Source organism: Marinobacter caseinilyticus (assembly GCF_011074955.1).
Lineage (GTDB): Bacteria > Pseudomonadota > Gammaproteobacteria > Pseudomonadales > Oleiphilaceae > Marinobacter > Marinobacter caseinilyticus.
On record NZ_WUQJ01000005.1, the window covers coordinates 1 to 57,671 of the forward strand.

Sequence of the window (57,671 nt, forward strand, 5' to 3'; positions counted from 1 at the left end):
CCCGCCCTACCCCTGTTACAGCGCACCCGGTGAACGGGTTGAATACCTCGATTCGGACCGGCCCCGCCAGCTCGCCATCCTATGATCACTGCCCCGACCAGGCCTCACGGGCTGGTCAGGCACCCACGTCGTGGCGATTTGGCTCCAGCAACACTCTTTCCTGAACTAATATTAAAAAGAATGCTCAAGCCCTGTACATGACACTAAGGAAAGTGACACCCGCATGGCTAAGACGACCGCACCTCAGGATGGGAGGCACCGGAGGCACGCCCATTTGTCCGCCGGTCTCAGACTCAGGCTAGTGACGGCGGTGGCGGTCATGGCCTTGGCTCTGACGGCTTGCAGCGAATCCGAACCCTGGCCCTGGCAGGGCTATGTGGAGGGTGACACGCTGTACATCGGCGCACCCTTGCCGGGCATGCTCACACAGCTTGACGTTGAACGCGGGGACCAGGTTCAGGCCGGGCAACCATTGTTTGCACTCGACCGGGCACCCGAGGACGCGGCGTTACGGGAAGCCGATGCCAGGGTCAAAACCGCCGAAGCGACCCTCGCCGACCTCCAGAAAGGCCAACGGCCGGCGGAACTTGAAGTGCTGCAAGCCCAGTATCGGCAGGCGCAGGCAGCGCTAACCCTGTCTCGCAACCAATGGCGACGCGTCGATACGCTGGCGGCCGAGGGCGCAGCCTCCCAGGCCGAACGCGACGACGCACAAACCCGTCTTCAGCGCGACCAGCAGCAGGTTCGGGCTTTGCGGGCGCAGTTGGATATCGCCCGCCTGGGTGAGCGGGAAGATCGCATTGCCGCCGCCCAGGCACAACTGACCGCGGCCAGAGCGCAACGGGAGCAAATTCAATGGCGCCTGACCGAAAAGACCCAGACCGCACCCGACACCGGACAGGTCCAGGACATCCTTTTTCGTCCGGGTGAGTTTGTGCCCGCCGGCCAGCCGGTGGTCGCATTGCTGTCACCGCACCGTTTCCGAATTCGTTTTTTTGTGCCCGAGACGGCACTGGCCCAGTTGCGGACCGGCGATGAGGTGACGGTCCGTTGTGACGGCTGCGCCACGCCCTTTCAGGCCACCATACGTTTTATCAGTGGCGAAGCCGCCTACACCCCGCCCTTCATTTACAGCCGCAACACCCGCGATAAATTTGTCTATCGGGTAGACGCCGAGCCCCGGACAGACCGCTCGACGACCTTACACCCCGGGCAGCCAGTGGATGTGCATGCCCCGGACACTGTGCCGCCATGACAGCCCCGGCCCCGGTGATCCATGTGGAAGGACTCAGCAAGTCATTCCAGGGCAAGCTGGCCGTCGATCATGTCAGCCTCGAAATAGACCAGGGCGACATTTTTGGTTTCCTGGGCCCCAACGGCAGTGGCAAAACCACCACCATTCGCCTGCTTTGTGGCTTGCTGACACCCGACGAGGGCACCGGCACTTGCCTCGGTCACGACCTCCTCCGTGAGGCTTACCAAATCAAGCGCCAGGTGGGGTATATGACCCAGCGCTTCAGTTTTTACGAAGACCTCACCATTCGCGAAAATCTGGATTTTGTGGCGCGGATCTATGGCATGACGCAGCGGCAGGACGTTGTTGACGCCGCCATCGACCGCCTCAACCTGACGGATCGCCAGCATCAACTGGCCGGCACCCTGTCTGGCGGCTGGAAACAGCGCCTGGCACTGACCGCCTGCACGTTGCACCAACCCCGTTTGCTGCTCCTGGACGAACCCACCGCCGGAGTAGACCCCCAAGCCCGGCGCGACTTCTGGGACCAGATTCATCACCTGGCCGCCGACGGCATTACTGTGCTGGTGTCCACCCATTACATGGACGAAGCTGAACGCTGCAGCCGCCTCGGCTATATCGCTTCCGGCCGATTGCTCGCCGATGGCACCCCGCAGTCGCTGGTGGCAGAGTCGGAGCTGAGCACCTGGGCCATCGATGGGACAGACATTCACCGGCTTGGGGACACGCTCAAATCCGTGCCCGCGGCACAACAGATTGTGCCTTTCGGTACTCGACTCTACGTCTCCGGCACCGACACCGCAGCGCTCAAAAGCACCATGGACGCGATTGCTCGAAAACCGGGGTTTCAGGTGCACCCGGTATCGCCCCGACTGGAAGACATTTTCACCCGCCTGATGCAGAGGCAGGAGGACACCCAATGAACCGCTGGTTTTCACTGGACCGGCTGTGGGCCATGGTGCGCAAAGAATTTATCCAGATGCGCCGGGACCGGCTCACGTTTGCGATGATGGTCGGAATCCCGGTGCTCCAACTGACCCTGTTCGGCTTCGCCATCAATTCCGACCCCCGCCACCTGCCGATGGCGATACTGGACGCAGACCAATCGACTTACACCCGTACCATTGTCGCGGCACTCCGGCACACGCGTTATTTTGACCTGACCCACCACGCCCGGAACGAAGCCCAGGCCAGCGCGCTTCTGGCCCAAGGCGACGTTCAATTCGTGCTGTCGATTCCCGCGGACTTCACCCGTCGGCTGCTGCGTGGCGAACGCCCCTCGCTGCTTCTGCAGGCCGATGCCACCGACCCGGCCGCCACCTCCAATGCCCTGGCGGTGCTGAGCCGACTCGAGCAGCAGGCACTGACGCAGGATCTGCGGGGGCCGCTGGCCAATCTGCGAGGCACAGCACCACCGTTTGAGTTCACGGTTCACCGCCGCTACAACCCCGAAGGCATCACCCAGTTCAACATTGTACCGGGCCTGATGGGCGTCATTCTCACCATGACCATGATCGTGATGACCGGTCTGGCGGTGACACGGGAACATGAACGCGGCACCATGGAAAACCTGCTCGCCATGCCTGTCTCGCCGATAGAAGTGATGGTCGGGAAGATCGTGCCCTATATTTTTGTCGGCTACATTCAGGTCGCCGTGATTTTGGTGGCCGCACGCTGGGTGTTCGATGTTCCCATGCTGGGTTCGTTTGGTTTGCTGCTCGCCGGTACGTTGCTGTTCATTGTCGCCAATCTGACCGTCGGCATTACCTTTTCCAGCCTCGCCAACAATCAGACCCAGGCCATGCAGATGTCGTTTTTCTTCTTTTTGCCATCGATCCTGCTGTCCGGCTTTATGTTTCCGTTCCGCGGTATGCCCGGGTGGGCACAGTACGCCGGAGAGGTGCTTCCCCTGACCCATTTCTTGCGGTTTATCCGCGGGCTGATGTTGAAGGGCAACGAATTCAGTCAGCTCTGGCCGCACCTCTGGCCGCTGCTGATGTTTACCGGCGCCATCCTGTTGCTGGGCCTGCTACGCTACAGGCGCACGCTGGACTAACACGACGTCCGTCCCGGCTCCCGTCACGCCGATACCGCGTTTAACGCATTCAATCGGCCGGCGCGTGCGTATACCATGGAGCAACACGCAGCTCGCCGCAGTGTCGGCGCATTCATCAGCACTGGCCATTCGGAGTCAGGCGCTGGAGTAACAGGAGACCGCTGGAATGACAGGCCCGCTAGACGGCATTCGCATTATTGATCTGACCGCCATGGTATCCGGCCCTTTGGCAACCATGATGCTGGCCGATCAGGGTGCGGAGGTGGTCAAAATCGAAAACCCCGCTGGGGGCGACTTTACGCGCTCGGCAGCCAACCGCCAGAACGGTGTTTCGGCATCTTTTCTCAACAACAATCGCAACAAACGCTCGGTGGCCATCAACCTGAAAGAGCCCGCCGGACGGGACGCCCTTATGAACCTCGTAGCCACGGCGGATGTCTTCGTGCAGAACTTTCGGCCCGGTGTGATTGAACGCATGGGTCTGGGTGAGGATCGGCTCCGCGAAGTGGCTCCCAACCTGATCTATGTTTCCATCAGTGGTTTCGGTGAAACCGGACCCTACGCGGACCGGCCGGTGTATGACCCGCTGATCCAGGGTCTGTCGGGACTTGCCACAGTGCAGGCCGGCTCGGATGAGCGACGGCCACAGCTGGTGCGCACCATCTTGCCGGACAAACTGACCGGCGTTACCGCTGCCCAGGCCATCACCGCCGCCCTGTTTGCCCGGGAACGCAATGGCGCAGGCCAGCACGTTCGTTTGTCCATGCTGGACACCGTGGTCGCATTTCTCTGGGGCTCGGACATGGGCAGCCAAACCTTCGTGCAGGGCGAACTGCCGCAGCAGGCCGCCGCCAGTTTTCAGGACCTGATCTACGAAACCGCGGCCGGTTACATCACCATCGCGGTGCAGAATGACCGGGAATGGCATGCCCTGATTCGCGCCTTGGATAAACCCGAATGGCTGGACGACCCCCGCTTCCTGACGGCCGAATTGCGACAGACCCATATTGACGCCCGCCTTGACCTGATTCAGTCCGTCGTCCGCACCCGTTCAGCGGCTTATTGGCTAGACCAATTCCAGGCCGAGAACGTACCTTGCGCACCGGTGTTGACCCGCAGTGAATTGCTCAGTCACCCCCAGGTACAGGCCAACGATGTGCTCCACGAATACGATCATCCCCTGGCCGGCCGGCTACGCCAGGCGCGTGCGCCGGCCCGATTTTCCGCCTGTACCGGCGAAACGCCGGTGGGCGCGCCAACGTTGGGGCAAGACACTTTCGCTGTGTTGTCCGCGTGCGGATACGATCAGGATACGCTGGCCCAATGGGTTCGGTATGGCATCGTGGCCGCCGAATAATGGCTACTCATACGGAGCAGGACCTATGATCGATTTCTATTACTGGCCAACCCCCAATGGGTGGAAGGTGTCCATCATGCTGGAGGAATGTGGCCTCAATTACCGGATGATTCCAGTCAACATCGGCCGGGGCGAACAGTTCAGCCCGGAGTTCCTGGCCATCAGCCCAAATAACCGTATGCCGGCCATCGTTGATCACGATGTCGACGGTACGCCGTTGCCCATTTTCGAGTCCGGCGCTATCCTGCTCCATCTGGCCGAGAAAACCGGACGGTTCAGGCCCTCCGACGCCCGTGGGCGCAAGGAGATGTACGAATGGCTGTTCTGGCAAGTCGGCAATCTGGGCCCCATGGCCGGCCAGGTCAGCCATTTTGTCAATTACGCGTCAGGCGACCATCCTTATTCCGCTGAGCGCTACAACAATGAATACAATCGCTGCCTCGGTGTGCTTGAACGACGGCTGCAGACCAGGCCCTACCTGCTGGGCGATGATTACAGTATCGCAGACATGGCGTCCTGGCCCTGGGTTCTGATCGCCAAACCCCTGGGCCAGACACTGGAAGAATTCCCTCAGGTGCGGCGCTGGCGCACCGCCATCAAAGAACGCCCCGCAGTGCAGACCGGCGTCAACCTCGGCAAGGAGTTCCGCCGCAGCGCGCCGCCGGATGAGCACGAACGCAGCATTCTGTTTGGCCAGAACAGCCAGACGGGTGATAAGACTCCGTAAACGATTGAATTCGGTGTTTTGAAGGCATCTGTTTTAACATGGGCGCCGGACCTCAACACTCCGGTCCTACCCGGACCAGTCACCGGTACTGCCAACCACCGTCAACAGCACACAGCTTCAAGGTAACGATATGGAACTGATTCTCGCCTGCTCCGCTCTCGGCATTGTGGCGGGCATCCTCGCCGGGATGCTTGGTATTGGCGGTGGCGTCGTCATTGTACCGGCATTGATCCTGATCCTGACCGCACAGGGCTATCCCGGCGAATTTGTGGTTATTTCGGCGGTTGCCACCTCCCTGGCCACTATTATTTTCACCTCCATCTCCGCTGCCCGCGCACAGATCAAACGCAAGGCGGTGGACTGGCCGATCTTCCGGCGCTGGGCCCTGCTGGTGGTGATTGGCAGTTTCCTCAGTGGCTTCATCGCTGCCCGTTTGCCGGCCGTTGTGCTGGAGATAGGGATTGCCTGCTTCCTCCTGGTGGTCTCCCTCATCATGCTCAGCCGCTGGGTGCCCGACCCCGCCCGCACCATGCCCGGTGCCGCAGGGACTTCCGTGCTCGGGCTTTTCAGCGGCACGTTGTCCGGGTTGGCCGGCATTGGCGGCGGCAACGTCATGGTGCCCCTGATGGTGTTTTTCAATATTCCCATGCAACGCGCAGTGGCCACCTCCAGCACCCTCGGATTTCCGTTGGCACTGGTGGGTACTGCCGGCTACGTAATCTCCGGCTGGAATCAGACCATCACTGACTGGACTCTCGGGTACGTCTATCTGCCAGCGGCCGCACTGATTACTGTATTCACCGTGTTGATGGCCCCGGTGGGTGTCACCCTCAGTCACAAGATTCCAGCCCCGACCCTGAAGCGCTGCTTCGGTGGCCTGTTGCTGCTGGTGGCCGGCAGGATGTTGTATAACGCCCTGTGAGATGGCACCGACTCAACCAGCGCCGCGAGCCCCTTTTCCAGACGCCGGTTTCGTGGTTGTTGGGGGACTGCCGGAGGCTCGGGCTGGCGATGGGGCTTTGTGGCTGTCACTGTCACGCACCTCCAATACTTGCGCCCGCATGCGCGGCAAATGTTCCGGATAACGGGCCTGAATGAATGCCACCAACCCTTCGCGAACCGCGCAGCGAAGGTCCCAGGTCTTACTGGAATCGGAACCACTCATCAGAAAGCGAATTTCCAGGGCCCGCTCATCCGAGTCGGTGACCTGCACGGTCTCGGTCTTTTCGTCCCAAAGCTTGGAGGCCCGCAGCAAACGGGCAAACTCCTCCCGTAAAGGCGCAACCGGCATGGCGTAATCAACCCACAAGTAGACACTGCCCATAATCTCCGCCGAATGCCGAGACCAGTTCTGAAACGGATTCTCAATGAACCATTGCAGCGGAACGATCAAACGGCGCAAATCCCATACGCGCAGCACCACGTATGTGGACGTCACTTCTTCGACCCAGCACCACTCGTCTTCGACCCGAAGCACATCGTCAATCCGAAATGGCTGGGTGAGCGCGATCTGCATGCCGGCCAGCAAATTACCCAACACGGGACGTGCCGCAAAGCCAAGAATGACGCCCCCAATGCCGGCCGAGGCCAACAAACTGGCGCCCAGTTGCTGAACGGACTGGAACGTCATCAGCGCGGCGCCCAGACCCACAATAACGATAAGGATATTCAGACCCCGCACCAGAAACCGGGTTTGGGTCTCGACCTTCCGGGCGCGTTTCCACTGCCCCTCCAGCACCGGATTCAGCTTTACAATCACTTCGCCAATGGCGGAAGTGCAGCGCACGAGAGCCCAGGTCAGAGCCAGAATCAGCAACAAAGTGGCGAGGCTTTGCAAGGTGTCCAGCCACGGCAAATCTCCAGGTGCCGCCGCCAACACAACGTTCAGTACCAGCAGACACAGAAAAACACCGAGCGCGCGAGCCGCCGCATCCAAAAATAATCGTGCAACGGCAGTGGGCTCAGAGAAGTGGCGGATGATCGCCAGTGCCAAACGGTAGATCAGGTAGGTTGCCACCACGGCCAGCAGCGCAGTCAGGCTTGGCGTCAACCATGCGCTAAGTCCGGCCTCGATCAATTGCAACATCCCAAGCTCCTGAATTTTCAGACTGGAACCTGCAAATTAGCGCATGAACAGAATGAGTGAAAGCGAAAGGCAACATCGGACCGGCGGCGTGCCGTCCAAGGGATTGGTTTGAACCAACCTGGCCTGGCGCACCCGGGTCGGGTTATCGACCCGGTACTGCGGCGCGGCTAGGACTGTTTTCGGGTCTGGGCGACCGGGGACACCTTAAGCCCCAACTCCTCGCGGTACAGAATATTGCCAATACCGAGCACAATATTCTCGATGGTGAGGTTGCCCGACAGTGTCGCCTTACCCAGGTTCACACTGCGTTCCAGAATCAGCACCAATTTGAGCAAGTCCACCAACCGGATAAGCAAATCCAGCAGCCCAAAGGCTTCCGGTGGATCGGTCATATGCTGACGGGCGAATTGTTTTGCCGCATCAACGATGCTCGCCTGGTGTCGGGTCAGGCCTTCGGGATTTATCTTCATCATGGAGTCGAAACGTTGTTGGCGTTCCAGTTTGATCGCTTCCATACAGACGGTTTCATTATGGTCAGCCGAGGCATCAAGACGGGCGATCCCCGCCAGCCGGAAATCCACTGTGCCCTCTTTTCGACGGCGTTCGAATTCGTGTTTCAGGCTACTGCGGGCATGGGGCAGAAACTGACTGATTGCCTGTTCTCGGGCCACCGTCAAATCATCCTGAGCGGCCTCATTAACCAGCGTGCTCAGAATCTGAACGCAATGCACCAAATCGCCCCAGAGGTCGGGATCAATGACCTCCGGGTCTTCGGGGAGCCTCCGGTTAATGACAACAAAATCAAAATAAAGGGACGTAACGTCTTGTTCAGACAGGTGGGATTTGTCGATGACATGCCGTAGCCCGAATTCATCAATCTCCCGCAACAGACCGGGAATCAACATGAGGACGTAATGTTTTGCACCTGTAGACAGATTGGCCATTGCGCCTCCCTATATACCGGTTACTCCAGCGTTTCCACACGCTTCCGGGGTGTAAAGCCATCAGCCTTAGGTTAAAAATAGCACGATTGCCTGGCTCAGTCCGTTGCTTTTTTGATCGCCTGCGATGGGCCGACAGTTCCCCGAACCACCCAGCCATGGGCGCGAGTTGATTCAATCTGACGCCAGTCGCACCCCCGTTCGGGCCGGGTGTTGCGAGTGGCCTAACTCATCGATTCAGCCACTTAATCGCGTCTGCTTCATGCTCGAAGAACTTTAAGTCACCCGCGATAAACCAGCTGCCAATTTTCGCAACGGCATCCGACCAACTCTTGTGACCAAAAACTGCGATTCTCTCAAACTGATTGCCATGCTCCAGGCCCAGGTTGAAATCGTCCCAGGCCGCACGGACCTCCCAGCCCTCGAGATCGGTTGCATCGAACAGGACCCTTACATTCCGGGTTTTCACGGTGGCAAGTGCAGAGTTGATCATTGGTGTAATGGTTTTATAGTCCTCGTGGGTAAGCTTCCCCTGTGCTTTCATGGACACAAAGACGTGGTCACCGACGCGATCGATGCCGATTGACAGGCCATGCCGTTTAGTAGTCATCTCCAAGTTCTCCTTGTTGAAGTGACGCCGGACGAGCGAGCGGTAACCAACAACTCCCGAGCCGTCCAGTAAACACATTGTTGGTGTCTTATTAACCCAAACCACAGGCCCGGGATTTTAAACACCAACCCACAATCAGACTGCCACAGGGCGATAATACTTGCCTTGATTTAAGACAGCCGGAACGCGTATTTGTTCAGCCCGGGACACGATAACTCCATCCGTCGCAATCAATGCTATTCTGGTTTTCACACTCACCGAGGGGATCTCACCGCTGGCGGGCAATCCCTGATGAACAAGCCACTTACAATCGCGAGGACCATCCGATGAACATCGTGACGCTCTCCAGTCCAGGCGGGCTGGACCAACTCAAGATCAGTGATAGCCCTGCACCGGGCGAACCGGGGCCTGGTGAACTCCGGGTCCGTATCCACGCCAACTCCCTCAACTTTCACGATTATGCCGTCGTGACTGGTGCAATCCCGAGTCAGGACGGTCGTGTTCCCATGGCGGATGGGGCGGGTGTCGTTGAAGCGACCGGTAAAGGTGTAACGGATTTCCAGATCGGTGACCACGTGGTGTCGACATTCTTTCCGCATTGGCTGGACGGCCCCGCACCCATCGACAACTTCACCACGACACCGGGTGATGGCCAGGACGGTTATGCCCGTGAACAGGTCATTCGGCCACAGAACTGGTTTACCCGTGCCCCCAAGGGTTATAGCCATGCCGAAGCGGCCACACTGACCACGGCCGGCCTGACCGCATGGCGGGCACTGGTGGTCAATGGCGGCCTCAAAGCCGGAGATACTGTCCTGACGCTGGGTACCGGTGGGGTTTCCATATTCGCACTGCAGTTTGCCAAGCTTATGGGTGCCCAGGTGATTGCCACCTCCTCATCAGACCAGAAACTTGAACGGCTTAAGGCGCTGGGGGCAGATCACACCATAAATTACAAAACCACACCGGCCTGGGGCCAGAGGGTGAAAGACCTGACCGATGGCCAGGGCGTTGATCACGTGGTTGAAGTCGGGGGCCCGGGCACCCTGCCCGAATCGATCGACGCCGTGCGAATTGGCGGTCACATCTCACTGATCGGTGTGCTGACGGGCCGGTCTGGCGAAGTCCCCACGTCCAAATTGATGGCCAAACAGGCACGCCTTCAGGGATTGATTGTCGGCAGCCGGGCCCATCAACTGGCGATGATCCGCGCCATTGAAGCCAATGGCCTGCGGCCAATTATTGATCGCTCGTTTGCCCTGGAAGAGATCGCCGATGCCTTCCGGCATGAAGAATCCGGGCGTCACTTCGGGAAAATCTGCCTGACATTCTGACCTCGTCCTACAGGAAAGGTGGAACACCTCACAGCGGCCCACCCCGATGGCGGGCCGCTTGCGCGATCCATTGGGCACCCGCCCGGCGTGAGATCACTCAGAAAAAATAGTACCGGATCATCTGCAGCACGATTAACAACGCCAAAAGAGGAAACACAAACCGGGACAGTTTGCTTATATCGCGGGGCTCGCCTTTGGGCGCGTACTTTTCAATGAGCGGAATCAGAATGACCAGGGCGAGAAAAAGCACCCCAAGGATTATCAGCAACGTACCCATAACGAATGCCTCCTGCAATAAGGCCTGGGACGGTCGTCAGATCCATCGCCTGGCCGCGGTGGCTGATGGTTCAGCCTGCGCCAACCATGGTCCTGTCCACCGACGTTAATGCTCGCCTCCGGTGTTCACCGGTACTTGCCCGACGATGGCGGCAAGCTCGTCCGAACCGAGGCAAGCGCCCTGGGTCCAGGTTGCCTCAAGTGTGCGTTTCAGTGCCTGCATGGTCGCTTGCTTGTCGTTGAGGGCCTGGATCAGCGCGGCCGCCTCCGCCATTTTCTCGTCCAGCCGTTGCAGGATGTCGTCATGGTCCCAGCCACCATGCTGACCGAACAGCGCCTGCAGATCATCCAGTGAAAACCCCAGGCGCTGACCAAACTGAATCAGCCGCAGCCGTTGCAATGCGGCGTCATCAAACAATCGATAGCCGCCGGCCGATCGCCCGGAAGCCTGCAGCAAACCTCTGTCTTCGTAATAACGAATCGCGCTGCTTTTGAGGCCCACAGCTTTGGCGAGTTGCCCAATCTGCATCATCGTTCAGTCCCAGCTAACACTTGAGTTTAAAGTCAGCTTGAATGTTACCTTGTTCGTATTGACCACGCGAGGAGTGTCATTTCATGTCAGCAGCGGTATTCGATGCATTCACACTGAATTCTGGTGGCGAGCTTAAAAATCGTCTGGTGAAAGCCGCGATGGAGGAGAATCTGGCCGCGCCGGGGCAACTGCCCGGCCGTCAGTTATTCAATCTGTATGATCAATGGGCTCGCGGCGGCACCGGATTGCTGATTACCGGCAATGTGATGGTGGACCGGCTCGCCATGACCGGGCCTGGTGGGGTGGCATTGGAAGCAGACACGCCGCTGGCGCCGTTTCAGGAGTGGGCGTCGGTGGTGCATCGTCATGGCGCCAAGGTCTGGATGCAGATCAATCATCCCGGGCGGCAGGTATTCCGTAAGATGGCGGGTAAAAATATCGCTCCGTCTGCAGTTGGCCTGGCGCTTGGCAAACACTCAGGGTTGTTTGAACTGCCCCGGGCAATGACAGACTCGGATATCGAGGATGTGATTCAGCGCTTTGTTGCAACCGCCGCCCAGGCGGAACGTGCCGGCTTTGATGGGGTTGAAATCCACGCCGCCCACGGCTACCTACTGGCCCAGTTCCTGTCACCCCTGACCAACCAGCGCAGTGATCGCTGGGGTGGCAGTCTGGAGAATCGGACCCGGTTGTTGAGGGACATTGCCGCCCGGATCCGGACCACGGTGGCCCCCGGCTTTGCGGTTGCCGTCAAACTCAATTCCGCGGATTTTCAGCGCGGGGGGTTTGATATCGAAGACGCCGAACAGGTTCTGGGATCACTTGCCGAGCTCAACATTGACCTGGTAGAGCTCTCCGGCGGGAGCTATGAATCACCAGCCATGCAGGGTCGCACGGCCGATGGCCGTACCCTGGCCAGAGAGGCCTACTTTCTGGAATTTGCCAAAGTACTCTCGGCCGCATCACCGATGCCGCTGATGCTGACCGGTGGCATCCGCCGCCTGCCCATTGCCCAGGAGGTGCTGGCCAGCGGCGTCGAGCTGGTGGGCATGGCCAGTGCACTGGCGCAGGCACCGGATTTGCCATCGCGCTGGCGCACCGAACCGAACGCCAGCGGTGATATCGTCCAGGTGCACTGGAAAGACAAGACCCTGGGCGGGCTTGCCAATATGGCGTTGGTGCGCCGACAACTCCGGCGCATGGGGGCCAACCGTAAACCAGCCAGGCGACTGTCGGCGATTCTGTCCATCGTCCTGGACCAGTATCGACTGGCGGGTCTGACCAAAAACTACCGACGGAACGTGAGTCAGGCGAGCTGATGCGCCGGTCAAGCATGGGTGTGAAATGGCTGTGTCACTGACCCGCGCGAGTCGTGACCGCAACGGCCGGATACACCTGCCTACGACCGGCAGCCGGCACGGCATGTCCTCACCCGGTCGCATCCCGGCGATTTAGCAGGCAGAATGAGACCATTCCGTATTTTGGCTCAACCAATCACACACCGATGAGGCCCCATGAACCCGACCATCGAACTACTCAAATCCCACCGCTCCATTCGCAACTTTACCGACCAGAAAATTCCACGGCCGTTGTTCGAGGAGCTGATTCGGGCTGGCCAGAGCGCAGCAACGTCAAGCCATGTGCAAGCCTATTCAATCATTCACGTGGTGAACCCCGACAATCGTGCAAAGATCGCCGAACTGGCCGGAGGTCAGGCCTACGTTGCCGACAGCTCCGACTTTCTGGTCTTCTGCGCCGATATGAAGCGCTCGACCGGTGCTGCCGAGCGCGCGGGAGCCGAGGTGGTCCGAGGTATGACGGAACACTTACTGGTAGCCAGTGTTGATACGGCCCTGATGGCACAGAACATTGCCGTGGCAGCAGAATCCGAAGGCCTGGGGTTGTGCTATATCGGCGGTATCCGCAATAACCCCGCCGACGTCAGCGACATTCTGCGTTTGCCGGAGCATGTGTACCCGGTCTTCGGCATGTGCCTGGGTTACCCCGATCAAAATCCCGAGATCAAACCCCGGCTGCCGCTGGCGTCCATCCTGAAAGAAGATTACTACCAGGACGAGCAGGACATCGACCAGATCGCTGCGTTTGACAGCGAAATGCGCACGTATTACCTCGAGCGTACCGGGGGCAACAAGGACACCACCTGGTCGGAACAGCTGAAACCGCTGTTTACTTCCAAGCTGCGCCCACACATGCGGTCGTTCCTGCAAGGTAAGGGCTTTGAGATGAAGTAATCACCACGGTGATCAACACCACAGACGGGGGGCCGTAGCCCCGTCCGTGGCGATTCGGTTCGATGTATCGGCCCTGAGACTAACCGGTCCGCTCAGTAATCAACGTTACTCCCTCAGTAAACCGTACTTCTTCAAAAACATCCCCGGAATATCGCAACTTCGGCAGGCGTTTCCGGGAATCCCCCAGCACAAATACAGGTTTGCCCAGCGCCGTCATCGTCGCCACGATGCCACGACTGCCACGTTTGTTCACAAAATGGCGGTCATTGTACTGATCCATACCCAGCCAGGCAGCGTCCAGTTTGCTGGCCACGCGGGGCAAATCGGCGTCCTCAACCAGCCGTGTCGCAATCCCGGCGTCCCGCAACGCCTGGAACTGCAACGCACCCTCACCCTCAGGTTCGGAGCGGGTCTGCCAAATCTCCAGGCCTGGCATCCTATGCGCAACCCATGCCACCACCCGGATCACCACTCCACTGTGACTGTGGGTGAGAATGCGCTTGTTTCGCCAGTCCTTTCTCCGGATCAGGCGTTTGGCAATGACTTCATCAAGACCAAGCCAGCGCGCCTCATAGGCCTCCAGCCAGGTGAAAAAGTGATCGCCGATATAAGGCTCCAACGCATCCAGCAGGTGGTAAACCACCACCATGGACCGGTCGATGGTGCGTAATCGCGCAAAGGCCCAGGACAACTTCTGTAGCGACTGCTTATTACCTCGCAGCCGTTTAAACTCGGCACAGATTCTGTCGGCCAGTATTGACGAGCCGTGCTGCCGGTCGTTGACAATGGCGTCTATCGCTTCTTCAAAAGTATCGTGGGCGGGTGGCTTATACGAAGAGGTATCGCTCGATGCACTGTCAAAGACACTGTGCTCGGACAGCGTGGTACTCAAAGACGATTTCTTAAAGAAAGTATCTTGCGGTTTCATGAGGTCATCCTGACGTTATGCTTTCCGACATTCCGCTCGCTTTTAAGCAACTGTCACAGGTGTCAATGCCGTTCATTGCCTACCGGCCGGTGCCTCAGCGACGTTGGCAGCCACCGGCAGGGTTCACCCCAAGCATCCTCCCGACGCTGATCAGAATCAACCGCCCGGCATGACTATTCGGTCATCAATTCGAGGACGAAATCCGGAGTCAGCCGGTAACCCGCAAAATCCTGAGCCAGGCACAGATTGCCGCGGTAGATCGATCGTGCTTCGTCGGCGACCTCCTCGATGTTCGGTGCGGAGCTGCTCTGGGTTTGAGGGCTGGATCGGAACTGGTAGCGCGAGCTGAAGTGCGTGAGCACCAGGTTGGGCACACCGATCGCATCCGCAAACCGAGCCACCTGGGCGGCGGAACTATGCTGGGGCCACGGACCAATGCGGTCGGAAACCGCCTGGGTGTATGTTGCCTCATGAATCAGCACGTGCGCGTTCTGGCAGGCGTCCGCCAACAGCTCGGGGGTATCGTTATCGCCAGCCACTACAATCCGGCGCGGTGTTCGTGGAATCAGCGTATACGTCTTCGCTCTGAGCACTTTGCCATCGTCCATCGTCACGTCCTGACCTTGCTGGAGTTGGCCCCAAACGGGGCCGGCGTCAATACCGTCCTCCCGAAGCGCATCGGTCAGAAGCCGCCGCTGGAGATTGTTCTCGGTGAACACGAATGCTCGACAGGGAACCCGGTGGGAAAGTGTTGCAGCAGTCACCGCAACAGCCTGGTCTTGCCAGCGAAAATCCGGGGCTTCGGAATCAATAAATTCCAGCTCATACCCCAGATTTGAATCGGTATGACTCAGGGCAACCTCAATGAAGGGCCGAAGCGATGCCGGCGCGATGATCGGCAGCGGTTCGGTCCGCCCAGCCATGGACGCACTCGCCAGCAAACCTGGTAAGCCAAAGGTGTGGTCGCCGTGAACATGCGTGATAAAAATAGCCTGCAGTTGCACCGGCGAATACCGGGTGCGCAGCAACTGTTGCTGGGTACCCTCACCACAATCAATCAGATACCACTGCCTGGGGCTCCCATGGCGCAGCGCCAGCCCAGTCACATTACGGGCTTTGGTCGGGGTGCCCGCCGAAGTACCCAAAAAAGTGAATTCCATGGTTTGCCCACTTCCGCTCGCTGATGTGATTTTGGCGTCGACCGCGCCTGTCAAAGCGGCGCGATCCCCCGTCGATCAACCAGGGACCCCTGAACAACTCCTTGTGCTCTCGGCCCAGAGGGAAGCGCCCAGGGTCAAGACCCGCCGTTCAGCGAATGGCCGCTTGCCCTTTGCAAATGGCGCGACGCTGCAGATGGGTGCTTCAGGCGTTGCCCTTCGGGGCGCTCAGAGGCTCGCTAGAGTTTATCCTGCGTTTTGGTCTCAAAATCGCTCGCACTGTGCCGCTCGTGCAGTTGCTCAGACGGCTCGCCCCAAGTTCGGTTCACCATACGCCCCCGCTGCACCGCTGGCCGCTGTGCCACCTCTTCCGTCCAGCGAAGCACGTTCTTGTAGGTGTGCGTTTGCAGAAATTCGGCGGCATCGTAGACCTTGTTCATGACCAGCGCGCCGTACCAGGGCCAGATCGCCATGTCCGCAATGGTGTACTCATCGCCCGCAATGTATTGGTTGTCAGCCAGTTGGCGGTCAAGCACATCGAGTTGCCGCTTGACCTCCATAGTGTAGCGGTTGATCGGGTATTCGTACTTCTCCGGCGCGTAGGCGTAAAAATGACCAAAACCACCGCCGAGCATCGGTGCACTGCCCATCTGCCAGAACAGCCAGGACAGACACTCGGTGCGCGCGGCAAGGTCTGTTGGTAGGAAGGCCTTAAATTTTTCAGCCAGATACAGCAGGATTGAGCCAGATTCGAAGACCCGGAGCGCCGGGGTTTCGCTTTGGTCCAGCAACGCCGGAATCTTGGAGTTGGGGTTAACGCTCACAAAGCCGCTGCCAAACTGATCGCCGTCTTTTATCCGGATCGGATAAGCATCGTATTCCGCGCCGTCAATGCCCTTGGCCAACAATTCCTCCAGCATGATGGTGACTTTCACCCCGTTCGGTGTCGCCAGGGAATAGAGCTGCAGGGGGTGCTTTCCCACCGGCAATGCCTTGTCGTGGGTGGGGCCGGCAATTGGGCGGTTGATATTGGCAAACTCGCCACCGCTCGCTGCGTCCCATGTCCAGACTTTCGGCGGTGTGTAGGTTGTGTCGGTCATAGCGTCGCTCTCGATTTCTGGTATTGAAGTATGGTCTGACCTTACTGGTACGCACCCGGGTTAGCTATTAGTTCTACCCTATCGCCTCGGTTGCGCTGTTGCATACTGTGCCTGATCCTGATGACACAGGCTGGGGTTGTCCGGATGGTGGATGGCATCCGCCAGCGGCTGAGTAAACCATCTTCCTGGCCATCGTAACGCATCCGTGGGCGTTCAATGGATGTGAACTGACCGACAAGTACGCGAAACGTAACACTTCTATGACAAAGCCGATGCTTTCATCCTCGGCGTTAGGTCGTATACTTCGGTGTGTGGCCGCTGCAGTATGAGCGGCCGACGCTCCGTTGATCGCGTACCCGAAGAGTGAATAATGACAAGCGGCACACGAACCCTGCTCCCCTCACTGGCAATTCTGGCACTGGCATTCGCCCTGCCAGTCATGGCCGATACAATTAAACGTATCGTGCACCCGGACGGGTCGGTGGAGTTCACCAACATCAACGAGCGTGAGCGCAAACGTGCCTCCAGCAAGGACGAGGTGGTGTTTCGCTACAAGGACGAACGCGGCGTCGTTGCCTACACCAGTATTCAGCCGGCCACCCACGAGTACGAAATCATTCGCTTTGAGTGCTATGCCTGCGACCCCAACTCCACCGTCAACTGGCGCACCACACCGTTGTTCCGGAAACCGTTCCGGAATGAAATTAAAACCGCGGCCCTGGAATTTGATGTTGACCCGGCTCTGGTGCGGGCGGTTATCCATGCCGAATCGGCCTTCAATGATAAGGCTCTCTCCGCCAAAGGTGCCCAGGGGCTGATGCAGCTGATGCCGGCCACCGCGCGGGAACTGGGCGTACGGGATGCCATGCGGGCCCCGGAAAACATCCGCGGTGGAGTCAATTACCTGGCCAAGATGCTCAAGCGGTTTGGCGGTGACACCCGACTGGCCACCGCGGCCTACAACGCAGGCCCCGGGGCCGTTGGCCGCTATAACGGCATACCGCCTTTTGCCGAAACAAAGGCCTATGTTGAGCGGGTGGGTATTTTGCGGGAACGCTACGCCTCCCGCTAGTGCGCGCTGGGCGCCACCGCGCCACAACCCATTACGTCTCAATTCATCACGCCACCAGCCATCACGCCACAACCTGTGCCGCTGCGGCGAAATGAGCCCCAATACCCAAGACTTCCGTACCTCTCGCCAATGTCCTCCGACAATTCCGAAGCCAACGCCTCGGTATAGGCTATTCTTTGCAATGAAACGCACGTGAAAGGCTCTGGCCCCTGCGCTGGGCGCCGACGGACAGGAAACGGGTGTCGGCGGGCTTAAAAAAAATCACATGCTTTCAGCACCCGATGTCGCTAATACTGAATGAAGTGCGTGACGTTTTCGGGTGCGTCCGAGCAAGCCAGCGGGGAAGGCTGAAGCCATGATTCTCGATCAAGTTAAACACCGTCATTACGACGTTATTATCCTCGGCAGCGGTCCCGCCGGTATCTCCACGGCGCTCGAATTGTCCAAAATACCCGCCCTTAAAATCGCTGTTATTGAAAGCGGGTTACTGGAACCACACCCAACGATTCAGACCCTCGGGAGCGTTCAGTTAGTGGGCGACTTGACCGACGATTATTTCCCCATGCACACGCAACGCTGCTTTGGCGGCAGCTCGACCATCTGGGGCGGGTTTTGCGCTGTGCTGGAGAAGCGAGCCTTCAGGGCTCAGGCATGGCCGATTCCTTACCGGGAAATAGACCGCTGGTACCCCGCTGCCGCCCACATGATCGAATTGCCAGACGACGCTTATCGGCAACCAACACTCGCCATTGCAGGCACATCGGAGCTGGTTTACAAACCCTTTTACCTGAGTCCGCCGGTCCGGTTTAATAAAAAATACCATTCCTTTTTCCTGCATCACCCCCGCGTCGACCTGATACTGGGCACCACCGGACTCCGCCTGTTAACCCGGGGGTGCACCGTCACAGCCATGGAACTTCAAGCCTCGCTTGCGCCCCGGCGCCCTCCAATGTCTGTGACGGCCGACACCTTCGTCCTTGCCTGCGGTGGGGTGGGCAACCCTCGGTTGCTGCAGCTCTCCAATATCGTTGAGAACATGCCCGTCGGACTCGGCCTCATGGAGCACCCACACCTTTACGCAGTAGCCGACATATATCTGGATCGGGAAAGGCTCCCAAATGGCATCCAAGAGGATCCACGTGTGGTGCATGCGTTGCAATTATCGGACAACTATTGCGTTGAGCACGGCGTCCTGTCTTTCAGTGCCGATTTCAACCTGAGGCAGAAGACCTCAACGGTACTGATCGGAAAGCGACGCGAGGTGCTTCATACCCCCGTCACCATTCGGGCCGAGATTGCGCCGGATTTCAGAAACTCCGTACGCGACAGCGACCAGCGCAATTACCTTGGAATTGCGATGCCACGCGTTGAGTTCCAGTACCGTTACCAGGATCTGGCTCGCGAGGGCTGGCACCGGTTCGGTAAGGCGTTGCTGCAGTCTGGACTGGGACGCCCCTCCACCTTGCGGCCCGAATTCAAGCTCCACAGCGGCGGACACTTGATGGGGACAACACGCATGGGTTGGTCAGCGGCCGATTCCGTTGTCGACGGCAACTGCCGCGTGCACACCACCGACAACCTGTACGTCGCCGGTTCCTCGGTTTTTCCTGCCGGTGGTGCCTCCAATCCGACGTATACTATAGTGGCGATGGCGTTGCGACTGGGCGCGCACATTGCCCGCTCTTTGGGAGGGGATCCGCATGGATAGACGCACGTTGCTCATCGGGCTCGGAGGCATGGCCGCATGGCTCAGCATCGGCGGCTGTGCCCGGATTCTGCCCATGGACCGCCGCCCCGGGCCTGGCGACACAGACGCGCCCGCACTTTCCCTCAGTGCGCAGCTTGCGGAGCTCGCAGACCCCCAATTCAGCGATTATTCGGCAGGCTGGTCGTTGTCGGCACTGCGTTCAGAGATGGCGCGCAAAGGCGTCATCTCAACACGCCATGGAATAAACTATGAAAAATTGACCGAGCTGACGCGACGTGAACCGCTTATGGTCTACAAAGGTTTTTATTACACGCAGACCGAACTTGAGCTGTACGCTCTGGCTTACCTGCACGCAGGCGCTTCGGCAAGTATACGGGCCATCGAAGAGCAATGATGGGGGCATGACCGATCGGAGCGAGCGCGATCAATCTCTCGTTTCAAAAAAGGCCCCGAATTTGGGGCCCAATGATCAACGTTTGGCGAGTCAGAAGTTAAAGCCGATGCCGGCACTGTATGCCCAGGCACCATCGTCAAAGTTGCTCTCGGCTTCATCGGCGTTATCAAAGAAAATCTGATACTCCGTCTGGAAAGTGACATAAGTCTTCGGTTTGACGTAATATTTCACCCCACCTTCCGGTCCGGCGAAGAACGTTTCGTCAACATCATCCCCGTAAATGCCACCAATATTGCCGCCAACGAAGGGCTGCCACTGGCCCAAATCAAAATGATAATCCGCGAATACCCGAGTCGCACCCGACCAGCTTGAGTTACCGGTGGAATCGGAAAAGCCGGCGCTTTGGCGCAAGCCCAAGGCGGTGCTGGCACTATAGAATTGGCCTAAATCAAAGCTGATACTGGCTGTATTGGAGTCGAAATCCGTATCGCTCGCACCCGAGCCTGTCAGTGAGAAAAGGCGATCACCTGCCTGTGGGTCGGCCAAAACAAGTGTCGATGACAAAGCCAAACAGAGAACTGCAAGAGAATGCTTCCATTTCATGATGTTGCCTCCTTATTAACGCACCTATAACTCAACAGCGCCCCACCCGTATGAACGCCGCTGACTATTGAACGCTCCCTGCGCCGAGCGTTAACCGGCCCCGAGAACTGCCGTATAACGGCTACCCTTAAGGATAGGACAGGACAACGGCGAGAGTCGTCGGCGAGCAGCATTTGTAATGTGCTGACCAATCAGGCTGCAGCCGATTGATTGACGCTGCGAATCTGACAACCGACAACGGTGTTCTTTGTAGTCTCTCCTGCCGGAGGGTTGGTGCCGGCGTCTTTTTGCCATTGACCAAAAACAAGCAACCCTCTGATTTGCGCAAAAAACAGTCAGGTTTAGGGGCGCTGTCGGGGGGGATTTTCGTGGGCAACACGCCATACTGCCATCAGATTCGGGCGTAAAAGTAGCCCCTGCGGTGTCCCTGCCAGGCAATCATTTTCGAAACCAGACAATCAGGTGCCTGCGCTTAACCTTAACGTAATTTAATGCTGCAAATGAACATCTCGGACAACTCGAACCTGCAAGGGCGGTCACCACTGCGCGTCGATTTGGACCGTAGGTTGTCCACGGTGCAGCGGCTGCCGCCGCCTTTTTGGGCTTACGAGTGCGCTATCTGTCCGCCGGGACGGTCCGACTGCATTCCACTCATGCAGGATGCACAGGCGTTACACGGAAGAATATTGTTGAGGGTCGCCTGGGTATTAACCTGGCAACGCCTGAAGCCACCGACGGGTCACGAGTGTATCGACACGCCGGCGGCTACGAAGCCAGCAAACTCGAAGCATCGCTCAGGGTAAGGGCATTGGCGGCCGACCATGACAGAGGTAATTGCCGCCAGCGCCGGATTTTAGGATCTGCAGCACAGGCATCAGATCGAGGTCAGCTCCGGGTCCATACGCCGGGCATTCGGGCCATCGCCTAGCCAACCGGCTGGCAGCCTCTTACGGCCAGCGCGATGTTCACGCTGGCCTGGATCTGGTCAGCGTAACTGGCCGCTGAGTTCACGCCCCTTTGCGCCAATGAACCGGCAGTGGGGCTGACCAACTGGCTGAGCTCAGTTAATGCCTGAGCCGATTGCCGGTCAGCGTTGTAGGCACGGTAAGCCTGATAGATTTTCGGGCAGGTTACCCCGGTGCCGTCCGTGGCGGCCTGACCCATGTAGCTGGAAGTTTCGCACCCGGTCAGAAGGGTTGTGGCGAGGGCGGCGATCAAAACAACGGTGATCTTCAAAATGCGTTCCCTTTTTGATTGAGCGAACACCGCCAGGCGATGTTCAAATTTCTACTGCGGTCGACCATTCCGGATTATACACAGATTAGCCGTGATGCCAGGACGGGGCGAACCTCCTGTCTGAAGCGGCACGCACGTTCACTCCATGCGTTACGGTGGCAGCCATCCGGGATGTTAACTCAACCCAGCCCTGCCAGGCGTACCGGGCAACGATAAGCTATGCTTTTGGTAATTCCATCAGCCACTGTGTCATGTCTGGCAGACCAACGGCCGAACCCAAAAGTAGAGCACTCATGAACTTTAACCGTTTGGAAACCTTTGTCTGGGTTGCCACTCTTAAAAGCTTTCGAAAGGCTGCAGAGCGCCAATGCACCACCCAGCCCGCCATTTCCAATCGAATTGCTGCCCTGGAGGAAGAGCTCGGCGTCAAGCTGTTTGAACGCGACTCCGGTCCGACCACCCTGACCACCAAGGGCCAGGAATTGCTGCCTTACGCTGAAAAAATAATTCTGATGTCCCAGCAGCTTCGCATGCGGGCAGACAAGGTTGCGCTGTTGTCGGGCATGCTCAGGCTGGGTGTCTCGGAAACCATTGTTCACTCCTGGCTGCCGGATTTTTTCCGTGCACTGCACACCATGATGCCCAATCTGGACGTTGAAATTACCGTCGATGTATCGGTTAACCTCAGTGCCGGATTGCTGGACCGGTCCCTGGACCTGGCCTTTTTGATGGGGCCCGTCTCAGAGCCCCGAATCGCCAACCGGGAGCTGTGCAGCTTTCCCCTGACCTGGGTCGCCAGCCCATCACTGAACTTGCCCAATCGGGCGCTGCAGCTTGAAGATCTGGCCGAGCATCCGATCATTACCTATGCCAGGAACACCAAGCCATTTGCGGAAATCAGTCAGAAATTCAAACAACTCGACGACTTTTCAGTCCGGTTTTATTCCTCCAGTTCGCTGGCCGCCTGCCATCGGTTGACGCTGGACGGCATTGGCGTCTCCACGCTGCCATTCAGTGTCGTCTCCGATGAACTGGACAATGGCAGCCTGGTCCAGCTTGAGACAACCTGGACACCCTCTGAGCTCGTCTTTACTGCGTCCTACCCCAACGCGCCGTTCAACCCCGTTGCCGAGCTGGCCGGCAATCTCGCTGTCTCGGTGGCCCAGGAGTATTCCTCGCCTGATCATCACAAAAAGTTATCACTCAGCACAAAAAATCATAATTAGATATTTTCGCTCAGTGGCCTAATCTGTCGTAAAGCTACATAACAATGTCAATGAGGGGTTTCCGACATGCCGCTGCACACCTACTCCGCTTTCAAGACGAATCTACTCCAACAGACAGCGTCGCTGCGCACCCTCATTCGCAACAATGAGCACACCGGTGCAACCAGTGGCCTGGCGCAGAGCCTGGTGCAGGGCAACGTGGTCATTCTACCTGCCGACTGGGCCGCCGATTTTCTGATGTACTGTCAACGCAACCCGGTCGCCTGTCCTCTCATTGCGATCTCACAGCCGGGTGACCCGGCGTTGCCGGAACTGGGTCTGGATATTGATATCCGCACCGACGTGCCGGAGTACCAGGTATTTCGTGGGGGCCAGCGGGAAGAAACCGCCTACGACATCCGCGACCTGTGGCAAGACGATTTCGTGACCTTCGTGCTGGGCTGCTCATTCTCTTTTGAAGATGCGCTGATTCGGGCGGGTCTGTCGATTCGGAACATCGAGGCCGGGTGCAATGTATCGATGTATCGCTCATCGATTGCCACCGTGCCGGCCGGCCGCTTCAGCGGCGACATGGTAGTGTCCATGCGGCCCTTTAGTGGCGCCGACGCGATTCGGGCAGTGCAGGTAACCACTCGGCTGCCCAAGGCCCACGGCGCGCCCGTGCACCTTGGCAACCCGGCCCAGATTGGCATCCGGGACCTCGCCCGCCCAGACTTCGGCGATGCCATAACTATTCGCGACGATGAAGTCCCTCTGTTCTGGGCCTGCGGTGTCACCCCCCAGATCGCCTTGGAACACGCTCGCCCCCCCATTGCCATCACCCACGTACCGGGAAAGATGTTGCTGACCGAACGACTGAACGAGGAACTGGCCGTGCTCTGACCAACGCGAACTGACCAAAGCACTGCCATACTGAGGAACACCACCATCAGGAAATTACCGGCCAGGAAGCCTTGGCTGCGACCTACGCTCATCGCAGACCCATAACCTAAAACAGTGAACAGCAAGGAGAGAACCATGATCCATAAACTCACAACCACTGCCGTCATGCTTGGCGCCCTCTTCACTTCGTCCGCCTTTGCGGATAAATGGCACATGCCGACGCCTTATGGCGACGCCAACCTGCCGACGAAAATTGCGTATGAATTTGCCGACGCGATTCGTACCGGAACCGACGGTGAGATTGACGTTACCGTGCACTCCGGCGCGTCGCTGGTAAAACACCCGGAAATCCCCCGCGCCGTGCGCACCGGGCAGGTGCAGTTGGGCGAAATATTCATTGGCATCATGGGCAACACCCATCCGGTGTTCAAGCACGACAACATTCCGTTCCTTGCGACCAACTTCGAGGATGCCGAAAAACTGTGGCACGCTGCCCGACCCGAGATTGACAAGCAGCTCGACAAAGAAGGCATGAAGCTGCTCTACGCCGTGCCCTGGCCCGCACAGAGTCTGTACACCAAGATTCCCGTGCAAACGTTAAAAGATCTGGAAGGCCTGAAGATGCGCGCCTACAGCCCCTCCACGTCACGCCTTGCGGACCTGATGAGCACCACACCGACCACGGTTCAGGTTCCCGAGATTCCCCAGGCATTCAGCACCGGCATCATCGACGCCATGATCACGTCGCCCTCAACCGGCGCCAACGGTCAGGCCTGGGACTATCTGTCGTACTACACCGACATCAAGGCCTGGATTCCGAAAAACGTCGTTGTGGTGAACAAGCGCGCGTTCCTGCGTCTGGACGATGACATGCAACAGGTCATTCTCGATGCCGCTGCCGCCGCTGAAGCCCGGGGCTGGGAAGGCGTGCGCAAAACCGCGGCAGAAGACACCGCAACGCTGGCCGAGAATGGCATTAAGGTTTCCGAGCCTACACCGGAGCTGATGGCCGAGCTGGAAAAAATCGGCGACATCATGATCAAGGAATGGGAAGCGGAAGCACCCAGCGAAGTGGGCACCATTCTGTCCACATACCGCGCCGATCGCTAAGAGATCATTTGACAGGAGGCCCCTGACGTTGCTGGGGTCTCCCTGACGGAGTCGTTGTTATGACCTCTTTTCGAGATAAGTTCTATCTGGCCTCCGGTTACGCTGCTGGCTTCTGCATCGCCCTGATTATGGTGATTATCCTGGTACAGATTGTCGGTCGCCTGTTCGGCTTTATTGTGCCCTCGGCGGAGAATGTCTCCGGATATGCGCTGGCCGCCTCGACGTTTTTCGGGCTTGCTTACACCTTCCGTGAAGGCGGGCACATCCGAGTCACCCTGGTGATTCAGAACTGGTCTGCCAAGGCTCGATTTGTTCAGGAACTGGCCGTGCTGCTGCTTGGTCTGGGCCTTGCCAGCTACATGACATTCTACTGCTGGCACATGGTCTATGAATCCTACATCTTTGAAGAGGTCTCCCACGGCTATATTCCTATCCCCATCTGGATTCCGCAGATACCGGTCGGCCTCGGCATGCTGGCGTTCAACATTGCCATCCTCGACGATCTGATCGCGGTGCTGCGCAAGCGCACCCCCTCCTATCAGAGCCATGAAAATGAACTCAACCTGGAGGAAGTGTGATGGACATGACCGTACTCTCCATCGTGCTCGCCGTCGCCATGCTCGCCATGCTGGCGCTAGGTGTCTGGGTCTCGCTGACCCTGGTTGGCATTGGCGTGCTCGGCTTGCTGCTCTCGGGCAACGATCAGATCGGCTTGCTCTTCGCAACGTCGAGCTGGGGTGCCAGCACCGGCTGGTCCCTGACGGCCCTGCCCATGTTTATCTGGATGGGCGAGGTGTTGTTCCGCACCAAGCTGTCCGAAGACCTGTTCAAAGGGTTGTCACCCTGGCTGAGTGGGTTGCCGGGCAAACTGCTGCACGTCAACATCCTGAGCTGTGGTATTTTTGCCGCGGTGTCAGGCTCCTCAGCCGCTACCGCCGCCACGATTGGCCGCATGACTTTGCCGGAACTGAAAGCCCAGGGTTACAGCGACCGCATGGCCATTGGCACGTTGGCCGGGTCCGGCACCCTGGGGTTGCTGATTCCTCCGTCCATCATCCTGATCGTGTACGGCGTTGCCGCAGAAGTTTCCATTGGCCGACTGTTCATTGCCGGGGCACTTCCCGGCCTGATGCTCATCGTCCTGTTCATGGGCTATACCATGATCTGGGCACTGCTGAACAAGAACGAGCTGCCAAGGAATGAGCATAAGCGAATCGGGTTTTCGGAAAAAATCAAAGCCCTGCGCATGCTGCTGCCCATTGTTGGCCTGATTATTTTTGTGCTCGGCTCGATCTATGGCGGCCTGACCACACCGACCGAAGCGGCCGCTCTCGGCGTATTTGGCGCACTGTTGCTGGCTGCCGCCACCGGCTCGCTGAGTCTTCAGAGTTTCAATGAAAGTCTGCTTGGGGCGGTCAAGAGTTCCTGCATGATTGGACTGATTCTGGTGGGGGCCCATTTTCTGACCCTGGCGATGGGTTTCCTCGGCATTCCGCGCGGCCTCGCTGAGTGGATCGGCGGCATGACCCTGTCGTCATTTGAGCTGCTGCTGTACCTGACGGCGCTGTTTGTGATTCTGGGTTGCTTCCTGGACGGTATTTCCGTGGTCGTGCTGACGGTGGCCGTTGTCCTGCCCATGGTTCAGCAGGCGGGCATCGATCTGCTCTGGTTCGGCATCTACATCGTGCTGGTGGTTGAGATGGCGCAAATCACGCCGCCGGTCGGGTTCAACCTGTTTGTCATTCAGGCGCTGACCGGCAAGGACATCCTGTACGTCGCCCGGGCGGCCTTGCCGTTCTTCCTCATCATCATGGCGGCTCTGTTTTTAATTGGCTGGTTCCCGGAGATCGTGACCTATCTCCCACAAACCATGAGGGGCAGCTGACTGCCCCAGCCGAGTCATTCTGGAGGTCTGAAATGAAACTTAATTGCGATATGGGCGAGAGCTTTGGCGCCTGGACCAAGGGCATGGACGCTGACGTCATGCCCTACGTCGACATGGCCAACATTGCTTGCGGCTTCCACGCGTCCGACCCGCTGACCATGGACGACACGGTCAAACTGGCGCTGGCAGAAGGTGTCAGCATCGGCGCGCACCCGGGCTATCCCGATCTGATTGGTTTTGGCCGTCGGCACATGGAGCTTGATCCGGCAGAGCTCAAGCCCATTCTGGTGTATCAGATGGCCGCCCTGGACGGTATTTGTCGTTCTCACGGAGCCGCGATCGAATACGTCAAGCCCCATGGCGCGCTTTACAACCGGATGATGATCGACGAGCCCACGCTCAGGGCGGTGATGTCTGCGGTGCGGGCGTATGCCCCCCATTGCCCATTGGTGGTCATGGCGACGCCGGAATCCGAGCGGATTCTTACCCTGGCGGACGAATTTGGTCTTGAGATCTCGTTTGAGGCCTTCTCCGATCGCGCCTACAGCGATGAAGGCCGTCTGGTGAGCCGATCCCAGCCGGGTGCCGTGCATCAGACCCGCGAGGCGATTGAACAACAGGTCACCCAGATCATCCGGGAAGGCTGCGTGACCTCAATCACCGGCAAGACGATTCCGATCAAGGCTGATACCATCTGCATTCATGGCGACAGCCATCACGCCGCCGATGCCGCCCGACACATGCGGGACGTTGTTGACTCATTATGAAAATCGAGGCGATCAACGAGAATACCTGCATCGTTTACCTGGGCGACGAGATTCACGAAGCCATCGCCGAAAAGGTCAAACAGGCAGTGGTCAGCATTCGCCGGTCGATGGCGGACGTGGTGCTGGATTTGGTGCCCTCCTACACCTCGGTGATGGTGTGTTTCGACCTCACCAAAACCGATCGGTTCGCCATGGCCTCGCGCCTCAGGCAAGCGCTTGGTGAGCCGGTGGCGGAGAGCGAGCAGCCGGGCACGGCTCGCACCATCGAACTCCCGGTCTACTACGCCCCGGAAGTTGGCCTGGACCTCGACGACGTCTGCCAGGCATCCGGGCTGCCCATGGAGGACGTTGTCAATCTGCACACCGGTTGTGAATACCGCGTTTATGCCATCGGTTTCAGCCCCGGCTTTGCCTATCTGGGCAGCACCGACGATCGCATCGCGGTGCCTCGCAAATCGACGCCCCGGCTGAAAGTGCCCACCGGCAGTGTGGGTATCGCCGGTACCCAAACCGCGATCTACCCCAGCTCCACTCCCGGCGGCTGGCAAATTGTCGGCCGCACGCCGAGCAAGATGATCGACTGGAACAGCGAATCACTGGCGTTGATGCAAGTGGGTGACCGGGTTCGTTTCCGGTCAATCGATCGGCAGGAATACATTGATCTGGGAGGCACCTTCGATGAGCTTTGAGGTTCTGAACCCTGGCATGCTGGCGTTGCTGCAGGATACTGGCCGCGTGGGGTACCAGCATATCGGTGTCACCACCGGCGGTCCGATGGACGAACACGCATTCTTGTGGGCCAACCGCCTGCTGGACAACGCCCTGGATGCACCCCAGCTGGAAATCACCTTCGGCAAGCTCAGCCTGCTTGCCCATGCGGACACCTGCATCGCCATCACCGGGGCAGACCTGGGGGCCCGTATTAATGACCGGCAGGCGCCCCCATGGCGAACCCACCGTATCCGGCGCGGTGACCGAATCGACTTCAACACCCCGGTCGCGGGTTTGCGGGCCTACCTTGCGGTTGCCGGCGGATTTCAGCCGACATTCAAGCTGGGCAGTTGCGCCACGGTCAGCCGGGAAGGTCTGGGCGGGTTCGACGGCCAGGGCAAAAAACTGGCCAAAGGCGACAAGCTGCCGTTTAACCCGGGAACCGATGAGATAGCCGCAGCCGTGCCACCGGAAGACATTCCGGACTACCGACAATCCTTGCGACTGGGCGTGATTCCTGGGTACCAATACCCGCACTTTACCCCGATTGCACGGGCCAGGTTTTTCAGCAGTGCTTATGAAGTGAGCCAAAACATTGACCGGATGGGCTATCGCCTCACGGGCGACGCCGTCCATTCCGAATTGGATGGCATCATCTCCGAAGGTATCGCGTACGGCGCCATCCAGATACCGGCCGACGGTCAGCCGATCGTGTTAATGAAGGACCGCCAAACCATCGGCGGCTACCCCAAGATCGGCAGCCTCAGCGCCCTGGGCGCGGGCCAACTGGCCCAGCGCGGCCCCGGGGCCTCTGTCAGTTTCTACGCCATGGACGTCGGCGAAGCGGAAGCCCTGCGGATGATATTCCAGCACCGTCTGAAAACCGCGACGCTGCTTGCGGCCTGATGCATCATCACAGCCAGCGCGGGTTTAAACCGCGCCCTCTGGCATCGGCGCGCGAACACCGGCATCAGGTTTGCTCGAGAATCAGGTAGACGGCGGTTTGATTCAACAGCTGGTAGGCCACCTCACCGAAGGTGATCGGACCGGTAAGACCCGCCGTCTTCCGACCTTCAAGCTCTGAATACAAATAATTCAGGATGCAGTTGCAGCCAAACAGGACGGTGCCCTTCTCCTCCCCCATCGCGGCGATGAACTGCTCCGGGTAGTTGCTCATCGGTTTTGCAAAATGATAGGTCACGTCTTCAAAGATCGGAGCAAAAAAGCTGACGGTTTCCGTGGCTTCATCGACGGCCTGAATGCTTACGTTTAACAGCGCGCCGCAATAATCCGCCACCAGTGGCAATCGGTGATCGATTCTCAGATTCCGCATCGCTTGGGCGAGATTGCCGGGTTCGCCGTCGATGAGACAGGCGCCGGCGGAAAACCCGGTCTCCGGAAACTGAACACCGGGGCCATCACCAGCTTCAAACACATTCACCGTATGCACCGTCACGGTTTCATTGTCGGCAAGGGGGACGTGCAACACCACCGCGCGGTCATGAAACAGGGAGCCGGTTGTGCCGTCCACCACGGCGGCGTCGGCTTTGCCAATGTCACTCACATGAACCCCCGCCACCCAGCCGGCGATGGGTTTAATATACATATCCGGCAGATTGGGCGCGTGGCGCGCATACTCTTCCAGAATGTGACTGCCGGCCGGCAAAATAATGATCGAATAGCCCTCCTCGGGTGCGTCTTCCAGCACCTGTGCCAAGCGATCAGAATCGTAGTTAATGACGTTGGCAGGCCCATCGCCAAGACACTGGACAAATACCTTATCCTGACTGCACACACCCCCTTCCGACGCCATGAAATAGGGCGTCGTGCCACCGATCCATCGGCCTTTGGGCAGAGACAGCAATAGGGATTGCGCGCCGCCAATGGCGAGGTTGAGGCCCGCAAGAATCAATTCCGATGCCTGAGCCACCGACATCAGCCCGCCGCAATCACTGCCCTGCCGTACCTGCACCCCGCTCACGATACCTGCACCTGTTCGTGTTGCCGGAAATCATTCAGCTGTTCAATTTCATGACTCAGTTGCGATTCGTGCTTGATGAAGAAGCGGCGAATGGCATTCACCCGGATGATCTTGGCATCGTGCGTTGTGAGTCTGGGAAATTCCTGGCGGGATCGGGCAAGCAATAACTTGAGGCCAAGCAGTCCCACATCAATAGGCCGCTCCGACTCCAGCAGCCTGAACCAGGCCGGATCTCCCGTGGGCGGGATAGCCTGAGCCGCCGGATTTACCTCATCGTCAGTCTCAAGCTTAAACAGCGTGCCATGGTCTTCACCGGTCAGCTGACCGTGGGTAACGGCGTGGCGAATCTGCCAGGCCAGATGGACATCAATCTCAAGCAAGCTGCACACCTGACGATACCCAAGTCCGGCCCGCAGGCACTCGATCACGCGCTGGGCCAGCCCATGGGTAAAATCACTCTCGACACTGCCGAGGAACGCCAACTGGGTATTGTCGTCGGGGCCGTCAGACGGTTCAGGCAGTGAGGCATGGATGAACGCTTTATATTCACCAATATTGGCATGGCGCCAACGACACTCCGGTCGTTCAATTGCCTTCCGGCCAAACCACTTTTTACCCGTGCCAAGGTACGCATGCAGCTCTCTGCTTTGGGTGTCCACCTGAACCCGACTCACGTCCCACGGCTTCTTTAAACCCAACAGTTGCCGACACATTTCCGTGTCTCTCATAACGCCCCCGGCAAAAACAGTGATAGTTCATCTACTCTGTCACCCGGCCCAGGGCAGCGGAACAACGCCAATGGCGGAATTTCCTGCGACTTAGGTATTGCTCAATAAGATGCAGTCATTCACCGGCTCACAAGCCCTGCGTTGAGACGATCTGAATACCGGCAAACTGGTGGGATCGTTCAGGGGCTTGGCGCCACGCGCCACCCGGGGTCTGGATCGGCGACGTTGGATTGTTGAGACAGAATGGGCTAAGCCTCCGCCAGGTTCCGTGCCAGCATTTCCCGCATCATGCTGTAACTCAAGCCCCAGATACAGCACCCCTGATAGCAACAACACGGCATGCGAAGCTTACCCAAAAGGGTTTGCCACAGGCGTACCGACTGGTTCTCCCCAGCGGCAAGATAGTCCAGAGGGATCCACACGGTCTGTTGTACCTCATGGTTGAGGGTCGGGGTATCCGGCCCCCGCCACTCAAACACATAAGGCGTCACCACCATGAGCCGCCAGCGACTGTGATGACGGGTTAACAGATCCGAGAGCCGAGCCCGGTAGTGGCCATGGTGAGACAGATCCAGACCGGTTTCCTCCAGCGTTTCTCGCAGCGCGGCGGCACGGGAACCGGTATCGTCCGCCTGCAATCGGCCACCCGGGAACGCCATATCACCGGACCAGGGGTCACCCTCACAGTGGGCGCGCTGGATAAACAGCAGTTCCGGGGGCAAACCCGGGGGACGACGATAAATCAGCGCCACCGAGGCACGGGTAACTCGACGCCGAAAAGGCAACTTTCGCGGGCGTAATGCCGCGGCCCAAGTCCTGCTCAAGACACACCCCTGTTACTCATCATCATTTTTCTTCTCAATGTTGCCTGGCCAGCGGATCATCACCCAAGGGCTGAACACCCGAATCAGAATAGCATCCTTACGGTAACGGCAAAGCGTCGATGTCGGGATCTCGTGAAGGCCTCCTGAAGGGCCTGGAAGGATTGGCCTGGTCTGAATGGTATTGGCAACAGGCTATGGCACCTGTCACATCGCATTTGACGAACACCATCCCACTGTGCAAAAAATAAGCTATGCTCGACGGAACGGAGCAATCATTATGAGCGGAATTCGTGGAATCCATAATCGTGTCCAACCCTCGCCAGTCCCCACCTTACGTGGCTCAGACAATCTCCGAACCATCACCGAACTGCTCGCATCGGCCGATATTCAGATCGGTGGCAAACGCTCTTGGGACATCCGGCTTATTGCCCCGGGCGTGATCGAGAGAGTCTTGGCGCATGGCAACCTTGGGCTCGGCGAAGCCTATATGGATGGTGATTGGGAGTGCGACCAGTTGGATGAATTCTTCTGCCGACTGTTAAGTTGCCAGTTGGACCAGCACTTCAAGTCCCGCAACCATCTGCTCTTGGTTCTCAGCGCAACCCTGCGCAATCTGCAGCGAGGCCGCCGAGTATGGCAGGTGGCGCGGGCGCACTATGACCTGGGCAATGATTTTTACCAGGCCATGCTGGGCCCCCGCATGGCGTACAGTTGTGGCTACTGGAAGCAGGCGGGCACCCTGGACCAGGCTCAGGACGCAAAACTGGAGCTGATCTGTCGCAAGCTTGGCCTGCAACCGGGTATGCGCGTGCTCGACATTGGCTGCGGCTGGGGTTGCTTTATGGGGTATGCCGCAGAACATTACGGTGTCGAATGCGTCGGTGTGACAGTGTCCCAGGCGCAGGCCGACTGGGCCCGGGCTCGCTACGCCGGAATGCCTGTTGAAGTCAGATTACAAGACTACCGAGCGCTTCGGGGTTCGTTCGACCGGATCGCCAGCATCGGGATGTTCGAACACGTGGGCCGCAAGAACCACCGCGCATTCATGCAGGTTGTGGCTCGCTGCCTCACCAGGGACGGATTATGCCTGCTTCACACCATTGGTAAAAACAAGACCCACACCATCCCTGACCGGTGGACCGACAAGTACATATTCCCCAATGGCGACTTACCGTCACTTCGTCAGATCGGTGATGCCTGTGAAGGCTTATTTGTGGCAGAGGACCTGGAAAATTTCGGGGCTGACTATGACAAGACGCTGATGGCCTGGTACGCCAACTTTCACGCCGCTTGGCCGATCTTCAGTGACAGGCTGGGCGATCGTTTCTATCGGATGTGGCGGTATTACCTGCTGTCCTGTGCCGGGGCCTTTCGCGCCCGGGATCTGCAACTCTGGCAGTGGGTACTCTCCCAGACCGGTGTGCGTGGCGGGTACGTGCGGCCTTAGGCGCCCACATTACCAACGCGCAGAGACCTGCTGCGAATGGTTGTTGGCGACACAGAGTCATGGCCGTTCCCAGGGCAACCATGAGCGCCACTATAAAACCTGACCAGACATAATAATGCCCAGCCCCACGCCAATGGCGACGACACCCAAGCCTTTGGCCAGCCACTCTCCGCCCGGTATTGTTTTCTCCAGTAACACAATCACGGCAATGGCGGCGATCACACTCAGGTCCATCACCCCACCGACAAAAAGCAGCGCCATCAGCGCACCGCAGCAACCAACACAGTAGGCACCGTGGACAATGCCCATCTCAAAGGCACCCGCCAGACCCGGCTGCCAATGCCGAGTGATAAAGAACAGGGGCCCCCGACAATGAGTCAGGCAGGCTTGCTTCCAGGGTGACCATTGGTAGATACCGGCCGCGATGAGTACCAGCCCACTGAACAGGACGTTCTGGCTACGCATCGCCGGGCTGAGCACCGCCCATAGTTCCAGCCGCCACTGCAGCGTCGTGGCGACCAGGCTGAACACGGCCCAAACAGTGAGGTAGCCGCCGGCAAACAAAGCCGTGCCAAGTGCGCCCCGAATCAGATGATTCTTTCGTGCGACCTGGCGGTAGAGCAGGATCATGGGCGCCGCACTCGGAAGCATCATGGCGATCATCATGATGCTCCACATGGCCAGCATCAGTGCAAAATACGTCGGCGTCCAGGGTTTGAACGCCATCATCTCGCCCGGCGCCATCGCGCCCATTTCTGCCGCTAATCCGGCCAGATACCACCAGCACAGCAGCATGACGGCCACCAAGGCAATCAGCGGTGCCAAGCCATCCCGGGTGGTCAGGTGAGCGAACGGACTGTGACCGCCACGCATCCCTTTGCTCCTGCCAACTTAGCGATAGACGCCGCTCGGTCCGATATCCATATGCACCAGATGGCTGTGACTGCCAATCAGTTCCAGCGGTATGCCTGCATGCGCTTTGGTATTGCCCTTGCCCACTTCCGCAACGTCGAATTCAAAGCCATCCGGCAAGTCGATACGAGCCCGGATCTCTTCGCCAGTGACAGGATTGAGAATGGGCTCCCCGATGGCATCAATCAGGTTGCCCACCTTCACGCTGGCGTGCCTCGCCTCAACATCACAGGAAATATCAATTGGACAGAAGATCGGATCGTGCATTTTGCTCAGAGTACCCGCAAAGACGTTAAAAAACGTCGCCCCGGGTTCCGACGTGTCACCCGACAAAATCGCCATGATGGCATCCCGCTGCGCGGCGTCCGCCCGTTCGTCAATAAACGCCTGGCCCTGACCATTGCCCTCATGGATGGCCCCCGGCCATTTCAAAGTCATGGCGAAAGCCAAATCATTCAGAGGTGTGTCACCGAAATGCCCATCCTCTACCCGTATCGCCGCGAAGGCCTCACAGTGGCCTCGGCTGGGTCGGCCACCGAACTGACACGGGCATCCGTAATCACAGTTGCAATTAACAAATTCCAGTCCCTTAATTCGCCAATCCACTTTGTTCATCGCCGCTACTCCTCTCCCTAATGTAGACGTCTATATAAGGTTAAACCCGTCTCATAGGACCGGCTATGCCTTCGTGGCAGGGTATTAGACTTTTTAAGACACAAAACCGGATCAATATTCTTGCTGGATTTATGGCAAAAGACGGATTGAAATGATCGTCGAGCAACCAGAGGCAGGCAGGTTAGCGCTATGTCACATGGGGGACGTATACCGGATTCATTGTGCTGACCTGAATGGCCATGGCGCGGGCTGGCCCGGGCGTTTGGTTCCCGGACCCGTCAATGCTCACCCGATGAACAGAATCGGGTCCGTTGTGCTGGCTACGCACGCCCCAGGAAACGTCGCTCATCCACGTTTACTTTGATTCTGTCACCGGTAGAGATATGTTCGGGCACCTGAATCACCAGCCCGGTCGACAGGGTGGCGGGCTTTGTTCTGGCGGTTGCCGAACCACCCTTGATTGACGGATCGGTTTCCATGATCTCAAGGTCCACGGTTGGCGGTAAACCCAGAGACACCGGCACGTCGCTCACCAGAATCACGGTCAGCCCTTGCGTATCCTCGCTGATAAACAACAGCTCATCAGCGATAGCCTCCCTGTTCAGGCTGTATTGTGTGTAGTCTTCGCTGTCCATGAAGACGTACTCATCACCATCGGCGTACGAGAACGTTGCAGGGCGACGGGTTAAATCCGCCAGATTCAACATATCCGAGTCTTTAAACGTCTCGTCAATCTTGTTGTTCGTTACCACATCGTAAAGTCGCATCCGATACAGGCTGCCACCGGCCCGACCTTGCGGAACAGACCGTTCGATGTCTCTGACGAAGTAAACCCTGCCGCCATATTCAACGGCGGAATTCTTTTTTATTTCACTGGCTTTTGGCATTTTCTCTGATTCCAAACGAAAGGTGGGACAACAAAGCTGCTGATATACCATGACCACAAGCAGTATGCGACAGCAACCTTCAGAGCGCCTGGAACGACACTCTTTTCCTGCAAAATGCTCGCTCGCTTTGACCACGACGAACGACCCTTGCCCGACACCGGATTCCTCGTGGTCCATGCACAGGTTTTAGCCGATGGCAGGCTCCGCGGGGCCAATTCGATACGAATTCAAGCGTTCACTTAAGTACCCCTTCCACCAGGTACTAGTTCACAGTCAGTTGTATCTCATCCGCTTTATCGCCATTGACAATGACACGGGCGGTCCATGCCCCCGGGGAGTCTTTGTTGATGTCGGGCGCGTAATAAACATAACCGGGATTGAACCCAGCATTTTGTGGAAACTGGGGCTGATATTGAAAACTGACCCGCCCGGAGGCATCGCGCAACTGAATCACCACATTCAGGTCTGTTACCTGTGGGTTATCGAATGCAACGTAGAGAAAGATTGGGCGGCCACTATCAAAATCGAATTGATGGTTCTCATCAAGCGGAGAGCCAATCCGGGAAAGCCCCGTAGTGGGTATTACAATCAGTCTCAACCCATTATGTCGCGTAAACGGCACCCAAAATTTGGTTGGCTCTACCTGTTCATTGTTACGATAGAAATTGCTGAGTATGGGGCGTCCATTCTCAGAGAACAGTTTTATTTCTCCATTCGCTTTTCCAAGATTCAGCTCACCGCTAGAGATAACATTGCCGTTACTGGAATATTCCTGAAAGGGCCCGTCGCCGACATCGTTCCGGATTCCCATTTGGGTAACGATATTGCCTTCACTATTAAGACGCTGCATCTTTTGATAGACATCGTTTTCATAAAAATGAAATTCTTTTTGTCTGTTATCTTCGAAAATGATGGCCCGTCCTTCCTTACGGCCATCTGAATAGTAGGTTTTTGAGACTAACGGGCCCGATGACGTTTTAAGTATGACGAGTTCATGAGTCGCCATTGGATCGTCTACGAATTTTTCTGCCAGCTCGACATATTGTTTATTCCGGAACAGACCAGCGCTCAGAGTTTCAGCTTGCTGAAAAGCGTTAACTGCCTTGTCGTACCTTTGCAAATAGAGCGAGATTTCACCTAATTGAAAGAACGCAAAATCATCAGTTGGGTCCACCAAGGCAGACCGACGCGTGGAGACAATCGCCGCCTCATGCTTTCCCAATCGATGCTGGATGGCACCTATAATCCGCCAGGCACGGGCATTGTACGGCCAGTTCTGAACCGACGCCTGAAGATACGGCAACGCCTTCTCAAACTGGCGACTGCAACTGAAGGCTTTGCCAAGATAATAGCCGCTCGTGCTATCGGGGTAGAATTCATAGACTCGCCGGTAGTCATCGATTTTGTCGCAGGGCTGACCCGGCTGAGCATTAATATTAGCAATCATCCAGGTCACTTCCGCCGACTTGAGCCACGGGGCGGACGCGTATTGCGCTCTCAGGATTTCAAGAAACTGCTTTTGCTGTTCTTCACTGCCACCCCATTTGGGGGCAAGGGCTCCCAAATAGCTGCTGTGAAGCCACACCATATTAGGATCACGTTTGAGGCCCTGTGCGTATAGTCTGGTTAGTGCATCAGGATTGCCCAGCCTCATGGCGATCTCCAGTTCAACGGCATAAGGGTATGCGCTGTCGTGGTTGAGAGACTTCACTATCTCAAGATCGTTCAAGCTCAATGCGAACAGGCGACGCATTTCAGACAATTGTGCGTCGGATGTGTCCCCGATATAACCGGTCCCTCGCGCTCTTATTCCCTGCCGCATCCGATAATTTGCTCTGGCAAGATGGGCGACCGCATTCCCCGGCACGGCCTCCACCCATTCGTCAAAATAGCCGGTCAGCCATGTTTCGGGGCGGCTCAGGGCCTCCAGTGCGAATGCCATTTCCAAGCTGCTCCCATCACTGTTTGAGCTGGCATGCGGGGCTAGCTGAGAAGACAACGCCTCATATTTCTTGGCCAACAGCAAGCTCAAATACTGATGGCCGCTGATTGAAAGGTCAGGCGTCAGGTTACCTTCTTCAAAGATATCCACCGGTTCATTGCTGAACAGGCACCCAGTAAGAATTGACACAACAAACAGCAAGCATGCCGAGGTTCGAAATACATGTGACATCATCAGGTAAGCCTTGGGCTGGGAATAGTCGGGGTTCAATAAGGAAAAAATGAGGTGTCATGTTCAGCGGCCACGAGACCGCGACATGACGACTCTTCGATTGTGAAGGGTGTTGGGATGAACCAGGTCAATTGGCGAGACAAAGCGTGCAGGCACTGTAAGCTCCTTCTTAAGTTTTCTTGCAGATGGCTTCCGTTACACCCTCTGGTAACACCCTAACCGACGGCGAATACCGTGTCTGAAAATTTTTGTAAAATCAGTTGCCCCCGCGCCCACGGCCCACATGACTGTTGTATTACACCTCTGGCGAGAACCTGTGCCCCGGCCCGAAACCTTGAAAACCGAACGCAGTAACCAAGGACCAATTGAACGGGTCTATTGAATGTGTTTTATTTCAACAAAAGGAGAACCCCATGAGCCTCTCACCCTTTCATCTCGCAATTCCCGTTTATGATCTTCAGGCGGCCCGATCGTTCTACCGTGAGGTGTTGGGCCTGGAGGAAGGTCGCTCCAGCACCCAGTGGGTCGATTTCAACTTTTATGGCCACCAGCTTGTCATTCATGAACAGCCCCAGACGCCGTCCCAGGAGCACGCTCATACCAACCCGGTCGACGGGCATGACGTACCTGTGCCGCATTTCGGGATCGTGTTGGAATGGGCGCAATGGGAGGCGCTGGCCGAACGCCTGAAGTCTTTCGGGGTCGCATTCGTGATTGCCCCCTGCATTCGCTTCAAGGGCGAAGTGGGTGAGCAGGCGACCATGTTCCTGATGGACCCCTGCGGCAATGCACTCGAGTTCAAGGCGTTTCAGGACATGAGTCAGTTATTTGCCAAGTGATGGCACTAAGCCGGGCAATGAGCCCCGGCTCCTTCACGATGTGCAGGTATAGCAACGCACCTCAAGCCCTGGTGTATAACCGCCCTCACGATCAGGCCTTCGCCTTCCTGGGCGTCGGTCTCCGTGTGCCTTGTACCCTTTTACGCCCGCCAGCAGAGGGGCTGGCACCCGACTGCTTCCGCTTGCGTGCGATGGGCGTGGGCGGCGCCGGCTCATTGCGCAGATAAGCTCCCGGTGCCGGCTCTATCACGGGTAATTCACCGGCCCCGGGCTGACGTGCTGTGACTTCGCCACCCGCATACTGCTCTACCCAAACCAGCCAATCCGGCCACCAGGAGCCTTCAAACTCTTCAGCCGCTTTCAACCAGGCCTCCGGTGGCAGGCCGACATCCTGATTCACCCGATAACCGTATTTCTTCTTGGCGGGCGGGTTAATGATGCCAGCAATGTGACCCGAGCCCCCCAAGACAAAACGCACCGGCCCACCCAGGCTCTGGGAGCCCCGGTAGCAGGACGTCCAGGGGGCAATATGATCTTCGATGGCGGACGCAAAGTAACTCGGCACCTGAACCTGCCCCAGGTCAATGGGAACGCCGGCCAGCTCAATCCCGCCGGGCTCTTTCAGTTTGTTCTTGAGATACATGTTGCGTAAGTAGAAGCTGTGCATGGCCTTGGGCAGGCGAGTGGCGTCTGAGTTCCAGTAAAGCAGGTCAAACGGTGGCGTGTCGCGGCCCAGCAAATAGTTGTTTTTGAAGAATGACCATATAAGGCTGTTGGCACGCAGCATATTGAACGCCGAAGCCATCGAGGCACCTTCAAGGTAGCCCTGTTTTTTCATCGCCTTTTCGAGCTTTTTGATCATGTCCTCGTCAATGAAAACGGACAGATCACCGACGTCTGAAAAGTCCAACAGGCTGTTGAAGAAGGTGGCGCTCTTGATCCTGTCGTCGCCCTTGGCCGCCAACCAGGCCAGGGTACAACCAAGCAGGGTTCCGCCAATGCAGTAGCCGACGGCATTCACTTCACGTTCGCCAGTGGCTTTTTCAATGGCATCCAGGGCCTCCACCGGGCCCTCCAGCATATAGTCCTCAAACCCTTTGTCAGCATGCTCTGGCCCGGGATTCACCCAGGAAATCACGAAGACCGTATGACCCTGCTCCACCCAATAGCGGATAAACGATTTTTTCTCGCCCAGATCCAGAATGTAGTACTTGTTGATCCAGGGCGGGACGACCAGCAGCGGTCGGCGATGCACGGTTTCGGTGGTTGGCCGGTACTGAATCAGCTGCATCAGGTCGTTCTGGTAAATCACATCCCCGGGCGTATTCGCCAGGTTTTCACCCACTTCAAACGCGTCCGGGTCAGACATGCGGAAGGCTATCTGACCATCGGCCTCGTCCAGGTCACGCATGAGATTGGCGAACCCTCGAAGCAGGTTCCGCCCACGCGTCCGAATGGTTGCGCGCAAGACCTCAGGATTGCTGAGGATGAAATTACTGGGCGCAACCGCATCGGTTATCTGTCCGGTAAAAAACCGTACTTTACGCCGGTCCTGGTCATCCAGATTCCGAACATCCTCAATGGTGTCCATGATCCATCGGTTTGACATCAGATAGGCTTGCTGGATGACATTAAAGGCCCAAACGTCGCGCCAGGCGTGATCACTGAACCTTGCATCGCCACGTTCGGGATCGGCAACGTGCATGGGCTCTTTGCTCACCAAGCTGACCAGCGCGGACGTTGAAAAGATGGCCGCATTCTGCATCAACCGCATTTCGGCAGTAATGAGGGTATCCGGCTGCGTGACGAGCTTACCGGCAAGGTGCACAAACGGTTTGGCAATACTTTTCATACTGGCCGGGTTCGGGCGGCCACCCTTCAGCTGACGAATCACTGAGCGCGCAAGCAGACGGCTACCATGAACTCCAGCCCTGGCCAAAGATTTTCGTATAACCTTCGGCTCAAAGTCGTCGTCGGTGACAGTTTTAACAGTTGTTTTCGGCATTAACGGCACCCCTCCCTCAGCCACCACTCCGGGATTCAGAGTGATGGCTGTTGATGTATCTGAACGCCAGGATTGGCACGACCCTACATATACACACCGCCATTAACATTGATCTGCTGGCCGGTAATGTAATCGCCCTCTGCGGCGATAAACACCACGGCACGGGCTATTTCCTCGGGTTTGCCGAAGCGCCCCATCGGCACACGGGCAATGATCTTTTCGCGTATGTTGGAGGGCACCTGACTCAGCATTTCAGTTTCTGTAAAGCCCGGCGCGATGGCGTTCACAGTGATATTGTGTCTGGCTACTTCCAGCGCCAAGGTTTTGGTAAAGGCAATGATGCCGCCTTTGCTGGCTGCGTAGTTGGCCTGCCCGAAGTTACCTGCCTGTCCCACAAAGGACGTGATATTGACGATGCGGCCATATTCCTGAGCGATCATGATGTCCAACACTTCCGAGCAGGTCGCATAGACGCTGCCAAGATTGGTGTTGAGGACTTCATTCCAGTCGTCATCCGTGAGCTTTTTCATGGTCTTATCGCGCGTTATACCGGCGTTATTGATCAGGATGTCAATGCGCCCCCATTGCTCATGCACCGAGCGAATGAGGTTGCGGGCGGCGGTCATATCGGACAGATCCGCCTGAATCGACAACGCCCGAACACCCAAGCCTTCAATTTCCTTGGTCGTGCTGTCAGCCTCGGACTGACGAGAGCGATAATTGATCGCCACATCCGCGCCGCGACTTGCAAGTTGCAGGGCGATTTCCCGCCCTATCCCACGAGAACCACCCGTGACGATGGCCACTTTACCTTTAAGATCGTCCATTCCTGTCACCTCCATTCTTGTTTTAAGTATGGCCCCGCCAGAGAGCGAACAGGTCGGTTCCGACCGAGGCCGTTCTGCACCAACACTGAACAAAAACTGTTCACTCTCTACTTACGCTAGCAGAGGCCCGAAGACCTAACAACCAAGTTCAGCATCACAGCGTATCAAGCCGATCGAATAAATTTTTGCAGCTGTGGCGCTATCTCGTCTCGCCAGCGCCGGCCGTTGAATACACCATAGTGACCGACACCCGGCTGGAGATGATGCAAGCGCCTGGAACTCGGCACATTGATGCACAGGTCGTGGGCGGCGCGGGTCTGGCCCGGGCTGGAAATATCGTCCTTCTCGCCCTCGATCGTCATCAGGGCGGTATTGTGAATGGCCGCGGGGTCGACCAGACGACCACGGTGTCTGAAGCAACCGCGGGCAAGGTGAAATTCCTGAAACACCCGCTGGATGGTATCGAGGTAATAAGTCTCTGGCAGATCCATCACCGCAAGGTACTCATCGTAAAAGTCACGGTGTCGCGTCACCTCATCGGCGTTGTTGTCGCGGATTGATCGAAAGAGTCCGCGATAGGCATCCACATGACGGTCAAAATTCATATTGATAAATCCCGTCAACTGCAAAAACCCAGGGTATACCCGTCGCATGACGCCGGGGTAAGGCGCCGGTACCGTGTGAATCAGGTTTTTCCTGAACCAGGCAAGCTTGTGTTTGGAGGCCAACTCGCAGGGCGCAGTCGGGTCGATACGGCCGTCAATCGGGCCACTCATCAGTGCCAGTGAGCGAGGCGCGGCCGGATGATCATCGGCAGCCATCAGCGCAGTTGCCGCAAGTACCGGCACCACCGGCTGGCAGACCGCGAGCACATGGACATCAGGCCCCAGATGCGCAATAAAATCGATAACGTAATCAATGTAATCGTCGAGACTGAAGCTGCCTTCTGTCGCCGGCACCATACACGCGTCGCGCCAGTCGGTGATGTACACGTCATGCGCCGGCAGCATGGCCTCTACCGTGCCGCGCAACAGTGACGCAAAGTGGCCGGACAGCGGGGCGACAATCAACAGCTTTGGATCGTCCGGGCGCTCAACGTTGCGCTCAAAGTGCTTGAGCTGACCAAAGGGCTTACGCCTGGCGATGCGCTCGGTGACCTTTACCGTTTCCCCATCACATACGGTCGAATGGAGGTTAAAGGCCGGTTTGGGATAACGCCGGGTGAGATCGTTGAAGACACCGTAGGCAGAAGCAAGACTCCGGCTTCCCGGAATGCGGGACATTGGGCTAAGGGGATGACTCAGCAAGGCACTTTGAGCGCTGGCCAGCATGCGCACCGGCTTAAGCGCCGCGCGACTCATTTCATGAGCGAAATACATCATGGTGTGGTCCTGTTCATATTCAGGGTGAGAGGTAATCGTGATTACCTGGGTTTGTCATAAATCCCTTTACCCGATTTTCAGCATACTCTTATCCTGAAGCTGAAGAAAAAACCATTGCGGGCTCGTCAGCGAGGCCTGGACCCCAGACGTATCCTCCGAGCCGGAGTCGGGGTCTGACACAGTGCCGGGGCGGCACTCTTTTTGCGGTCCTGGAAAATCCCTCGCTGTAACTTTCTGAGGCAATTTCAGGGCACCTCAGGCGCGTTCCAAACGCCAGGCCGGTTTCGTTCGCCGCTTTCGTTTTTTAATAAAAACTATCGATTCGGTCAGCATAAGTAATTTAAAACAATTTATCGGAGTTGCTATAAGTATGTTAGTGCGATCGAAGCGGAGCAACTCTCCTGCTGTGGTGCCGAACCATGGGTGCCAACGACATTTAAAACGCACGCAGGTTTGGTCGTCTACACTTTAGGACGGCCAAAGATTTGGGAAGCCCAGAGCGACAGGAAGGACCAATTGTCAGGCATTGCTGTTTCGGGAAGACCACGAAACGGATCAATTGGAAGCACATTCGTCGTCTGTGCTTACGGTTCAGTCCGATCAACACAGCATCAGTCGAAGTAACAACGCCACAACAGTAACAGTTGGAGAAAGAAATGAACGGAAATGACGCCAACACAGCAGGCAAGTGCCCCGTAATGCATGGGGCGCGCACGTCGATGGGCAATAAAGGCACAGCCAACCACGATTGGTGGCCGAATCAGTTGAACCTCAACATTCTTCACCAGCACTCTCCGAAGTCCAACCCACTGGGCGCAGACTTCAACTATGCGGAAGAGTTCAAGAAACTCGACCTGGCGGCGGTTAAAAAAGATCTGGCTGCCCTGATGACCGATTCGCAGGACTGGTGGCCGGCCGACTTTGGCCACTACGGACCGTTCTTCATCCGGATGGCGTGGCACAGCGCCGGCACCTACCGCATTGGTGATGGCCGCGGGGGCGCGGGCACGGGTGACCAACGCTTTGCGCCCGTCAATAGCTGGCCTGACAACGGCAACCTGGACAAGGCTCGCCGTCTGTTGTGGCCGATTAAACAAAAGTACGGCAACAAGCTGTCGTGGGCCGACCTGATGATCCTCACAGGCAACGTTGCCCTCGAAACCATGGGATTCAAAACCTTCGGTTTTGGCGGTGGACGCGCGGACATATACGAGCCGGAAGAAGACATCTACTGGGGCGCCGAAGACGAATGGCTGGATAACAAGCGTTACAGTGGTGACCGAGAGTTGGAAAACCCACTGGCTGCCGTGCAGATGGGGCTGATCTATGTGAACCCGGAAGGCCCTGACGGTAATCCGGACCCACTTGGCTCTGCCCGCGACATCCGTGAGACCTTTGCCCGCATGGCAATGAACGACTATGAAACCGTCGCCCTGACGGCCGGCGGTCATACCTTCGGCAAAACGCACGGCGCGGGCGACCCTGCCAACGTTGGCCCAGAACCAGAAGCGGCCCCGATCGAGCAAATGGGGCTCGGCTGGAAAAACAGCTTTGGCAGCGGCAAGGGCTCCGACACCATCACCAGTGGCTTGGAAGGCGCATGGACACCGACTCCCACCACGTGGGATATGAGCTATTTTGATGTCCTGTTCGGCTATGAGTGGGAACTGAATAAAAGCCCCGCCGGTGCCCAGCAATGGCGGCCAAAAGGTCTCGCCGACAAAGATATGGCACCGGATGCCGAAAACGCGTCCAAGCGCGTGCCCATCATGATGTCCACCGCCGACATGGCCATGCGGGAAGACCCGTCTTACCGGAAAATAGCCCAGCACTTCCATAAGAATCCGGAAGAGTTTGCGGATGCTTTTGCCCGGGCCTGGTACAAACTTACCCATCGTGACATGGGACCCCGATCGCGCTACCTCGGCCCCGAAGTCGCAACAGAAGAGCTGATCTGGCAGGACCCGGTACCCGCCGTGGATCACGAACTCGTCAGCAAGCAGGACGTTGCCGACTTGAAAGGCAAAATCCTGGCGTCCGGCCTATCGGTGTCGGAACTGGTCTACACGGCCTGGTCGTCCGCTTCCGTCTTCCGCGGTTCTGATATGCGAGGGGGCGCTAACGGGGCTCGTATTCGTCTGGCTCCGCAGAAAGACTGGACAGTGAATCAGCCGGCCCAACTGGCGAAAGTGCTGCAGACTCTGGAAGGTGTCCAAAAAGCCTTTAACGATGCCCAATCTGGCAATAAAAAAGTATCCCTTGCCGACTTGATCGTTCTTGGTGGCGCGGCCGCGATTGAAAAAGCCGCACAAGACGCCGGGCACACCATAGAGGTTCCGTTCAGCCCGGGCCGGACCGATGCGTCACAGGACCAGACCGACGTTGACTCTTTTGAGCCGCTGGAGCCAGGCGCGGACGGATTCCGGAACTACCGCCGGACCAAGTTCACCGTCTCCGAAGAAGAAATGCTGCTTGACCGGGCGCAGTTGCTGCAACTGAGCGCGCCCGAAATGACCGTACTGGTGGGTGGCCTGCGCGTGCTGGACGCCAACTACGATCGGGCACAGCACGGCGTGTTGACCAAAACACCGGGCACACTCACCAATGACTTCTTCGTGAACTTGCTCGACCTGAATACCGAGTGGAAGCCTACGTCGGCTGACGCAGACGTCTTCGAGGGGCATGACCGTAAGGGCAGTGGTGTTAAGTGGACCGGCACCCGCGTTGACCTGGTCTTCGGATCAAATTCTCAGCTGCGTGCGGTGTCGGAAATCTATGCCCAGTCCGACGCGAAAGAAAAGTTTGTGACCGACTTTGTCGCCGCGTGGAACAAGGTCATGAACGCGGATCGCTTCGACCTCGGGTAACACAAGCGAACCCACTAAACGTCGTCGGGCGCTGCCAAATGGGGTCAGCGCCCGACGTTCGCTGTGCGGCCAAGGCGAACCAACAAATGCCCGGAGTCCGCCACCGGACACAAGCAGAGTGTCAGGTGACCATCAAAAAGGAACGTACAGAGTACCTGCAACGTGCGTAGCCTCCCGACGCCTTAAGTTTCTTCAACTGTTCAGACAACGTCTCAATGAACACTCGGTTGCTCTCCGTATTGTGGCAATGCAAGCGGTCAAAACTGACCAGCAATTCGTAACCCTGTTCGTAACTCAACCTGGGCAAAAAAGGATTGATATCCGGTACCGCCGCGATGACTGCCTCTACCCTACCCCGCTCAAGCATCCTCACCGCCTGTTGCTCAGAACCCACCATGACAACCTTGCCTGACTCTGCAAGCACACTGTCCAAGTAGAGTTCGTGCCCCATGATGGCCGCCAAACGGAGTTTCTGCCAATCACCGACTGAGGAAATCGGAGGCTCACCCCTGACCGTAAAAATATGGAAACTGAACTTGCCCAAGGGGTAACTGGAGACCAACTCCTTTGGACTGTAGCGCTTGTCCAACACATCTCCGAAACTGTAAATGCAGTCCACGTCCCGGTCGTCGAAGGCGACGATCGCCCGGCGATAAGGGAAAAACACCGATTTTATATCGGCGCCCACAGGCTCCATCGCCTCCTTTAAAAGACGCTGATAGATGCCCGAGCCATTTTCTTCCAACAAATGAGCAATGGGCGGAACCGCTATTCGGATTGGGTCGGCGGTTACCATGGCAGGCATGCTCGCAAGACAACACGCACCCACCCACCGCAATGCAAATTTTCTGACGTTCACAAGCCCTGCTCTCTCCGCTGACAAGTCGACAGCCGCAACCCTGCGGGGCATTGGCAACGGCCAAAACAATGAGCGTTCAGCGCCCAATTTTGAGGTGGATTATAGCGGGTTTTGCGGCAACTCACCGTCAGCCGTCGTCAACGTTTGAAAAATCTCAGAAGTTCATCAGTCACCGCCTCGGGTGCTTCCTCTGCCAGGAAATGCCCGCAACTCAGCGCCCGCCCCGTCACATTTTCGGCATAGCCAGCCCAAACATTGAGAACATCGTAGGTGCGATGGACAAACCCCTTATCACCCCAAAGCACCAGCAGCGGGCATTCAATGTTACGGCTCCGGTCGGCGTCGTCATGGTCCAGGTCAATGCCCGCGGCGGCACGATAGTCTTCGCATGTTGCGTGAATGGTATCGAGTTGGCTGAAACATTCGATGTAGGCGGCCACCACTTCGGGGTCAAAATGGGCGCCGGGCGCACTCCAGCGCTTGAGCTTCTCGGTCAGAAAATACGCCGGGTCAGCACCGATCAGCCGCTCCGGCAAACCATCGGGCTGAATCAGGAAAAACCAGTGATAGTAGCCGGTGGCGAACGCCTGATCTGTGTGTTCATACATGTATTGGGTGGGTGCTATGTCCATCACACAGGCCCGCATTACCTTCTCTGGATAATCGAGCGCCAGCCGATGGGTCACTCGGGCGCCACGATCGTGGCCGGCGACATAAAATGTCTCGTAACCCAGTGCCGCCATCACCTCCACCATATCGCGTGCCATCTCGCGCTTGGAATAAATGCCGTGATCGGCGGTTGAGGCGGGCTTTGCGCTGTGCCCGTAGCCGCGCAGATCAGGACAGACAACATGGAAGGTTTTGGCAAGTTCCGGAGCGACAAGGTGCCACATGGCGTGAGTTTCGGGATAACCATGTATCAGCAGCAGCGGTGGACCCTCACCGCCATGGGCGAGATTGATCGTGGCCCCGGCGGTGTCAATTTTCAGTATTTCAAAATCAGCAACGTTCATGACCAACTCCCGCTAAAGTCCCCGGCACGATCACTCAAAACGTATTTTTAGGTGCTTGTGGGTCGTCATCCTCGTCGTCGTCGATTCGTTCAAGCTCCAGTGTCAAACCGGTAGATTTTGGTTCACTGCCGGCGGTTTCTGCCGCCGGTGCCGCTTTGGGCGAGGCCGTCTCGCCCTCCACCAATTTGATGCGAAGCCGTAGATTGTTGGGTGAATCGGCATTGGCAATGGCGTCATCCAGGGTGATCCGCTTTTCCCGATACAAATTAAACAGAGCGGCATCGAAGGTTTGCATCCCAAGATTCTCCGACTTCTCCATGATCTCTTTGATTTCAGTCAGGCGGTTCTTGAGAATCAGTTCCTGAATGGTCTTGGTGCCCAGCAGGACCTCCACGGCGGCACATCGCTTACCGTCAGCGGTAGGCACCAGGCGCTGGGACACGAAGCCCCGAAGGTTTTGCGCCAGGCTCATCAGCAACGCCGGCCGTTTTTCATCCGGAAACAGGTTGATGATGCGCTCCAGCGCCTGATTCGAATTGTTGGCGTGCAGTGTGGAAATTGCCAGATGGCCGGTCTCGGCAAATTCCAGCGCATGTTCCATGGTTTCCCGATCACGGATCTCACCAATCAAAATGACGTCAGGGGCCTGTCGCAGGGTGTTTTTCAGGGCATTCTTGAAGCTGCGGGTATCAACACCGACTTCCCGCTGGTTGATCAAGGATTTTTTGTGTTTATGAACGAACTCAACCGGGTCTTCAATGGTAATGATGTGGCCCCCGACGTTGCTGTTCCGATGATCGATCAAGGCCGCTAGCGAGGTCGACTTACCCGACCCGGTGCCACCCACGAACAGCACCAGTCCGCGCTTGAACATCACCAATTCCTTCAGTACCGGTGGCAAGCCCAAGTCTTCGAACTTCGGAATGTCGGTCTTGATGTTGCGTGCAACGATCGCGACTTCGTTCCGCTGCTTAAAGATATTGACCCGAAACCGTCCGATGCCGGAAATCGAGATCGCCAGGTTCATTTCGAGTTCGCTCTCAAACACCTTGCGCTGCTCATCGTCCATGATCTCATTGGCAATCGTCTCGACCTCACCGGGTTTCAGCGGCTCCCTGGACAGCGGTTTGAGGTCACCCTGGAATTTACCGCAAGGGGGCGCGCCCGTACTGAGATAAAGGTCTGAGCCGTCTTTTTTTGCCAGAATATTCAGGTACCGGTCAATCGGAGTCGCCATGGGTCAAAATTCCACTAAGTGTATGATCGCCCGATAATACCTGAATGCCGATAAAACGGTGGCGTAACAAGCATCGGAAATTCGTCTTAAGGTGCCTGAGGGAGCACGAAAAAAAAAGCCCTGCCATCATTGAATACAGCAAGACATCTGAACCAATTGATTATCGCTCAGTCCACGGCGTCAGCCATGTTTGCGAAAAAAAAGCGCGAAGCCAGCAGGGCTGGCACTATTTTCCAGGCGAAGGTTGCCAGACAAGGAGTGTCAGGCAAAAAGGCCAGGCAAAAAGCGCCAGGCATCGTTCGGCCAGGGGGAGTGGCCGCTTGACGATTGATACCTCCCGGCCAGGGCAACCCTCCGATGAGAAGGTTGCCCGCTGGGTACGATAATACGGCTACTCGGAGGCCGCAATCAGGCTGGCGTTACCGCCGGCTGCCGTGGTGTCCACGCACAGATGGCGCTCAATCACAAACCGTTGATCCAGGGTATGCTCCGTGATCAATGGCAGCAGCGCACCGTCGCGCTTGGCCAGTGCCAGGCGATACTCCTTCAGTAACGCCGGCTCGGCACAACTGACCACCGCCTCGAATCCAGTCGCCGTTGCCAACGCGTCCGGTTGCAGCAGACCCTCGATACCCACGATGGGGAGGCCAGCGTTAGCAGCGCGGCCGACAACATCGTCCACACCCGGTGCAATCACCACCACCTTGTTGCCCTGTGACAACGCCGTTGCGGCCTGTTCCAGCGCCGTGTCCTTATCCGGGCCGAGACACACCACCACACCACGGGCATGGTTGGTCAGCCGGTTCAGCTCACCGGTCGGTCCGGGCATTTCTTCAACGTGGGCATCCAACGGCTCCGGCACGCTACCGAAGATGGGCTTCATCGCATCAATCCGGGCGTCCGGTGCGAGTGTCTTGGTGCTGGACAGCTTGCCAATAAGCCCTTCCAACTTCTTGGCATCCACCTTCTTGCCACCAGACTCTGCGGGGCGCTGGACCGTGCTTCCTTTCAGGAAGCGACGCACATACTGCGGGCCGCCCGCCTTCGGACCGGTACCCGACAAGCCTTCACCGCCAAACGGTTGTGAGCCGACGATGGCGCCAATCTGGTTACGATTGACGTAGACATTGCCTACCTTGATACGGCCGGCAATACGTTCCACACGACGGTCAACACGAGTATGAATGCCGAACGTCAGACCGTAACCTTTGGCATTGACCGCGTCCACCACCTTGTCGATGTCCTTGGCCTCAAAGGTAGCGACATGAAGGATGGGGCCAAAGATCTCTTCTTCCATTTCTTCAATACCGCTCACACTGATGACCGCCGGAGACACATAAGTGCCTTTTTCCGGTACCTGCAGTTTTTTCAGCAGTCGACCCTTACGCTCAAACTTGTCGCAGTGATCCACGATTTTTTTACGGGCGGCCTCATCGATGACAGGGCCAACATCTGTGGACAATAACCACGGATCGCCAATGCCCAGTTCTTCCATGGCGCCATAGAGCATTTCAAGCAGGTTTTCGGCAATGTCTTTCTGCACGTACAACATGCGCAGGGCCGAACACCGCTGGCCGGCGCTCTGGAACGAGGATGCCAGCACATCGCGTACAACCTGTTCCGGCAGCGCGGTCGAATCGACAATCATGGCATTCAGGCCACCAGTTTCCGCCACCAGAGCAGCGTCCGGCGCCATGTTCTCCGCCATGACCTTGTCGATTCGCTGGGCCGTAGCGGTAGACCCTGTGAAGCACACACCCGACAAGCGGGAATCCGACGTCAACGCGCCACCCACGGTGGCACCGGTGCCTGGCAACAGCTGGACCGCATCTTTCGGAATGCCGGCTTCGTGCATCAGCTCCACTGCGCGCACAGCCAGCAAGGAGGTTTGCTCCGCCGGTTTGGCGAGCACCGTATTGCCCGCAGCGAGGTTGGCAAGAATCTGACCGGTAAAGATGGCCAGGGGGAAGTTCCAGGGGGAGATACAGCAAATCACCCCGCGAGCATCTCCGCTATCCTTGTAACGCAAGCCTTCATTGGCGTAATACTGCGAGAAATCGACGGCTTCCCGGATTTCGGCAATGCCGTCCAGCAGTGACTTACCCGCTTCCCTTGTCGTCAGTGCAAACAGCTCGTGGGCGTGCGCCTCGTAAAGATCGCCCACTTTGCGAACACACGCGGCTCGCTCTTCCGCTGACTTGGCAGACCAGGTCTTAAAACCTTCCTGGGCCGCGGCAATGGCGGTATCGACATCGGCTTCAGAGGCCTGGGTGACGTGGCCCACCGTGTCTTCCGGATTGGCGGGGTTACGCACCACCTGCACTTCCGTGCCGGCTACATTGCCCGCAATCACCGGCCCGCCCGTCCAGCGATGGTCGCGGAACGCGTCACGGCCCTTATCGATCTCGGCCACCGTCAAGGGATCGGTAATGTCCCAGCCTTTCGAATTCCGGCGCTGCTCACCGAACAATTTCCTGGGGTGCACGATGGCCTTGCTGGAGATGTTTTCACCCATCTCCTTGACCGAATCGATTGGGTCCTTGGCAATTTCCTCCGGCGTGATGCGAGTATCCACAATCTGGTTGACGAAGGAACTGTTGGCCCCGTTCTCCAGCAGGCGGCGCACCAGATAAGCCAGCAGGTCGACGTGGGCACCCACCGGAGCGTAGATGCGACACGGAACGCCGCTGGCTTTGAGTACCTCATTGTGCAGCGACTCACCCATCCCGTGCAGACGCTGGAACTCGTAATTATTCAGGCCCTTGATCTTGGCCAGCTCAATAATTGCTGATACGGAGTGTGCATTGTGGGTGGCAAACTGCGGGTAGATCCGGTCAGTCATGTTGAGCAACTTGGTCGCGCAGGACAAGAATGACACATCGCTGCAGGCTTTGCGGGTAAACACCGGAAAGCCGTCCAGTCCCATAACCTGAGCGCGCTTGATCTCGGCATCCCAGTAGGCGCCTTTCACCAAACGAACCATGATGCGGCGGTCCAGTTTTTCTGCCAACCCATACAGCCAGTCCAGCGTGTGAGCCGAGCGCTTGCCGAATGCCTGCACCACGACACCAAAGCCGTCCCAACCGGCCAGTTCCGGGTCGGACAGAATCGCTTCGATCACGTCCAGTGACAGGTCCAGCCGATCTTGCTCCTCGGCGTCGATGTTGAAGCCCATGTTACCAACAGCGGCTTTCTTCGCCAGTTGCAACGCCCGGGGTACGAGTTCGTTCATCACCCGCTCTTTATTGCCATACTCATAGCGCGCAAGCAGCGCCGACAATTTCACTGAGATGCCGGGGTTTTTACGCACATCGCCTTTGCAAGACTTGGCAATGCTGTCGATAGCATTGGCATAGGATTCAAAATAGCGCTTGGCATCGGCATCGGTTCGCGCGGCTTCGCCCAGCATGTCGTACGAATAGGTGTAGCCTTTCGCCATGTAGCCCTTGGCTTCGTCTTGTGCCTCTTCGATATTACGGCCCAGCACAAACTGCCGGCCCATCTCTTTCATGGCTTGACCGGCTACGGTGCGAACTACCGGCTCACCGAGTCGCTTAACCAGTTTGCGAAGGGTTTCGCCCACACTCTGGCGCTCAGAATCCTTGAGCAGGTTACTGGTCATCAACAGGGCGATTGTGGCGGTGTTGATCAGTGAAGACGACGCCTTACCTACGTGCGTGCCCCAACTGCCGGAGGTGATCTTGTCTTCAATCAGGGCATGAATGGTGGTGTTGTCGGGCACCCTTAACAGGGCTTCCGCCAAACACATCAAGGCCACACCTTCTTTGGTGGTGAGGCCATACTCCGCCAGAAACTTCTCCATAATAGTGGACTTGGCGCTCTTGCGAACACTGCGCACCAAGTCCGCCGCGCGCGCTGAAATCGCCTGGCGCTCGGACTGGGACAACTGCGCACCAGCAATCATCTCCCGAATTACGGTGTATTCGTCGGCGAGATAATATTCACGAATCGCCTGCCGGCTGTCGACAAGTGCGGGCGTTTCTGATTGCTGCGGTCTCATGGTTGTACCCTCATAATTGTGAGCCCTGCCCGCTGTCTTTAGCGGTCAAGACTGTTTCACGGTAAAGCAGGACCCGCATACCGTTTATTTTGTCTCATTCAGATTTTAACAGATAAATAAGAATATGATTTTAAAGACAAAACGGCCTGAGCCACTAACACAGATGTCATGCAAGTCCCTGCGACAAATTTTTCTCTCACTCATCAGCATAGCTGTGATGTCGGAGACTTGCAGGAATCGTCAGATTCAAGCACGTCCGTCCCACCGTCACGGCTATTGGGCCAGCCCTACCTAAGGTTTCATACTATGGTGCTGAGGTCTACGTCATGGTTCGCCAGGGAGATCAGAATTCGCCGGCTCCCTGAAAATTGTAGGCTGACGCTGCGATATGAGCACGAGCCTGCTCACAAATCCTGCGCCGGCATCGTTTCGGCCAACTGGTTATCCAACGCCTGGGCCGCCACCAATGCCGGCCGATTGGCGAGCTTCGCGGCGTACGCCTCAAATTCCGGTCGTCTGGGTAGTGAGCCAAACTGCATACCCCACAAAATGTGGGCGCCCACGTACACATCCGCCGCCGTAAAGCGGTCACCCGCCACGTAACCCGAGCCGGAAACGGCCAGCGCCAAGGTGTCCAGGGTCAGGTCATAGTTGCCGTAACCGACCATCCGCTGCTGCTCCTGACGGACGGTTACCTTCAGCGAATGGTTTACAAGCGCCGCTTCCAGCGGCCCGGCGGCGAAGAACAGCCAACGGTAATAGTCGGCCCGATCCATGGGCGCGGGCGCCAGACCGGCATCCGGAAAGGTATCGGCAAGGTAGGCACAGATGGCGGCGCACTCAGTCACTACATGCCCCTTGTGAGTGATCGCCGGCACCTTCCCCATTGGGTTGATGGCCAGATAATCGGGCGCCTTCATCTCAGTCTCGTAGGCCAATAAAACCTGGCGGTAGTCCGCACCGGTTTCTTCCAGCATCCAGCGAACGATCCGGCCCCGGGACATCGGATTGGTATAAAAGACAAGGCCACAATCAGGGGATTCGGTGAGTGCCATAATAATCCTCCCTATTTAATGAATGGACACAATGAGAGATTAGCTGAGACTGGTTTGATGTGTGAGGGGCTCGCCAGCTCGACACGACCGACCCCGTTTCCTCAACCAGTGCGGTATTCCACCGTGAATCCGACTTTTCCTTTCTACTCCGAGATCTTCTTCGTAACGCTCTGATGTTGTTTTGTAACGATTTTACCACCAGATCAACGACCATCCCGGAGTTGCCTATACTCTTTTTGCTTTGACATCGGCCTGACCAACAACGTCCAGGCCCTTACATCCATGGCGTATCCCTGTCGCACCCTGCCCCCATGGTCCGGCCCAGGCTCGATTAATACCTCAATTGACGGATAATAAAGGAGTAATGATTTTGAAAAACCGGTCAAATAACATCTACTGGGTCACGCTAATGGCATTATTTAGCGCAACCCTACTCTCTGGATGCGCGTCGATGGGTGACGGTCGCAGTGTGGATGACCCAACCAATTCACTGGTGTTTGCCTACATTGATATGGACGACGCACCAACTGACATGAGCTACGCGAAGCTGCAACAGGTTGCGCCCAAGTCGGAGGCCGGTTACTGGGGTATGGGGACCGATGAAGGCATCATCGTGAACCAGTACATTCCACCGGGTTCGTTTCAGATTGCTCACTTTGGCGGCAACTCGTTCCTGATGGGTGAACACCAGTATTCGTTTCCCACTTACGGCCGCAACGCCACCGCAGTCACCATCGAACAACCCGGCATATATTTCCTGGGGGCTTACAAATACCAGGACGTGGACACAGGCTTTTTTGAGGCCGGCAAGTTCTCCATGGAGCCCATCACCTCGCCCACGGAACAGGCGCTACTCAAAACCATCGTGACGATGGACTGGGTTAAAGGCACTCAGTGGGAAGCCCGCATTCGCAAACGTCTGATGGAGTTATCGCAATGACACGCATTTGTTCCCGCTACGCTGGCCTGGGCATCGTTCTGGCGTGTAGTTTATTGGCGATGGGTTGTGTGCCGAGCTCGTCAATCAAGCCGGTTGAAAACCTGACCCAAGTCGGCACCGGCAGCGTGATCGTGGTTGGAAAAATTGAGCTTGAGCCCGGGCTGGCGCCAGACGAGCAAGTGCTGGGTTCCAATTTCGAGGAATTTCGTGATCTCGCGCTGGTCATTACCGATACCGAACTTCGGACGCCCAACGAAACCATGAGCCTCGGAGATCTGACGCGCCGCATTAACGCACCAATGGGCCAGACCTTTTACGTTGGCCATGAGGCGCAACCTTTCTACATCCTGAAATCGTGGGTGGTGATGAATGCCGAGATCAAAGTCGTGTCTCCGAGCGCCACACCCGTGCCCGGCAACGCTCCGCTGTCAGGCATCTTTAAGGTCGAGATGACGCCGGGTGACCGGGCAATTTATATCGGCACCATTCGCTATCACCGTGACCCGTTTTTTAGCACTGAGAAAGTGGAGGTGATTGACGATTTTGCCCAGGCAACAATCGATTTCAAGCAGAAGTTTGGCACTCAGATCGCCTTACGGAAATCGTTGGCGCAGCCCATTGGGCAATGACAAGGAGCAGCGTTCGGTCCGGTCGGCGGGTTCGCCCTGTCGGCGTTCTCGTAACCATCACCCGATGATCTGCTATGGTCCCGCAACGCAACGCCGGGCCTTGAGGGCCCGGCGCCCTGTGTCGCAGAGACGTTTAGCGACACGCCCACCAAGCAGGCCTCAGGGGCGCGCCAGACAGAACACTAGATCTGCTTGTTGACCACAACAGACAGGTCGCTGCGATTGCCATCGATATCAAGCGTGCGGATGGCAAAATACCAGGTGCCTTCGCCCAATTGATCCACCAGCAATTCTTCGACCGAGGCATCGCCCACGGCGAGGGTCTGTGCCAAGGCATCAGGAGCATTACCGTAGGCGACTTCAAAGCCGGCAATTTCACCCATGCTGAGGCTATCGCCGTTTTCCCGGGTCAGTGGCGCCGACCAGCTCAGTAAGGCGGCGTTCGCGGGTACCGATGGTTCCACCACGGTATCCGTCGGCTCAGTGGTGGTTGTTCCGGTATCGGTAGTTCCAGTGTCAGTAGTTCCGGTATCGGTCGTGCCGGAAGTATCAGTACCCCCTGTCGTGGCAACGGTTTCGTCAGTTGAGGGATCCGACTCGCCATAGACATCGGCAACCGTTTTGAAACGCTGCACATTGCGATACTCCACCACCACCAGTTTCTGGCTAATGATGCTCGACTCCACCGTCACCTGAAGCTCGGACGCCTGCAATGCGGCGGCAGCGACAATGTCCGCCAGTGCCAGGTTATCGCCATTGCCCATAATATCAATCTGTCCGGTCGCAGCCACCTGCGTGGTCATGTCGCCCAGCACATCGGCAATACTGTTCCATTTTGGGTCATCATTGACCAGCGCCAGAAAGGCTGCGTTGGTGATGGCTACCTGAAGCGCATCTACCGACACATCACTGAGTTGATCAAGCTGAGTCAGGTCTGGCGGAGCCAGGCGCAAGGAACCTGCTGTCAGGCCGAACCAGCCCTCGACAGCCTGGTAAGCATCCGTCAGCGCCGCCGGGGAAAGTCCCTCGGCACTGCGTTCCGCCAGGGTTACCGCAAGATGGCTGAGCGGTGTCAGGTAGACCGTTTCTGCGGCCAGCTCTCCGGCGCCCAGAAGCACAAACCCACTGTCCAGGCCGAAAGTCTGGCCAAAAACAACCGATCCGCCACCGGCTTGATCACAATGGGGAACGACATCACACACCATTTGGGTGGCCTGATCCGCACGAATCTCTACCAGCGCCCAACCATCATCCTGGCCCCGCAAACGCAATTCGTAACTGCCATCGTCTGCGGTTCTCACGGGCTTTGCAGCCAGCCGTTCCGGAGAGAAATAGCCAGCTTTGTCATCCAGCAGACGATTAGCCGTCACAATGCCTTGCTGGATAACACCCTTTATAGCGGCACCCGCCACACGAACAGTCGGGGCATCGCCGTTCTGAGTTTGCCCGCCGACACCGCCGTCGCTTTGAGCTTGCACATCGGCAGCATTGTTGCTGCTGGTGATATCCAGACCGCAGCCGGAAAGCAGGGCCACCAAGGGTAGTGTCAGCAGTCCTTGCTTTAACGTTTTCTTGCCGCAATATGACATATTTTTCACCAAATTATTGACAACTTGGGGAATCCTAACACGTCAATATTCGGCTTTTTGCGGCGAGCTCACCTTTTTCATTCGCCAAATGCGTCAAAAAACTGACACTTACAGCAAGTAACATTCAGTGACACGATGACGCTGGATGTAACGCTGAATTGGCGATTAAAAAAGACACAAACGACTGATTTTAAGTCTTATATTTTTTGGCACTCTTCATTACAGGAACGAGAAAAACATGGAAGACAGGCGAGCCGTTACAAATTAAATCGAGTTAAACCGCACCGAAATACCTCCACGAACGGTGCGGTTAACTCAAAAAGACCGGCCACACAGCGCGACCGTTGATACCGATCAGTGAAGTACCAGACCTCTGACCCCCAAGTTCTGCAGCCCACGGGTTATGCAGAGCCTGCAACAACACGGCGATGGTTGCGGTGTTTACCCTTTCTGCATGTCGTGAATCATTGCGGCAGTTAAAGCGTTGCCTCCAATGCCCCACTGCCCTTCCGGGACCTCTTCGATTTTCACCCAGGTAACCGGGCGCATCGCTTCACCTTCAATTTCGACCATGGTGTCGGTCAGCTTGCGGATCATCTGCGCTTTTTCTTCGTTGCTGAATACGTTCTCAATCAG

52 protein-coding genes (1 of these 52 running past the window's edge) are annotated in these 57,671 nt (G+C 57.3%); 25 read left to right on the plus strand and 27 right to left on the minus strand.

The features are described from left to right. Positions 1–223: 223 nt before the first annotated feature. The 6 genes from GRX64_RS01695 (at position 224) to GRX64_RS01720 (ending at position 6,317) form a co-directional block, all read left to right on the plus strand. Positions 224–1,255 (plus strand): HlyD family secretion protein, encoded by a 1,032-nt coding sequence (locus GRX64_RS01695; RefSeq protein ID WP_207308694.1) that lies wholly within the window; start codon positions 224–226, stop codon positions 1,253–1,255. Beyond that, positions 1,252–2,178: an ABC transporter ATP-binding protein gene (locus GRX64_RS01700; protein ID WP_166263466.1), complete on the plus strand. Its 927-nt coding sequence runs from the start codon at positions 1,252–1,254 to the stop codon at positions 2,176–2,178. Before GRX64_RS01695 ends, GRX64_RS01700 begins: the two co-directional genes overlap by 4 nt. Continuing rightward, the gene (locus tag GRX64_RS01705) at positions 2,175–3,311 is read left to right on the plus strand and encodes an ABC transporter permease (protein WP_166263467.1); all 1,137 of its coding nucleotides are present in this window, start codon (positions 2,175–2,177) and stop codon (positions 3,309–3,311) included. The genes GRX64_RS01700 and GRX64_RS01705 overlap by 4 nt, the downstream gene beginning before the upstream one ends. 166 nt (positions 3,312–3,477) lie before the next feature. Beyond that, positions 3,478–4,668, plus strand: coding sequence for a CaiB/BaiF CoA transferase family protein (locus GRX64_RS01710; RefSeq protein WP_166263468.1), 1,191 nt, complete (start codon positions 3,478–3,480; stop codon positions 4,666–4,668). A gap of 25 nt (positions 4,669–4,693) precedes the next feature. Beyond that, positions 4,694–5,395, plus strand: a complete 702-nt coding sequence (locus GRX64_RS01715; RefSeq protein WP_166263469.1) for a glutathione S-transferase family protein — start codon at positions 4,694–4,696, stop codon at positions 5,393–5,395. A gap of 130 nt (positions 5,396–5,525) precedes the next feature. Next, positions 5,526–6,317: a sulfite exporter TauE/SafE family protein gene (locus GRX64_RS01720; protein WP_166263470.1), complete on the plus strand. Its 792-nt coding sequence runs from the start codon at positions 5,526–5,528 to the stop codon at positions 6,315–6,317. A gap of 12 nt (positions 6,318–6,329) precedes the next feature. On the opposite strand, the gene GRX64_RS01725 is transcribed toward GRX64_RS01720, so the two are convergent. From GRX64_RS01725 to GRX64_RS01735, 3 genes are all read right to left on the minus strand, one after another. Further along, positions 6,330–7,481, minus strand: coding sequence for a mechanosensitive ion channel family protein (locus GRX64_RS01725; protein WP_166263471.1), 1,152 nt, complete (start codon positions 7,479–7,481; stop codon positions 6,330–6,332). A gap of 167 nt (positions 7,482–7,648) precedes the next feature. Next, positions 7,649–8,425 (minus strand): hypothetical protein, encoded by a 777-nt coding sequence (locus GRX64_RS01730; protein ID WP_166263472.1) that lies wholly within the window; start codon positions 8,423–8,425, stop codon positions 7,649–7,651. Between the two features lie 226 nt (positions 8,426–8,651). Then, positions 8,652–9,032 carry a SpoIIAA family protein gene (locus GRX64_RS01735; RefSeq protein WP_166263473.1) on the minus strand — a complete coding sequence of 127 codons (381 nt, stop codon included), beginning with the start codon at positions 9,030–9,032 and terminating at the stop codon, positions 8,652–8,654. A gap of 326 nt (positions 9,033–9,358) precedes the next feature. Between GRX64_RS01735 and GRX64_RS01740 the strand changes: the two genes are divergently transcribed. Next, entirely contained in the window at positions 9,359–10,366 is a 1,008-nt protein-coding gene (locus GRX64_RS01740; RefSeq protein ID WP_166263474.1) for a zinc-dependent alcohol dehydrogenase family protein, read from the plus strand. Between the two features lie 97 nt (positions 10,367–10,463). Here GRX64_RS01740 and GRX64_RS01745 read toward each other — a convergent pair whose 3' ends face one another. Together GRX64_RS01745 and GRX64_RS01750 are read right to left on the minus strand one after the other, a co-directional pair. Then, positions 10,464–10,643, minus strand: a complete 180-nt coding sequence (locus tag GRX64_RS01745; protein ID WP_166263475.1) for a hypothetical protein — start codon at positions 10,641–10,643, stop codon at positions 10,464–10,466. 105 nt (positions 10,644–10,748) lie between these two features. Beyond that, on the minus strand, positions 10,749–11,174 hold the full coding sequence (locus GRX64_RS01750) for a MerR family transcriptional regulator (protein WP_166263476.1): 426 nt from the start codon (positions 11,172–11,174) through the stop codon (positions 10,749–10,751). A gap of 83 nt (positions 11,175–11,257) precedes the next feature. Between GRX64_RS01750 and GRX64_RS01755 the strand changes: the two genes are divergently transcribed. Further along, positions 11,258–12,493 (plus strand): NADH:flavin oxidoreductase/NADH oxidase family protein, encoded by a 1,236-nt coding sequence (locus GRX64_RS01755; RefSeq protein WP_166263477.1) that lies wholly within the window; start codon positions 11,258–11,260, stop codon positions 12,491–12,493. 195 nt (positions 12,494–12,688) lie between these two features. Beyond that, complete coding sequence (gene nfsA, locus GRX64_RS01760) at positions 12,689–13,426, plus strand: oxygen-insensitive NADPH nitroreductase (protein ID WP_166263478.1); 738 nt, start codon at positions 12,689–12,691, stop codon at positions 13,424–13,426. Between the two features lie 79 nt (positions 13,427–13,505). Here nfsA and GRX64_RS01765 read toward each other — a convergent pair whose 3' ends face one another. The 3 genes from GRX64_RS01765 to yghU form a co-directional block, all read right to left on the minus strand. Beyond that, positions 13,506–14,354 (minus strand): eIF2B alpha/beta/delta subunit family protein, encoded by an 849-nt coding sequence (locus tag GRX64_RS01765; protein ID WP_166263479.1) that lies wholly within the window; start codon positions 14,352–14,354, stop codon positions 13,506–13,508. A gap of 173 nt (positions 14,355–14,527) precedes the next feature. Next, positions 14,528–15,514, minus strand: a complete 987-nt coding sequence (locus GRX64_RS01770) for a ribonuclease Z (protein WP_166263480.1) — start codon at positions 15,512–15,514, stop codon at positions 14,528–14,530. 236 nt (positions 15,515–15,750) lie between these two features. Next, positions 15,751–16,611, minus strand: coding sequence for a glutathione-dependent disulfide-bond oxidoreductase (gene yghU / locus GRX64_RS01775; protein ID WP_166263481.1), 861 nt, complete (start codon positions 16,609–16,611; stop codon positions 15,751–15,753). 370 nt (positions 16,612–16,981) lie between these two features. Here yghU and GRX64_RS01780 point away from each other — a divergent pair, with 370 nt between their 5' ends. From GRX64_RS01780 to GRX64_RS01790, 3 genes are all read left to right on the plus strand, one after another. Beyond that, positions 16,982–17,683, plus strand: coding sequence for a lytic transglycosylase domain-containing protein (locus GRX64_RS01780; RefSeq protein ID WP_166263482.1), 702 nt, complete (start codon positions 16,982–16,984; stop codon positions 17,681–17,683). Between the two features lie 355 nt (positions 17,684–18,038). Continuing rightward, a complete protein-coding gene (locus tag GRX64_RS01785) occupies positions 18,039–19,391 on the plus strand; it encodes a GMC oxidoreductase (RefSeq protein ID WP_166263483.1) in 1,353 nt (450 codons plus the stop codon). Further along, positions 19,384–19,785, plus strand: coding sequence for a hypothetical protein (locus tag GRX64_RS01790; RefSeq protein ID WP_166263484.1), 402 nt, complete (start codon positions 19,384–19,386; stop codon positions 19,783–19,785). The genes GRX64_RS01785 and GRX64_RS01790 overlap by 8 nt, the downstream gene beginning before the upstream one ends. 90 nt (positions 19,786–19,875) lie before the next feature. Here the strand turns inward: GRX64_RS01790 and GRX64_RS01795 are convergent, their stop codons facing one another. Together GRX64_RS01795 and GRX64_RS01800 are read right to left on the minus strand one after the other, a co-directional pair. Then, positions 19,876–20,388 carry a hypothetical protein gene (locus GRX64_RS01795; RefSeq protein WP_166263485.1) on the minus strand — a complete coding sequence of 171 codons (513 nt, stop codon included), beginning with the start codon at positions 20,386–20,388 and terminating at the stop codon, positions 19,876–19,878. Between the two features lie 924 nt (positions 20,389–21,312). Then, the gene (locus GRX64_RS01800) at positions 21,313–21,624 is read right to left on the minus strand and encodes a hypothetical protein (RefSeq protein WP_235937480.1); all 312 of its coding nucleotides are present in this window, start codon (positions 21,622–21,624) and stop codon (positions 21,313–21,315) included. A gap of 293 nt (positions 21,625–21,917) precedes the next feature. Here GRX64_RS01800 and GRX64_RS01805 point away from each other — a divergent pair, with 293 nt between their 5' ends. The 8 genes from GRX64_RS01805 to GRX64_RS01840 all read left to right on the plus strand — a co-directional run bounded on the left by GRX64_RS01805 (position 21,918) and on the right by GRX64_RS01840 (position 29,111). After that, positions 21,918–22,850, plus strand: coding sequence for a LysR family transcriptional regulator (locus GRX64_RS01805; protein WP_166263486.1), 933 nt, complete (start codon positions 21,918–21,920; stop codon positions 22,848–22,850). Between the two features lie 66 nt (positions 22,851–22,916). After that, a complete protein-coding gene (locus tag GRX64_RS01810; RefSeq protein WP_166263487.1) occupies positions 22,917–23,732 on the plus strand; it encodes a putative hydro-lyase in 816 nt (271 codons plus the stop codon). A gap of 135 nt (positions 23,733–23,867) precedes the next feature. Continuing rightward, a complete protein-coding gene (locus GRX64_RS01815) occupies positions 23,868–24,842 on the plus strand; it encodes a TRAP transporter substrate-binding protein (RefSeq protein WP_166263488.1) in 975 nt (324 codons plus the stop codon). A gap of 59 nt (positions 24,843–24,901) precedes the next feature. Next, the gene (locus tag GRX64_RS01820) at positions 24,902–25,420 is read left to right on the plus strand and encodes a TRAP transporter small permease (protein WP_166263489.1); all 519 of its coding nucleotides are present in this window, start codon (positions 24,902–24,904) and stop codon (positions 25,418–25,420) included. Beyond that, positions 25,420–26,727 (plus strand): TRAP transporter large permease, encoded by a 1,308-nt coding sequence (locus tag GRX64_RS01825; RefSeq protein WP_166263490.1) that lies wholly within the window; start codon positions 25,420–25,422, stop codon positions 26,725–26,727. The genes GRX64_RS01820 and GRX64_RS01825 overlap by 1 nt, the downstream gene beginning before the upstream one ends. A gap of 32 nt (positions 26,728–26,759) precedes the next feature. Beyond that, the gene (locus tag GRX64_RS01830) at positions 26,760–27,494 is read left to right on the plus strand and encodes a 5-oxoprolinase subunit PxpA (RefSeq protein ID WP_166263491.1); all 735 of its coding nucleotides are present in this window, start codon (positions 26,760–26,762) and stop codon (positions 27,492–27,494) included. Continuing rightward, positions 27,491–28,183: a 5-oxoprolinase subunit PxpB gene (gene pxpB / locus GRX64_RS01835; protein ID WP_207308695.1), complete on the plus strand. Its 693-nt coding sequence runs from the start codon at positions 27,491–27,493 to the stop codon at positions 28,181–28,183. The genes GRX64_RS01830 and pxpB overlap by 4 nt, the downstream gene beginning before the upstream one ends. Then, positions 28,173–29,111 (plus strand): 5-oxoprolinase subunit C family protein, encoded by a 939-nt coding sequence (locus GRX64_RS01840; protein ID WP_166263492.1) that lies wholly within the window; start codon positions 28,173–28,175, stop codon positions 29,109–29,111. The genes pxpB and GRX64_RS01840 overlap by 11 nt, the downstream gene beginning before the upstream one ends. A gap of 64 nt (positions 29,112–29,175) precedes the next feature. On the opposite strand, the gene GRX64_RS01845 is transcribed toward GRX64_RS01840, so the two are convergent. The 3 genes from GRX64_RS01845 to GRX64_RS01855 form a co-directional block, all read right to left on the minus strand. Next, a complete protein-coding gene (locus tag GRX64_RS01845) occupies positions 29,176–30,186 on the minus strand; it encodes a DUF6976 family protein (RefSeq protein WP_207308696.1) in 1,011 nt (336 codons plus the stop codon). Beyond that, the gene (locus GRX64_RS01850; RefSeq protein ID WP_166263493.1) at positions 30,183–30,914 is read right to left on the minus strand and encodes a hypothetical protein; all 732 of its coding nucleotides are present in this window, start codon (positions 30,912–30,914) and stop codon (positions 30,183–30,185) included. The genes GRX64_RS01845 and GRX64_RS01850 overlap by 4 nt, the downstream gene beginning before the upstream one ends. A 248-nt stretch (positions 30,915–31,162) precedes the next feature. Next, on the minus strand, positions 31,163–31,738 hold the full coding sequence (locus GRX64_RS01855) for an NUDIX hydrolase (protein ID WP_166263494.1): 576 nt from the start codon (positions 31,736–31,738) through the stop codon (positions 31,163–31,165). 277 nt (positions 31,739–32,015) lie between these two features. Here GRX64_RS01855 and cfa point away from each other — a divergent pair, with 277 nt between their 5' ends. Continuing rightward, positions 32,016–33,185, plus strand: a complete 1,170-nt coding sequence (cfa, locus tag GRX64_RS01860) for a cyclopropane fatty acyl phospholipid synthase (RefSeq protein WP_166263495.1) — start codon at positions 32,016–32,018, stop codon at positions 33,183–33,185. Positions 33,186–33,275: 90 nt separating this feature from the next. Here cfa and GRX64_RS01865 read toward each other — a convergent pair whose 3' ends face one another. From GRX64_RS01865 to GRX64_RS01880, 4 genes are all read right to left on the minus strand, one after another. Next, positions 33,276–34,058, minus strand: coding sequence for a DUF2182 domain-containing protein (locus tag GRX64_RS01865; RefSeq protein WP_166263496.1), 783 nt, complete (start codon positions 34,056–34,058; stop codon positions 33,276–33,278). A gap of 18 nt (positions 34,059–34,076) precedes the next feature. Further along, a complete protein-coding gene (locus tag GRX64_RS01870) occupies positions 34,077–34,712 on the minus strand; it encodes a DUF1326 domain-containing protein (protein WP_166263497.1) in 636 nt (211 codons plus the stop codon). Positions 34,713–35,032: 320 nt separating this feature from the next. Then, positions 35,033–35,599 carry an elongation factor P-like protein EfpL gene (efpL, locus tag GRX64_RS01875; protein ID WP_166263498.1) on the minus strand — a complete coding sequence of 189 codons (567 nt, stop codon included), beginning with the start codon at positions 35,597–35,599 and terminating at the stop codon, positions 35,033–35,035. A 262-nt stretch (positions 35,600–35,861) separates the two neighbouring features. After that, positions 35,862–37,775, minus strand: coding sequence for a hypothetical protein (locus tag GRX64_RS01880; protein ID WP_166263499.1), 1,914 nt, complete (start codon positions 37,773–37,775; stop codon positions 35,862–35,864). Between the two features lie 410 nt (positions 37,776–38,185). Here GRX64_RS01880 and GRX64_RS01885 point away from each other — a divergent pair, with 410 nt between their 5' ends. Then, positions 38,186–38,611, plus strand: coding sequence for a VOC family protein (locus GRX64_RS01885; RefSeq protein ID WP_166263500.1), 426 nt, complete (start codon positions 38,186–38,188; stop codon positions 38,609–38,611). Positions 38,612–38,702: 91 nt separating this feature from the next. On the opposite strand, the gene GRX64_RS01890 is transcribed toward GRX64_RS01885, so the two are convergent. The 3 genes from GRX64_RS01890 to GRX64_RS01900 form a co-directional block, all read right to left on the minus strand. Then, positions 38,703–40,616, minus strand: a complete 1,914-nt coding sequence (locus GRX64_RS01890; RefSeq protein WP_166263501.1) for a PHA/PHB synthase family protein — start codon at positions 40,614–40,616, stop codon at positions 38,703–38,705. Between the two features lie 83 nt (positions 40,617–40,699). After that, positions 40,700–41,443: a 3-oxoacyl-ACP reductase family protein gene (locus GRX64_RS01895; RefSeq protein ID WP_166263502.1), complete on the minus strand. Its 744-nt coding sequence runs from the start codon at positions 41,441–41,443 to the stop codon at positions 40,700–40,702. Positions 41,444–41,607: 164 nt separating this feature from the next. Further along, complete coding sequence (locus tag GRX64_RS01900) at positions 41,608–42,825, minus strand: polyhydroxyalkanoate depolymerase (RefSeq protein ID WP_166263503.1); 1,218 nt, start codon at positions 42,823–42,825, stop codon at positions 41,608–41,610. A gap of 656 nt (positions 42,826–43,481) precedes the next feature. On the opposite strand from GRX64_RS01900, the gene katG reads away from it, so the two are divergent. Further along, positions 43,482–45,692 carry a catalase/peroxidase HPI gene (katG, locus tag GRX64_RS01905; protein WP_166263504.1) on the plus strand — a complete coding sequence of 737 codons (2,211 nt, stop codon included), beginning with the start codon at positions 43,482–43,484 and terminating at the stop codon, positions 45,690–45,692. Between the two features lie 121 nt (positions 45,693–45,813). On the opposite strand, the gene GRX64_RS01910 is transcribed toward katG, so the two are convergent. The 5 genes from GRX64_RS01910 to GRX64_RS01930 form a co-directional block, all read right to left on the minus strand. Further along, on the minus strand, positions 45,814–46,551 hold the full coding sequence (locus GRX64_RS01910) for a substrate-binding periplasmic protein (RefSeq protein ID WP_166263505.1): 738 nt from the start codon (positions 46,549–46,551) through the stop codon (positions 45,814–45,816). Positions 46,552–46,688: 137 nt separating this feature from the next. Then, positions 46,689–47,564 carry an alpha/beta fold hydrolase gene (locus GRX64_RS01915; RefSeq protein WP_166263506.1) on the minus strand — a complete coding sequence of 292 codons (876 nt, stop codon included), beginning with the start codon at positions 47,562–47,564 and terminating at the stop codon, positions 46,689–46,691. A 34-nt stretch (positions 47,565–47,598) separates the two neighbouring features. Then, complete coding sequence (locus GRX64_RS01920) at positions 47,599–48,801, minus strand: PilT/PilU family type 4a pilus ATPase (RefSeq protein ID WP_166263507.1); 1,203 nt, start codon at positions 48,799–48,801, stop codon at positions 47,599–47,601. A 391-nt stretch (positions 48,802–49,192) separates the two neighbouring features. Beyond that, positions 49,193–52,822, minus strand: coding sequence for a bifunctional proline dehydrogenase/L-glutamate gamma-semialdehyde dehydrogenase PutA (gene putA, locus GRX64_RS01925; RefSeq protein ID WP_166263508.1), 3,630 nt, complete (start codon positions 52,820–52,822; stop codon positions 49,193–49,195). Positions 52,823–53,226: 404 nt separating this feature from the next. Beyond that, positions 53,227–53,877, minus strand: coding sequence for a glutathione S-transferase family protein (locus GRX64_RS01930; protein WP_166263509.1), 651 nt, complete (start codon positions 53,875–53,877; stop codon positions 53,227–53,229). Between the two features lie 451 nt (positions 53,878–54,328). Between GRX64_RS01930 and GRX64_RS01935 the strand changes: the two genes are divergently transcribed. Continuing rightward, the gene (locus GRX64_RS01935) at positions 54,329–54,817 is read left to right on the plus strand and encodes a hypothetical protein (RefSeq protein ID WP_166263510.1); all 489 of its coding nucleotides are present in this window, start codon (positions 54,329–54,331) and stop codon (positions 54,815–54,817) included. Beyond that, a complete protein-coding gene (locus GRX64_RS01940; RefSeq protein WP_166263511.1) occupies positions 54,814–55,446 on the plus strand; it encodes a hypothetical protein in 633 nt (210 codons plus the stop codon). Before GRX64_RS01935 ends, GRX64_RS01940 begins: the two co-directional genes overlap by 4 nt. Before the next feature lie 182 nt (positions 55,447–55,628). Here the strand turns inward: GRX64_RS01940 and GRX64_RS01945 are convergent, their stop codons facing one another. Both GRX64_RS01945 and GRX64_RS01950 read right to left on the minus strand, forming a co-directional pair. After that, complete coding sequence (locus GRX64_RS01945) at positions 55,629–57,035, minus strand: hypothetical protein (protein WP_166263512.1); 1,407 nt, start codon at positions 57,033–57,035, stop codon at positions 55,629–55,631. Between the two features lie 441 nt (positions 57,036–57,476). Then, on the minus strand, positions 57,477–57,671 hold the 3' portion of the coding sequence (locus GRX64_RS01950; RefSeq protein ID WP_166263513.1) for a tautomerase family protein. Its footprint extends 21 nt past the window's final position; the window shows 195 of its 216 coding nt (coding positions 22–216); its start codon lies off the right edge, out of view; the stop codon is at positions 57,477–57,479.

What these genes read in the sequence shown, in the direction of transcription:
- GRX64_RS01695 (WP_207308694.1), top strand. Translation starts at nt 224, where the DNA reads ATGGCTAAGACGACCGCACCTCAGGATGGGAGGCACCGGAGGCACGCC.
- GRX64_RS01700 (WP_166263466.1), top strand. Translation starts at nt 1,252, where the DNA reads ATGACAGCCCCGGCCCCGGTGATCCATGTGGAAGGACTCAGCAAGTCA.
- GRX64_RS01705 (WP_166263467.1), top strand. Translation starts at nt 2,175, where the DNA reads ATGAACCGCTGGTTTTCACTGGACCGGCTGTGGGCCATGGTGCGCAAA.
- GRX64_RS01710 (WP_166263468.1), top strand. Translation starts at nt 3,478, where the DNA reads ATGACAGGCCCGCTAGACGGCATTCGCATTATTGATCTGACCGCCATG.
- GRX64_RS01715 (WP_166263469.1), top strand. Translation starts at nt 4,694, where the DNA reads ATGATCGATTTCTATTACTGGCCAACCCCCAATGGGTGGAAGGTGTCC.
- GRX64_RS01720 (WP_166263470.1), top strand. Translation starts at nt 5,526, where the DNA reads ATGGAACTGATTCTCGCCTGCTCCGCTCTCGGCATTGTGGCGGGCATC.
- GRX64_RS01725 (WP_166263471.1), bottom strand. Translation starts at nt 7,481, where the DNA reads ATGTTGCAATTGATCGAGGCCGGACTTAGCGCATGGTTGACGCCAAGC.
- GRX64_RS01730 (WP_166263472.1), bottom strand. Translation starts at nt 8,425, where the DNA reads ATGGCCAATCTGTCTACAGGTGCAAAACATTACGTCCTCATGTTGATT.
- GRX64_RS01735 (WP_166263473.1), bottom strand. Translation starts at nt 9,032, where the DNA reads ATGACTACTAAACGGCATGGCCTGTCAATCGGCATCGATCGCGTCGGT.
- GRX64_RS01740 (WP_166263474.1), top strand. Translation starts at nt 9,359, where the DNA reads ATGAACATCGTGACGCTCTCCAGTCCAGGCGGGCTGGACCAACTCAAG.
- GRX64_RS01745 (WP_166263475.1), bottom strand. Translation starts at nt 10,643, where the DNA reads ATGGGTACGTTGCTGATAATCCTTGGGGTGCTTTTTCTCGCCCTGGTC.
- GRX64_RS01750 (WP_166263476.1), bottom strand. Translation starts at nt 11,174, where the DNA reads ATGATGCAGATTGGGCAACTCGCCAAAGCTGTGGGCCTCAAAAGCAGC.
- GRX64_RS01755 (WP_166263477.1), top strand. Translation starts at nt 11,258, where the DNA reads ATGTCAGCAGCGGTATTCGATGCATTCACACTGAATTCTGGTGGCGAG.
- nfsA (WP_166263478.1), top strand. Translation starts at nt 12,689, where the DNA reads ATGAACCCGACCATCGAACTACTCAAATCCCACCGCTCCATTCGCAAC.
- GRX64_RS01765 (WP_166263479.1), bottom strand. Translation starts at nt 14,354, where the DNA reads ATGAAACCGCAAGATACTTTCTTTAAGAAATCGTCTTTGAGTACCACG.
- GRX64_RS01770 (WP_166263480.1), bottom strand. Translation starts at nt 15,514, where the DNA reads ATGGAATTCACTTTTTTGGGTACTTCGGCGGGCACCCCGACCAAAGCC.
- yghU (WP_166263481.1), bottom strand. Translation starts at nt 16,611, where the DNA reads ATGACCGACACAACCTACACACCGCCGAAAGTCTGGACATGGGACGCA.
- GRX64_RS01780 (WP_166263482.1), top strand. Translation starts at nt 16,982, where the DNA reads ATGACAAGCGGCACACGAACCCTGCTCCCCTCACTGGCAATTCTGGCA.
- GRX64_RS01785 (WP_166263483.1), top strand. Translation starts at nt 18,039, where the DNA reads ATGATTCTCGATCAAGTTAAACACCGTCATTACGACGTTATTATCCTC.
- GRX64_RS01790 (WP_166263484.1), top strand. Translation starts at nt 19,384, where the DNA reads ATGGATAGACGCACGTTGCTCATCGGGCTCGGAGGCATGGCCGCATGG.
- GRX64_RS01795 (WP_166263485.1), bottom strand. Translation starts at nt 20,388, where the DNA reads ATGAAATGGAAGCATTCTCTTGCAGTTCTCTGTTTGGCTTTGTCATCG.
- GRX64_RS01805 (WP_166263486.1), top strand. Translation starts at nt 21,918, where the DNA reads ATGAACTTTAACCGTTTGGAAACCTTTGTCTGGGTTGCCACTCTTAAA.
- GRX64_RS01810 (WP_166263487.1), top strand. Translation starts at nt 22,917, where the DNA reads ATGCCGCTGCACACCTACTCCGCTTTCAAGACGAATCTACTCCAACAG.
- GRX64_RS01815 (WP_166263488.1), top strand. Translation starts at nt 23,868, where the DNA reads ATGATCCATAAACTCACAACCACTGCCGTCATGCTTGGCGCCCTCTTC.
- GRX64_RS01820 (WP_166263489.1), top strand. Translation starts at nt 24,902, where the DNA reads ATGACCTCTTTTCGAGATAAGTTCTATCTGGCCTCCGGTTACGCTGCT.
- GRX64_RS01825 (WP_166263490.1), top strand. Translation starts at nt 25,420, where the DNA reads ATGGACATGACCGTACTCTCCATCGTGCTCGCCGTCGCCATGCTCGCC.
- GRX64_RS01830 (WP_166263491.1), top strand. Translation starts at nt 26,760, where the DNA reads ATGAAACTTAATTGCGATATGGGCGAGAGCTTTGGCGCCTGGACCAAG.
- pxpB (WP_207308695.1), top strand. Translation starts at nt 27,491, where the DNA reads ATGAAAATCGAGGCGATCAACGAGAATACCTGCATCGTTTACCTGGGC.
- GRX64_RS01840 (WP_166263492.1), top strand. Translation starts at nt 28,173, where the DNA reads ATGAGCTTTGAGGTTCTGAACCCTGGCATGCTGGCGTTGCTGCAGGAT.
- GRX64_RS01850 (WP_166263493.1), bottom strand. Translation starts at nt 30,914, where the DNA reads ATGAGAGACACGGAAATGTGTCGGCAACTGTTGGGTTTAAAGAAGCCG.
- cfa (WP_166263495.1), top strand. Translation starts at nt 32,016, where the DNA reads ATGAGCGGAATTCGTGGAATCCATAATCGTGTCCAACCCTCGCCAGTC.
- GRX64_RS01865 (WP_166263496.1), bottom strand. Translation starts at nt 34,058, where the DNA reads ATGCGTGGCGGTCACAGTCCGTTCGCTCACCTGACCACCCGGGATGGC.
- GRX64_RS01870 (WP_166263497.1), bottom strand. Translation starts at nt 34,712, where the DNA reads ATGAACAAAGTGGATTGGCGAATTAAGGGACTGGAATTTGTTAATTGC.
- efpL (WP_166263498.1), bottom strand. Translation starts at nt 35,599, where the DNA reads ATGCCAAAAGCCAGTGAAATAAAAAAGAATTCCGCCGTTGAATATGGC.
- GRX64_RS01880 (WP_166263499.1), bottom strand. Translation starts at nt 37,775, where the DNA reads ATGATGTCACATGTATTTCGAACCTCGGCATGCTTGCTGTTTGTTGTG.
- GRX64_RS01885 (WP_166263500.1), top strand. Translation starts at nt 38,186, where the DNA reads ATGAGCCTCTCACCCTTTCATCTCGCAATTCCCGTTTATGATCTTCAG.
- GRX64_RS01890 (WP_166263501.1), bottom strand. Translation starts at nt 40,616, where the DNA reads ATGCCGAAAACAACTGTTAAAACTGTCACCGACGACGACTTTGAGCCG.
- GRX64_RS01895 (WP_166263502.1), bottom strand. Translation starts at nt 41,443, where the DNA reads ATGGACGATCTTAAAGGTAAAGTGGCCATCGTCACGGGTGGTTCTCGT.
- GRX64_RS01900 (WP_166263503.1), bottom strand. Translation starts at nt 42,825, where the DNA reads ATGATGTATTTCGCTCATGAAATGAGTCGCGCGGCGCTTAAGCCGGTG.
- katG (WP_166263504.1), top strand. Translation starts at nt 43,482, where the DNA reads ATGAACGGAAATGACGCCAACACAGCAGGCAAGTGCCCCGTAATGCAT.
- GRX64_RS01915 (WP_166263506.1), bottom strand. Translation starts at nt 47,564, where the DNA reads ATGAACGTTGCTGATTTTGAAATACTGAAAATTGACACCGCCGGGGCC.
- GRX64_RS01920 (WP_166263507.1), bottom strand. Translation starts at nt 48,801, where the DNA reads ATGGCGACTCCGATTGACCGGTACCTGAATATTCTGGCAAAAAAAGAC.
- putA (WP_166263508.1), bottom strand. Translation starts at nt 52,822, where the DNA reads ATGAGACCGCAGCAATCAGAAACGCCCGCACTTGTCGACAGCCGGCAG.
- GRX64_RS01930 (WP_166263509.1), bottom strand. Translation starts at nt 53,877, where the DNA reads ATGGCACTCACCGAATCCCCTGATTGTGGCCTTGTCTTTTATACCAAT.
- GRX64_RS01935 (WP_166263510.1), top strand. Translation starts at nt 54,329, where the DNA reads ATGGGTGACGGTCGCAGTGTGGATGACCCAACCAATTCACTGGTGTTT.
- GRX64_RS01940 (WP_166263511.1), top strand. Translation starts at nt 54,814, where the DNA reads ATGACACGCATTTGTTCCCGCTACGCTGGCCTGGGCATCGTTCTGGCG.
- GRX64_RS01945 (WP_166263512.1), bottom strand. Translation starts at nt 57,035, where the DNA reads ATGTCATATTGCGGCAAGAAAACGTTAAAGCAAGGACTGCTGACACTA.